We start from the raw sequence: 57,671 nt of genomic DNA on the forward strand, positions 1-57,671 counted from the left end.
GCTTTATGAAACCTATTATGGTTTTTGCCTTTTATGCGGTTCTTCTGCTTGGTCAGCCTGACTTAGGTACGGTGGTCGTTATGTTGGTGACCCTGTTTGGTATGCTGTTTATTGCGGGCGCCAAGCTCACCCAGTTTTTAGCGCTTATGGTCGCTGGCATTGGCGCAGTTGTCGGTTTGATTTTGGTCGAGCCTTACCGTATGCGACGCGTTACGTCATTTCTTGACCCGTGGGAAGACCCGTTCGGTAGTGGCTATCAGTTAACGCAATCTTTAATGGCCTTTGGCCGCGGCGAGTGGTTTGGGCAAGGTTTAGGCAACTCGGTGCAAAAACTCGAATACCTTCCAGAGGCGCATACTGACTTTGTGTTTGCTGTATTGGCTGAAGAACTGGGCTTTGTGGGTGTAGTTCTGGTGTTGATACTGATTTTCAGTTTAGTACTAAAAGCGGTGTATATCGGTAAACGCGCTTTCGAAGACGGAGAGGTGTTTGGCGGCTACTTAGCTATAGGAATCGGTATTTGGTTTGCCTTTCAGACGTTAGTCAACGTTGGTGCCGCCGCGGGTATTGTTCCAACTAAAGGTCTTACTCTCCCTCTGATCAGTTATGGTGGTTCCAGTCTGATTATTATGTCTGTCGCAGTATCCATGTTGCTGCGGATTGACCATGAATGTCGCTTAAAACGCGAGCAACAACATGCGAAACAACAATCAGAACTACAAAATCATGAAGAAGCAAAATAAACGTTTGATGGTGATGGCTGGTGGTACCGGTGGTCACGTGTTCCCAGGCCTTGCGGTTGCTAAACAATTACAGCAACAAGGTTGGGAAATTCGTTGGTTAGGAACCGCGGATCGCATGGAAGCCGATTTAGTGCCAAAGCATGGTATTGAAATCGACTTCATTAAAGTTAAAGGTCTAAGAGGGCAAGGAATCAAACGCCTTCTTGCTGCGCCTTTCCAAATTATTAACGCGATCATGCAGGCTCGTACTCATATGAAGCGTTGGCAACCCGATGCTGTGTTAGGCATGGGAGGGTATGTGAGTGGTCCTGGCGGCATTGCGGCTTGGATAAGCGGCATCCCTGTTGTATTGCATGAGCAAAATGCAGTGGCAGGCCTAACCAACCAATGGTTGTCTAAAATCGCCAAGAAAGTGTTTCAAGCGTTCCCTGGCGCCTTCCCAACCGCTGAAGTCGTTGGTAACCCTGTCCGTGAGGACGTGACACAACTTGAGGCACCTGAATTGCGAATGAATAACCGCCAAGGGCCGATTCGGATTTTGGTGATGGGCGGTAGCAAGGAGCGCGAGTTCTTAACCAAACTCTCCCAGAGGTGATGGCAAATTTGGGTAATGAATATTGTATTCGTCATCAAGCTGGCAAAGGGGCTGCAGATGAAGTCAATGCCGCTTACCAAGCTAACCATGTGTCGAATGCGCAAGTGTCTGAGTTTATTGATGATGTTGCCGAAGCTTATGCATGGGCTGATCTATTGGTATGTCGCTCTGGCGCGTTGACGGTATCCGAGGTCTCAGCGGCTGGTGTCGGCGCAATTTTTGTTCCGTTTATGCATAAAGATCGTCAACAGGCGCTCAATGCGGATCACTTAGTTGAGTGTGGTGCTGCCAAAATGATAGAGCAGCCCGATTTGACCGTGGCGTCTTTGACCGCCCAGATCCAGCAGTTAGATCGCCAAACGTTGCTTTCAATGGCTCAGCACGCACGCCAAGCTGCGAAATTAGATGCAGATAAAACGGTGGCGCAAGCTATTGTAACTCTGACCAAATAATTCTGACGAAACAGCTCTAACTCATATAGCAAAACTACACAGCTTAACTCAATAGCGTTAACGAATTACCGAGAATAGAAATCGATGACTATTAAACACACACAAGACTTAGCTCAGATTCGCGCGATGGTGCCAGAGATGCGTCGCGTGAAATCAATTCATTTTATCGGAATTGGTGGCGCTGGGATGAGCGGTATTGCCGAAGTCCTACTAAACGAAGGCTACCAAATTACCGGATCTGATCTGGCAAACAACCTCGTTACTGAGCGCTTAGCATCTAAAGGGGCCACGATTTTCATTGGTCACCAGGCGAGTAATGTTGAAAAGGCGAGTGTGGTTGTTGTTTCTACTGCGATTAACGAAGAAAACCCTGAAGTCATTGCCGCTCGTGATAAGCGTATACCGATCGTACGAAGAGCGGAAATGTTAGCCGAGCTGATGCGCTTTCGCCATGGTATTGCTGTTGCGGGTACACATGGAAAAACCACAACAACTGCGCTTGTTACCCAAATATATTCGGAGGCTGGTTTAGATCCAACATTCGTGAATGGTGGCTTAGTCAAAAGTGCGGGCACCAATGCTCGCTTGGGTTCCAGTCGTATTTTGATCGCTGAAGCGGACGAAAGTGACGCGTCATTTCTGCACCTCCAACCAATGGTAAGTATTGTCACCAACATCGAAGCTGACCACATGGATACCTATGGCGGTGATTTCGAGACATTAAAGCAAACCTTCATCGACTTTTTACATAATTTACCTTTTTACGGACAAGCCATTGTTTGTATTGATGATCCTGTGATTCGTGAGTTGATTCCACGCATTAGTCGTCAAGTGATCACTTACGGGTTTTCAGACGATGCTGATGTACGTATCGAGAACTACCGTCAGCACGGTCAACAAGGCAAGTTTACCGTTGTGCGTCAGGGCAGAGATGACTTAGAGATCACCCTTAATATACCTGGTCGTCATAATGCGTTAAATGCCTCTGCCGCTATCGCGGTAGCCACTGAAGATGACGTTGATGATGACGCAATTTTAAAAGCGATGGCAGGTACGCAAGGTACCGGGCGTCGTTTTGATCATCTTGGTGAATTTGAGACAGGAAATGGTCATGCGATGCTCGTGGACGATTATGGCCATCATCCAACAGAAGTTGGCGTGACGATTAATGCCGCCCGCAGTGGATGGCAAGATAAGCGCTTAGTGATGATCTTCCAGCCGCATCGTTATAGTCGAACGCGCGATTTGTATGATGATTTTGCCAACGTACTTGAGCAAGTCGATGTGTTAATTATGTTAGATGTTTATGCGGCAGGTGAGAAACCTATTGCTGGAGCTGATGGACGAGCATTGTGTCGTACTATTCGCAGTCGAGGTAAGGTCGATCCGATTTTTGTGCCAGAAATAGAACAATTGCCTTCTGTTTTGGCAAACGTAATACAAGACGGAGACCTAATTTTGACTCAGGGTGCAGGGGATGTTGGTAAAGTGGCAAAACAACTTGCTTCTCTTGAGTTGAATATCAATAAGATGCTTGGGTAAAAGAGAGCATTATTGCAAACGACAGATAAAGACATAGATCTCGATTTTGCGTCATTAACGTTGTTATTTATTGCTTTCAGTGTTTGATAGTTTATCAGAGCTCAGTATAATCCCAAGGTTAAAGTCAATACTTTTGCTGAGGCATTTGTCAGCAAAAGTTCAGGACAAAAATCAGGAAACGAAGACATTGTTTAATCTTGCACTGAATGAAGAGCGACCAAGCGCCGAGAGGAATGCCCGTGGTCGCCAAGAAACCATCTTGGGTGCGCTATTTTTCGTTGTAGTTGTGACCTTAATTAGTTCTGTTTTGTACTCGGCGATCAGTTGGATGTGGGATGACCAAAGGTTACCTCTTTCCAAAATAGTACTCCAGGGACAACTGGAGTATGTCAAAGCTGACGATGTGCAGGCCGCATTCAGCCAAATTGACCACATCGGTACATTTATGTCGCAGGACATTGATGTATTACAGCAAAGTGTTGAAGCCTTACCTTGGGTCGCTCATGCTGCGATCCGAAAACAATGGCCAGACACAATAAAAGTTTTTTTGACAGAGCATTACCCTGAAGCCATCTGGAATGGTAACGAACTCATCGATAATAATGGTTTCGTTTTTGATGGGGACGTTGCACTGTTAGAGGAAGACAAAGTTAAGCTTTATGGTCCCAAGGATAGCGGTCAGGAAGTCTTAAAGACCTACCGCGATTTGAGTCCAAGGTTTCAGCAATTGGGATTAGCGATATCTTCTCTAGTGCTAAATGAGCGAAGAGCTTGGCAAATTATCCTTGATAACGGTATTCGATTAGAGCTAGGTAAAGAGTCTCTTCTTGAGCGTATAGAGCGTTTTTTCTCGCTATATAACAAGCTTGGCAGTGACACGCAAAGAATCAGTTATATCGATCTCAGGTACGATACAGGGGCCGCGGTCGGTTGGTTTCCTGAACAAGAGGTAAAAGAGAGCACAAATGACTAAGGCCGCAGATGACAACATTATTGTTGGTCTCGATATAGGCACTGCAACCGTTTCAGCTCTAGTGGGTGAGATTCTACCGGATGGCCAAATTAATATTATTGGCGCAGGTAGTAGCCCCTCGCGCGGCATGGATAAGGGTGGCGTGAATGATTTGGAATCGGTGGTAAAATCAGTACAACGCGCAGTTGATCAAGCTGAATTAATGGCCGAGTGCCAAATCAGCAGGGTATTTATCTCGTTGTCTGGTAAACATATCGCAAGCCGAATTGAAAAAGGTATGGGTACTATATCGGATGAAGAAGTGTCTCAAGAAGACATGGACAGAGCGATCCATACCGCCAAATCAATCAAAATCGGTGATGAGCAACGAATTCTTCATGTGATTCCACAAGAGTTCACTATCGACTACCAAGAAGGGATTAAAAACCCGCTTGGTCTTTCTGGAGTAAGAATGGAAGTCAGTGTCCATCTTATTTCCTGCCATAATGATATGGCGCGCAACATTATTAAGGCCGTAGAACGTTGTGGTCTTAAAGTAGAGCAACTTGTTTTTTCCGGTCTTGCGGCAAGTAATGCCGTGATCACCGAGGATGAAAGAGAGCTCGGAGTTTGTGTGGTGGATATTGGCGCCGGCACGATGGATGTTTCTATCTGGACGGGTGGTGCGCTACGTCACACAGAAGTATTTTCGTACGCAGGAAATGCAGTAACCAGTGATATTGCCTTTGCTTTTGGCACGCCAGTAAGCGATGCTGAAGAAATAAAAGTGAAATATGGCTGCGCTTTGAGTGAACTAGTCAGCAAGGATGATACGGTTAACGTACCAAGTGTCGGCGGACGTCCTTCGCGGAGTCTACAGCGACAAACATTGTCAGAAGTCATTGAACCACGTTATTCTGAACTAATGGGGTTGGTTAACCAAACTATCGATACCGTTCAAGCTAAATTGCGCGAAGAGGGCATTAAGCATCAACTCGCTGCAGGTGTTGTACTCACAGGCGGTGCAGCGCAAATGGATGGTGTGATAGAATGTGCGGAACGCGTATTCCGCAATCAAGTAAGGGTCGGCAAACCGCTTGAAGTCAGCGGCTTAACTGACTATGTAAAAGAGCCGTACCATTCTACGGCAGTTGGATTACTTCATTACGCAAGAGACATACAATCTAGTGACGATAGCGATTATAACGAACCGAAGCGTTCTTCTTCTCGTTCATCCGTAACTGGCTTCTTTGATAAATTGCGTAACTGGATACAAAAAGAGTTTTAACCTGAGTTGCAGGATAAACGGAGACAACACATGTTTGAACCGATGATGGAAATGTCTGACGATGCAGTAATCAAGGTCGTTGGAGTTGGTGGCGGCGGTGGTAACGCTGTTGAACACATGGTGCGTGAATCCATCGAAGGTGTGGAATTCATCAGCGTAAATACTGATGCGCAAGCACTTCGTAAGACAAGCGTTGGCAATGTCATTCAGATTGGTGGGGATATCACTAAAGGTCTGGGGGCAGGTGCGAATCCACAGGTTGGCCGTGAGGCAGCTCTCGAAGACAGAGATAGAATTAAAGATTCCCTAACCGGTGCCGATATGGTGTTTATCGCAGCGGGTATGGGCGGTGGTACAGGGACTGGTGCAGCTCCTGTTATTGCTGAAGTAGCAAAAGAACTCAATATTCTTACTGTTGCTGTCGTCACGAAACCATTCAGTTTCGAGGGTAAGAAGCGTTTAGCGTTTGCAGAGCAAGGTATTGATGAGTTGTCAAAACACGTTGACTCATTGATTACGATTCCAAACGAAAAGCTACTGAAAGTATTAGGTCGTGGTGTCACGCTATTGGAAGCGTTTGCTAGTGCAAACGATGTTCTGAAAAATGCGGTACAAGGTATTGCGGAGCTGATTACTCGTCCAGGCATGATCAACGTCGACTTTGCGACGTAAGAACAGTGATGTCTGAAATGGGTCACGCGATGATGGGTAGCGGCATTGCTAAAGGCGAAGATCGTGCTGAAGAAGCGGCTGAAATGGCGATTTCGAGCCACTTCTTGAAGATATCGACTTGGCTGGTGCACGTGGTGTACTTGTTAACATTACTGCTGGTCTGGATATGCGTCTTGATGAGTTTGAGACAGTTGGTAACACCGTTAAAGCATTTGCTTCTGACAATGCGACCGTTGTTATTGGTACGTCTTTAGACCCTGATATGACTGACGAAATCCGAGTCACTGTGGTAGCAACAGGTATTGGCAACGAGAAAAAACCTGATATTACGCTCGTTGCAGGTGGAAAAGCGAATGTCGCACCAGCGACACAAGCTCAACCACAACAACAAGCAGCGGCAACGCAAGCTGAAGAGAAACAGGCACAAACCTTGCAGACTCAAATGCAAGAGAAGCCACAGGTAACTCATCAGCAAGCAAATAATGCTTCTTCTTCTGCAGCAGCGTCACCGAGCCAAAGCTCAGCAGCGCCAAAGCAAGAAAAAGAAAACGGCTATCTTGATATTCCGGCATTTTTGCGTCGTCAAGCTGATTAATCTTTAATCCATAAATTTGACACGGTTCAAAATTATGATAGGATTCATTGTCAATGTTACAAACGACTGTGTTTTGTAGCGCATTGTAAAGAGGCAAGCAGATGATCAGACAACGTACTCTGAAAGAAATAGTGAAAACAACTGGTGTGGGTCTCCACTCTGGTCGTAAAGTCACGCTTACTCTGCGCCCAGCTGCTGCAAATACGGGGATTATTTATCGTCGTACGGACGTGAATCCTCCTGTAGATTTTCCAGCTGATCCAGCATCGGTTCGTGACACTATGTTATGTACAGCATTGGTTAACGACGAAGGCGTGCGTATTTCAACAGTTGAACACTTGAATGCCGCACTTGCTGGTATGGGCATCGACAACATTGTTGTCGAGGTTGACGCACCTGAAATTCCAATTATGGATGGTAGTGCTAGCCCATTCGTATACTTGCTTCAGCAAGCGGGTATCGAAATGCAAAATGTGCCAAAACGCTTTATCCGTATTAAGAAACCAGTTCGCTTCGAAGATGGCGATAAGTGGGCAGAGTTTGTCCCATTTAATGGTTTCCGCATGGACTTCGAGATTGACTTCGAGCATCCTGCGATTGAATCAGACGAACAACGCCTTCTATTTGATTTTTCATCGAAAGGTTTTGTACGTGAGATATCTCGAGCGCGTACGTTTGGTTTCATGCGTGATATCGAGTACTTACAATCGCAAAACCTTGTTTTAGGTGGTAGCTTTGATAACGCTATCGTTTTGGATGATTACCGTATTCTAAACGAAGAAGGCTTACGATTCGAAAATGAGTTTGTGACTCATAAAGTGTTGGATGCTATTGGCGACCTTTACATGTGTGGTCACCCGATTATTGGTGAGTTCCGTGCATTTAAATCAGGTCACGGTCTTAATAACCAACTTCTTCGTGCTGTTTTGGCCGACCAAGAAGCATGGGAATGGACGACGTTCGAAGAAGAAGTAGGCTCACCAGTGGCGTTTGCAGAGCCAAATATGGTACTCGCTTAACCCCAAGTTAGAAATTCAAAAACCAGGTCTCGGCCTGGTTTTTTTCTGTCTAAAATTTGTCCTGTTTATCCGTTAGTGGCAAAGCGAATCATAAATAAGGGTGCTATGGTTTCGATTTTTCTGCCATATCCGCTAACCTTTTGAGGCGCATCTGAATTTTAGGTGGTGCCATGTCTGCAATGGTCATCAATGATTTGGCAGCTGATTCTGTTAACGGTGGCCGTTTGGGACGGTCATCTTGCACAAATCGGTTTCGATATAGTGATGGGTTGATCCGAACTTCAACACTAACGAGCTTAGCGTAACCTTGGGTGCGTAGTTTATTGAGGATCATTAGGCGATCATAATCGATCTTCATTTTGATCGAGGCGCTGGATACGTCGATCAAAAGATGTCCGTGGCGAACATTCGCGACACGGCAATGATCTGCCGTACCTTGTGGTAGAATAGCTTGTAAAGCTTGATTGAGTTGCAAGATTTCTCCAGCATGCTCTTGAATCTGCTTAAACTGAGAGTCGGCAATAACATCTTCGGTAGAAGTAGGGCGATGATCACGCATAGGTAAAATCTTATTTTGTTTAGATATACTCAATTCTAGAGCAGCTTTATCTCTAGGTATAGTTTACATTAACGCGTTTAAACGTAATCGTATAACGCAAGCACAACTTACTCTGAAAAATGACAGGAATAAATAGTAAATCCAGTACAATTTCATTAAAAATTTCAGAGTGCTTCAAACAAATACGCCTACTTATGGTTGTATTGGTGAAAAATCCTTACACTAAGCCACATTGTTTCAAAATTTAGCCTTGAAATATGGATGTTTGAGCTCAATATCTTTGATAAATGATTTATCTCAGTATTCTTAGTTCAAAACTGGTAGAGACTGAAGGCATTATGAGAAGATCGGGAACGGTCTGATTACAGAGAGAACCACGAAAAATGATAACTAAGCTACTGACAAAAGTTATTGGCAGTCGCAACGACCGAACACTGCGCCGCCTTAGAAAAATTGTAAAAGAGATTAATAATTACGAGCCAACTTTTGAGGCTCTCTCCGATGAAGAACTGAAAGCGAAAACCGTTGAATTTCGTGAGCGCCTAGAGAAAGGCGAAACACTTGATAAACTTCTTCCAGAAGCTTTTGCAACCGTTCGCGAAGCGTCAAAACGCATTTACGGTATGCGTCATTTCGACGTTCAGCTCATTGGTGGTATGGTACTGAACTCTGGTCAAATTGCAGAAATGCGCACAGGTGAAGGTAAAACACTGACTGCTACTTTGCCCGCTTATCTTAATGCATTGGCTGGGAAAGGGGTTCACATTGTTACGGTGAACGATTACTTGGCTAAGCGTGACGCAGAAACAAACCGTCCACTGTTTGAATTCCTTGGTATGACCGTTGGCGTTAACGTGCCTAATATGCATCCGCAAGAGAAAAAAGAAGCATACCAAGCCGATATTTTATACGGAACCAATAACGAGTTTGGTTTTGACTACCTTCGTGACAACATGGCTTTTCGTACCGAAGATCGTGTGCAGCGCGAGCGTTTCTTTGCCGTTGTCGATGAGGTCGACTCCATTCTTATCGATGAAGCACGTACTCCGCTTATTATTTCCGGCCCTGCCGAAGACAGCTCAGAACTGTACACTCGCATTAATTTATTGATTCCACATTTAAAAAGACAAGATAAAGAAGACTCAGAAGAGTATCGTGGTGATGGTCACTACACACTTGATGAGAAAGCAAAACAAGTTTACCTGACCGAAACCGGCCAAGAATTTGTCGAAGAACTGATGGTTAAAAATGGTTTGATGGAAGAGGGTGATACACTTTACTCACCAACCAACATCAGCTTGCTTCACCATGTGAATGCAGCACTTCGTGCGCACGTTCTGTTCGAACGTAACGTTGACTACATTGTGACGGATGAAGGTGAAGTGGTTATCGTTGACGAACATACCGGCCGTACCATGCCAGGACGTCGTTGGTCTGAAGGTCTGCATCAAGCGGTAGAGGCGAAAGAAGGCGTTAAGATTCAGAATGAGAACCAAACTCTGGCTTCTATCACTTTCCAGAATTACTTCCGCCTTTACGAAAAACTGTCAGGTATGACGGGTACTGCGGATACAGAAGCGTTCGAATTTCAGTCTATTTATGGCTTGGAAACTGTGGTTGTACCAACCAATAAACCAATGATTCGTAACGACATGCCTGATGTCGTTTACCGTACTGAGGCAGAAAAATTCGCCGCTATCATCGAAGATATTAAAGAGCGTGTAGCAAAAGGTCAGCCCACTTTGGTCGGTACGGTATCGATCGAAAAATCTGAGTTGTTGTCTAACGCACTTAAAAAAGCCAAGATTAAGCACAATGTATTGAACGCTAAATTCCACGAGAAAGAAGCTGAAATTGTTGCTGAAGCAGGTATGCCAGGTGCGGTTACTATCGCAACCAACATGGCTGGTCGTGGTACCGATATCGTGCTTGGTGGTAGCTGGCAATCAAAAGTTGAAATGCTGGAAAATCCAACCCAAGAGCAAATCGATGCGATCAAAGCGGATTGGAAAGTCGTGCATGATAAAGTGCTGGAAGCAGGCGGCTTACACATTATTGGTACAGAACGCCATGAATCTCGTCGTATCGATAACCAGCTACGTGGCCGTTCTGGTCGTCAGGGTGATGCGGGCTCGTCGCGTTTCTACCTGTCGATGGAAGATTCACTGCTACGTATCTTTACTTCGGATCGCATGGCTAACCTGATCCAAAGTGGTATGGATGAAGGCGAAGCGATTGAATCGAAAATGCTGTCTCGTTCAATTGAAAAAGCACAGCGTAAAGTTGAAGGACGTAACTTCGATATTCGTAAGCAGCTTCTGGAATACGATGATGTGGCGAACGATCAACGTAAAGTCGTGTATGAATTACGCGATGAATTGATGAGTGCTGACGATATCAGTGAAATGATCGAACAGAATCGTGAAGATGTCATCACGGCGATCATTGATGAGTACATTCCACCACAATCACTTGAAGATATGTGGGATGTTGAGGGGCTTCAAGAACGTCTTAAAGCCGACTTTGATCTGGATGCACCAGTTAAACAGTGGCTTGAAGAAGATGACAAGCTTTACGAAGAAGCACTTCGTGAAAAGATCATTGCTCTAGCGGTTGAAGTCTACAAAGCGAAAGAAGAAGTGGTTGGTGCCCAGGTACTACGTAACTTCGAGAAATCCGTGATGTTACAAACGCTGGATACGCTTTGGAAAGAGCACTTAGCGGCAATGGATCACTTACGTCAAGGTATTCATTTGCGTGGTTATGCACAGAAGAACCCGAAACAAGAGTACAAACGTGAATCGTTTGAGCTGTTTGAAGGTTTATTAGATGCACTAAAATCGGATGTGATTACTGTACTGTCTCGGGTTCGCGTTCAGCAACAGGAAGAAGTTGAGCGTATGGAAGAGCAGCGTCGTGCACAAGCCGAAGAAGCGGCTCGCCGGGCACAAGCTCAACACGCAACGGCAGAAAACCAGTTGTCAGATGGTGAAGAGTCCGGAGATTCACATCAACCTGTAGTTCGCGATGAGCGAAAGGTTGGCCGTAATGAACCTTGCCCATGTGGCAGTGGCAAGAAGTACAAACAGTGCCACGGCAAAATTGACTAATTGGTTTATTACCAAATGAAAAAGAGTCGCCTAGGCGGCTCTTTTTGTATCAAGAGAACAGGCATTAGCTATGAAAAGAATTCACATTGTTGCTGCGATCATCTTTAACCAAGATAAATCGCAAGCCTTTATTACTAAACGTCCAACCGACAAACATAAAGGTGGTTTTTGGGAGTTTCCTGGTGGCAAAGTTGAGGCTGGTGAAACCATCGCTCAGGCCATGGCTCGTGAACTGGAAGAGGAAATTGGTATTCAGGTGACGGAGCAAGTTCCGTTTGAACACCTTGAATATGATTATCCAGATAAATCGTTGAAGTTTGATTTTATCTTAGTGACGGCGTTTAAAAACGAGCCTTATGGGCGAGAAGGTCAAGAAGGTCGATGGGTCAACATTAGCGAGCTAGGTCAATATACTTTCCCAGAGGCTAATCAGCCGATTGTTGAACGAGTCGTCGAGACGTTTTCTTTATAGTTTCGTACTAATCACCTTGTGGTTAGCAAGCTATGTTGTTAGTTTAAAAAGAGACCGCGAAACCAGAGATAACGAGATGATACGTCGTTATCCAGAGAAGGAGAGACAACGCAATGGTTCGTATTGCAATCGCAGGCGCAGCTGGCCGAATGGGCCGCAACTTAGTGAAAGCTTCACATCTTAACCAAACCGCTTCAGTTACAGCAGGATCCGAAAGACCGGAGTCTTCATTAGTGGGCGTTGATATTGGTGAGCTTTGTGGGGAAGGTAAGTTTGATGTTGTTTTGACAGATGACCTCGCTAAAGAAGTGGATAACTTCGATGTCATCATCGATTTTACCGCGCCAGTAAGTACATTGGCCAACCTCGAGTTATGCAGACAGCATGGTAAAAGCATTGTGATCGGTACAACTGGCTTCAGTGATGAAGAACGCGCGCTTATTGATGAGGCAGCTAAACAAGTGCCGGTGGTTATGGCTCCAAATTACTCTGTGGGTGTGAACTTGGTTTTTAAGTTGCTAGAAAAAGCCGCCAAAGTCATGGGTGACTACTGCGATATTGAAATCGTCGAAGCGCACCACCGTCATAAAGTTGATGCGCCTTCAGGTACTGCTATTGGTATGGGAGAGGCGATTGCTGGCGCCATGGGTAACCAGCTCAATGACGTCGCTGTCTACGCTCGTGAAGGCATTACTGGTGAGCGTACTAAAGATGAAATTGGCTTTGCGACCATTCGTGCAGGCGATATCATCGGTGAGCATACCGCGATGTTCGCTGATATTGGTGAGCGTGTCGAGATCACGCATAAAGCCACAGACCGCATGACCTTTGCCAATGGTGCAGTCAAAGCGGCAGCATGGTTACATACTAAGCCAGCCGGCTTTTATACCATGACGGATGTCTTAGGTTTGAACGAACTGTAAATACATAATTATTCGCCGGCGTATGCCGGCTTTTTTATACATGTTAAAAATGATGTAAATGAAACGCTACGATACAATCGCCATTTTCACTCTAGTTTGGTGATGATTTTGCTGGTTATGTAGTAGATTTTGTCTTTATTGCTTAAATTATATAGTTTTCTTTGTTTGGGTATCGTTTGCGTGAAGATGTCCTGATTTTTTGTGATGTCGAAAAAGTTCAAACTTGTGAAATTTATAAAAAATCCCTATGTCACGATGGAAATGGCGTTTAAACTTGTTTTTTTAGCGCTTATTGTGGCTGTTTAGCTTTACTGGCTAGAAAAAGATAATTTATTTTTGATTGTATGTTGACAGTATTTAAGTCCGTCTTTAGAATACCGCCAATTTGTCTGAAATACCTATTTATATAAACTTTTTAGGTAAAGGAAGGCATTATTGCAGTTTGATTTATTTTTTTTGCATTTTTATTCTGGAGGTTGTCTTGGGTAAATTAGCACTGTTAGTCCTAGAAGATGGGACAGTGTTCCGCGGAGTGTCCATAGGGGCAGACGGCGTTTCCGTCGGTGAAGTCGTTTTTAATACCTCGATGACGGGGTATCAAGAAATCCTCACTGATCCTTCCTATTCTCAGCAAATCGTTACTCTTACTTATCCCCACATTGGCAATACCGGAACCACTTCCGAAGATGAAGAATCCTCTTCTATCCACGCACAAGGCCTTGTGATTCGCGATCTTCCTCTTATCGCTTCTAACTTCCGTAATGAGCAATCCCTTTCTGATTATCTTAAGTCGCAACACATTGTTGGTATCGCTGACATCGATACGCGCAAGCTAACACGTATTTTACGTGAGAAAGGCGCGCAGAACGGTTGTATCGTTGCGGGCGATAACTTAGATGAAGCTTTAGCGTTGGCTAAAGCAAAAGAATTCCCTGGCTTAAAAGGAATGGATCTTGCGAAAGAAGTTACAACAAAAGAAGCGTATCAATGGAAGCAAGGTTCGTGGACGCTCGAAAGTGGACTTCCAGAAGCGAAAGATGACAGCGAGCTGCCGTACCACGTCGTGGCATACGACTTCGGAGCAAAGCGAAACATCCTACGCATGTTGGTTGACCGCGGTTGCCGCTTAACGGTTGTACCTGCTGAAACGTCAGCAGAAGAAGTACTGGCTCTTAATCCAGATGGCGTTTTCCTATCAAACGGCCCTGGTGACCCTGAACCATGTACTTACGCTATTGAAGCAACAAAAGTGTTCCTAGAAAAAGGCTTACCTATCTTTGGTATCTGTCTGGGTCACCAAATCCTGGCGCTAGCGTCTGGTGCACAAACTGTGAAAATGAAGTTTGGTCACCACGGTGCGAACCACCCAGTTAAAGATTTAGATCGTAACGTTGTAATGATTACCTCTCAAAACCACGGTTTTGCAGCGGACGAAGCAACGCTACCGGAAAACCTACGTGCAACTCACGTATCTCTATTTGATGGCTCTCTGCAAGGTATCCACCGTACAGATAAGCCAGCATTTAGCTTCCAAGGTCACCCAGAAGCGAGCCCAGGTCCACATGACGCAGCACCGCTTTTTGACCACTTTATCGAACTAATCAAACAACACAGCGCTTAATTCGGAGTAGTAGATAATGCCAAAACGTACTGACATTCAAAGTATTCTAATTCTTGGTGCTGGTCCGATTGTTATCGGTCAGGCATGTGAGTTTGACTACTCTGGCGCACAAGCGTGTAAAGCACTTCGTGAAGAAGGCTACCGAGTTATTCTGGTTAACTCGAACCCTGCGACGATCATGACTGACCCAGAGATGGCTGATGCAACTTACATCGAGCCAATCCAATGGGAAGTGGTACGCAAGATCATCGAAAAAGAGCGTCCAGATGCGGTTCTACCGACAATGGGTGGTCAGACTGCGCTTAACTGTGCTCTAGATCTAGAGAAGCATGGCGTTCTTGAAGAGTTCGGCGTAGAAATGATTGGTGCAACCGCTGACGCGATTGATAAAGCGGAAGACCGTTCTCGCTTCGATAAAGCAATGAAGTCTATCGGCCTTGAGTGTCCTCGCGCAGATACTGCGAAGAGCATGGAAGAAGCTTACAAAGTTTTAGACATGGTTGGCTTCCCTTGTATCATCCGTCCATCATTTACGATGGGTGGTACTGGTGGCGGTATCGCTTACAACAAAGAAGAGTTCGAAGAAATCTGTCGTCGTGGTCTGGATCTTTCTCCGACTAACGAACTGCTTATCGATGAATCTCTAATCGGTTGGAAAGAGTATGAAATGGAAGTAGTTCGCGACAAAGCGGACAACTGTATCATCGTATGTTCAATCGAAAACTTCGACCCAATGGGCATCCACACAGGTGACTCAATCACGGTTGCACCGGCGCAAACCCTGACGGACAAAGAATACCAGCTAATGCGTAATGCATCGCTAGCAGTTCTGCGTGAAATCGGCGTGGAAACAGGTGGTTCAAACGTACAGTTTGGTATCAACCCGAAAGATGGCCGTATGGTTATCATCGAGATGAACCCACGTGTATCTCGTTCTTCTGCTCTAGCGTCGAAAGCAACGGGTTTCCCTATCGCTAAGATTGCAGCGAAACTGGCTGTTGGTTTTACTCTGGACGAGCTACAAAACGACATCACGGGCGGTGCAACTCCAGCATCATTCGAACCAACTATCGACTACGTAGTAACTAAGATTCCTCGCTTTAACTTCGAGAAATTTGCAGGTGCTAACGACCGTCTGACAACACAGATGAAGTCAGTTGGTGAGGTGATGGCGATTGGTCGTAACCAACAAGAGTCTCTTCACAAAGCACTACGTGGCCTAGAAGTTGGCGCGACTGGTTTTGACGAGATGGTTGATCTGGAAGCGCCAGATGCACTGACTAAGATTCGTCACGAACTGAAAGAAGCTGGTGCTGAGCGTATCTGGTACATCGCTGACGCATTCCGTGCAGGCATGTCGGTTGATGGTGTATTCAACCTGACTAACATTGACCGCTGGTTCCTGGTTCAAATTGAAGAACTAGTGAAACTAGAAGAAGAAGTGAAAGCAGGTGGTTACGCTGGCTTGACCAAAGACGTGCTTCGTACCTTGAAGCGTAAAGCTTCTCTGATGCTCGCCTATCTAAACTACTTGGTGTTGCTGAAAGCGAAATTCGTCGCGCTCGTGAACAGTTCGACATTCACCCGGTTTACAAACGAGTGGATACGTGTGCAGCAGAATTCTCTTCTGACACGGCTTACATGTACTCATCTTACGATGAAGAGTGTGAAGCAAACCCAACAGACAAAGACAAGATCATGGTTCTTGGCGGCGGTCCAAACCGTATTGGTCAAGGTATTGAATTTGACTATTGTTGTGTACACGCATCACTAGCACTGCGCGAAGACGGTTACGAAACCATCATGGTGAACTGTAACCCAGAAACGGTATCGACTGACTACGATACGTCTGACCGTTTGTACTTTGAACCAGTCACTCTGGAAGATGTTTTGTCTATCGCTCGCGTTGAAAAACCAAAAGGTGTGATTGTTCAGTACGGTGGCCAAACACCACTGAAACTGGCGCGTGCCCTAGAAGCAGCAGGTGTGCCAATTATTGGTACTAGCCAGATGCTATCGACCGTGCAGAAGACCGTGAGCGTTTCCAGGCGGCCGTTGAACGTTTAGGCCTTCTTCAGCCAAAAAACGCAACGGTAACGGCGATGGAGCAAGCCATCGAGAAATCAAAAGAAATTGGTTTCCCATTGGTTGTTCGTCCATCGTATGTACTTGGTGGCCGTGCGATGGAAATCGTTTACGATGAGCAAGATCTACGTCGTTACTTTAACGAAGCGGTCAGTGTATCGAATGAGTCCCCAGTACTACTAGACCGTTTCCTAGATGACGCAACAGAAGTGGATATCGATGCTATCTGCGACGGTGAGCGAGTGGTTATCGGCGGTATCATGGAGCACATTGAACAAGCGGGTGTTCACTCAGGTGACTCAGCATGTTCACTACCGGCTTATACGTTAAGCCAGGAAATCCAGGATAAGATGCGTGAGCAGGTTGAGAAGCTTGCGTTTGAACTGGGTGTACGTGGTTTGATGAATACTCAGTTTGCCGTAAAAGACAACGAAGTGTACCTCATCGAAGTTAACCCTCGTGCTGCGCGTACGGTTCCATTCGTTTCGAAAGCAACTGGTGCGCCATTAGCGAAAATTGCTGCACGTGTTATGGCAGGTCAATCTCTAGAGTCGCAAGGATTTACGAAAGAGATCATTCCTCCTTACTACTCAGTGAAAGAAGTGGTTCTACCGTTTAACAAGTTCCCTGGCGTTGACCCGTTATTGGGCCCAGAAATGCGCTCAACTGGTGAGGTAATGGGCGTCGGTGCAACGTTCGCAGAAGCTTATGCGAAAGCGGAACTTGGCTGTGGCGCTGTATATCCAGAAGGCGGCCGTGCGTTACTATCAGTACGTGAAGGCGATAAAGAGCGTGTGGTTGATCTCGCTTCTAAGTTAGTAAAACTTGGCTATCAGCTAGATGCGACTCACGGTACGGCAGTGATTCTAGGCGAAGCGGGTATCAATCCTCGTCTGGTTAACAAAGTACACGAAGGTCGTCCGCATATCCTTGACCGTATCAAGAACAACGAATATACCTACATTGTGAACACGGCAGCAGGCCGTCAAGCGATCGAAGATTCGAAAGTTCTACGTCGTGGAGCGCTGGCAGAGAAAGTGAACTACACCACTACGCTGAACGCAGCGTTTGCAACCTGTATGTCTCACACAGCCGATGCGAAAAGCTCTGTGATGTCAGTACAAGAGTTGCATGCGAAAATAAAGTAAGCGTACTTAATAAAAATCAATAAGCTCGCAAGTCAGAGCTTATATGACAACCTCATTGCCCGCTCATTTGAGCGGGCTTTTTTGTTTTTATTTGTTTGTATTCATGAATTTTGGGAATAGGTTGATATCTAGACTTTCCTTTTTCGTTTTAGGGAGTCAGTGCTACCGTTTAGCTCTCTTCAGTATATTTGAACAAGGAAGTGTCAGTGGAGCTCACGTTAGAGGTATTAACCGCGTTGTTTTTTGTTGCATCTGTGGCAGGGTTTATCGACGCGATGGCAGGGGGCGGTGGATTGATAACGCTTCCAGCTTTATTGGCAGCAGGGCTTAGTCCAACTCAGGCATTGGCAACCAACAAATTACAAAGTTCATTTGGCAGTTTTTCTGCTAGTTTGTACTTTATCCGGAATGGCATTGTCAGTTTAAAAGAGATGCGCGTTGCGATTTGTTGTACTTTTATCGGGGCGGCGATTGGTGCCGAAGCGGTACAATTTATTGATGCTGGCATCCTCACTAGTCTTATTCCACTTCTTCTTATTGCCATCTCTCTGTACTTCCTTTTGGCTCCAACGACAAAGAAAACCGAAGGCGAGCCCAGATTATCCGAGGCGATGTTTGCGCTTTGTATTGGTGGTGGGGTTGGTTTTTATGACGGTTTCTTTGGGCCCGGTACGGATCTATCTTTACGGTTTGCTTTGTTGCGCTTGGTCATTTCTCTTTAGTTGATGCCACGGCACGCACCAAGATTCTCAATTTCACTTCAAACATCGCTGCGCTGTTGTTTTTTATCCTTGCTGGGCTGCCGGTGTGGGAAATTGGTTTAACCATGGCAGTGGGCGGTTTCATTGGCGCACGGTTAGGTGCAAAAGTCGTGGTGACGAAGGGGCAGAAATGGATTCGACCTCTCGTGATTACCATGTCGATGTTGATGGCAACAAAACTTCTTTGGCAACAACATCAGCAATGGCTTCTATCATTGTTTTAATTCGCTGATTGCGATAAGTGTTGTGCCGTAAGCAGACATGGATCGGGCGGATCAGGGGCTCTAACTCTTTAAATTCGTAGCAGAAATTGGGGGGGATATTGAGCGTTTTGATGATTGATTTAGGTATCAACGCTGGCGCCATACCGCCTAATGCCAACTGTGCTGCAGCCGTGTAGGAGTCCATCTCCATCAAAGGTTGGATATTGTGCTTCGACAAAATAGCTTGTTGATAGGTGTTGGCTGGATTATTCAAGTCGTTGGTTAAAATCGCTTGTGGTAGTTGTGTTAGCGGGTACTTACTGATTACCGAGAACGGCTCATCACCAAGGTGGAAGCTCATCAGGCCATGGTGAGGAGGTAAGTAACCCGCGCAGAAACCAAGGGTTGCTCGGCCAGATTTGACGTTCTCTACGATTCTTGGCGTATGATTAGTTGAGATTCTGAGGTAAGGATCCCATGCTAGTCGTTGTTCCATAATGATACTCAGATAGCCTGCCACTAAAGTTTCAGAACAATCTATTTTGATTAATGAGGTATCTTCGAGCTCTTGTTGATCGTAAATCTGTCCTCTTAGCTCGTTAAATGTGGGTTCTATTGTATTGATGAGCGCCAGAGCATCGGAGGTTAATTTGATGTGCCTGCCGTCGGGCTCAATCAGCTTTTTGCCAAGCTTTTTTTCTAAATTTGCAATCCGCTTGCTGACGGCTGACTGGCTAATATACAGTTGACTGCCTGTGCGGCTCATGGTTTTTTCTCTACTCAGTACGAGCAGTGTTTCGATGCCTTCTAATAACATAACAATTGATGAAAAAGAGGAATGGTAGGATGAATTTATCCTATTAGAGGGCCGTTAGCGAGGACCATAAAGTAAAAAGAGTCGACGGAATGTCGACTCGAAAAAGTATTGCTATAAAAGCATTACCAGGCAAATTTAGCGGTTAATCGCAAAGGTTGGTAACGAGAGATGCCATCGAATGGCCCCAAGGCGAATGATCAGTGTTGAGGTTACGCCTGCGAGCATGGCGCTTGAGTGGTCATAGCCCATGCTCAATGCCGTCGTATGAAAAATACCACCGATGATACATGCTGTGGCATACACTTCGCTTCTGAGCACCATTGGAACTTCGCGAGCAAGTACGTCTCGTATAATTCCGCCGCCACAGCCAGTGATGACCGCCATGATCACAGCAACCAACCCGGACTCATTGTATGTCATGGCTTTTTCTACCCCGATACCAACGAATACAGAGAGCCCGATAGCATCACATACCGGTAAAACCCACCAAGGAAGGCGTTTTGGACGGCGTACTAAAAGCATGGTCAGTAAACAGGTGACGAAAATGACCCACAGATAAGTAGTGTCGGTGATCCAAAATACGGGGGTTGCGCCCAGCGCCATATCTCGTATCGTGCCGCCACCAATGGCTGTGACACTGGCAAGAACAACCACACCAAAAGGGTCCATCTTCAGCCGACCCGCAAGTATGACTCCTGACACAGCGAAAACCGCTGTGCCGAATAAATCGATCATATAAAGCAGCATGGAATCCATGTTACTTGGCACCTTAACTATATCTGAGAAAAAATGGGCGGAAATTGTACGGTATTTATACCAAGAGCGTTAGCGGTTTTGACGAACGATTTTAAAGTATTCGCAAACTTGAGTAATTGCATTTAACGTTCTAGGCGTTGGGCGATTAATCCAGTCTGCATTCAATGACCACGTATGGCCGTTTTTCATCGCAGGCAGTTCATTTTTCCATTCCGCCCACATGCCGTCATGACTCATTGCGTGTCGTGATGTAAAAATGACTTCTGGTTGGCGCGTTATGACTTGCTCGATACTGACTTGCGGATAGGGGGAACTGGCTTGGGAAAAAATATTTTCGCCGCCACAAAAGGTAAACACTTCGCTGGGCCAGTTTGTTCCAGCGACGGTGATAATCGGCTTTTCACTCAATTGATAGAAGTAACGGACTTTATCTTCGGTGTTGTACTTTGTTTTTAACGAGTTGAGTTGAGCTCTAAAATTCGCTGCGGCTTGTTGGCCTACCTCAGGATGTTCGCTGTAGTGGCTTAACTGCTCAATATTGAATGCAATATCCGCTAATTTTCCTGTTTTGGAGTAGTAAATAGGGACATCGAATTGTTTGAGTTTTTCAATTTCTTTAGCTGGATTTCCCGCAGGCCACGCAATCACCAGATCCGGTTTTAGTGCAATGATACGCTCGAGTTTTATACCTTGATAGTTCGAGACTTTCTCTAGCATCTTGGCTTGCTCGGGATAATCACTCAATTCGCTGACTGCAACTAACTTGTCTCCAAGACCTGCTGCATAGGCAATTTCTGTTGCGTGAGGCGCTAAGCTGATGACTCGTTGCGCGGGTTGATTGGCCAGTGCGGCAGTCGTAAAGAGTAGTGCAAACGCGACGTAGATTATGTTCATCATAGTCCTTGATAAATCAGTCCGAGCAGGAGGCTTTGGAGAGCAATCCAGGTAAAAATACGCCAAACCAACAAGGTTTGAACTTGGTTAAGATGGATAGCTGAAGGGGCGATACGTCCACCAATTTTCGCACGTTCTGCACGTATACCTTGATACACTGCTGGCCCACCCAAGGCGAGTTGTAACTTGTTACCTACTGCACACAATAGCCAAGCTGGTCCCGGTAGTGGCCAAGCAGGCGCTTGTTGTTGAATATGGCCTACGATTTGAGACGGACTCTTCCCTACCACGACAAGTAGGGCAAAAAGTCGTAATGGAATCAGTTCGAGTGCCGCCAATAGCTGCACAGCTGGCTTTCCAAACGGAACGTATTGATGGCGACTTGGTGACCAAGTGCGAGCTAATTCAGATGTCAGGCGATACATGAGAGCGCCAATGCCTCCCGTAAGCGCGTACCAAAACAACACACAAACGACATTACGCCCGTAGCCCATTATAATAGTTTCTGCACCAGCTTTTCCTATGCCTAATAAGGATAAGCTTTGGGTATCACGGTTGAGGGTGGGAGCCAATAGTTGTCGACATTGGGCTTTATCCTCGTTCGCCATAGCTTCAACGAGTTGCTTGGTGAAAACTTCATTACTTCGCCAATCTAAGGCAAGCAAGAGCAGAGCAAGTTCAAACAATGGCGCTTGCCAGACTAACGGTTTCATCGCGATAAGTAAGACGAAGCAGGGAAAGAGCATTAATATCAGCGCTAAACTTCCTGAAATCATACTTTGCGAATAACTGTTATTGCGATTGACTTTGATTGCCAGTTGTATGGATAGCTTGCGCCATATCAGCGTTGGATGTGCAGTTGGTGGTATTGGAAGAATCAGATGGAACAACAATGCACCCCACATCACGAGGAGTGCACCATTGGCATAAAATTGCTGAAAAATATCTTCCATGAAGTTTTTGGTTTACTTAATAAGATCCAGCATTTTGCAGACCATCTCAGAAGAGCTTTTCGCTGCAAGAGGCAGGAACTCTTCAAAACTCATTGGTGATTCTTTGTCTGCAACGTCAGAGATTGCACGTACAACAACAAATGGAGTGTTGAATTGGTGGCAGGTTTGCGCAATAGCGGACGCTTCCATTTCAACCGCAATCACCGACGGGAAGTGTTGACGAATAAACGCTTGACGTTCTGCGGTGCAAACGAACGCATCACCAGTGCAGATCAAACCACGAACAGCATGAGTATTTTCCATCTGCGCCAGTGCTTTCTCAGCAAGATCCATCAGCGTTTCATCGGCTTTGAACGCGGCTGGCTGACCTGCCATTTGTCCGATTTCGTAACCAAACGCGGTAACGTCAGCGTCGTGGTGGCGGACTTCTGTGGAAATGACAACATCACCTAAATTGAGGCTCGAGTCAAAACCACCGGCAGAGCCAGTGTTGATTACAACATCGGGTTGGTATTCATCAAGAAGTATCGTTGTGCCTACTGCTGCTGCTACTTTGCCAATACCTGACTGAAGTAATACCACCTCGACATCATTAATTTGGCCAGAAAAGAAAGTACAACCTGCTTTATTGACGCTTTGGCAGTTTGTCATTGCTTCTTTTAGGATAACCACTTCTTGTTCCATCGCTCCGATGATACCAACTTTCATAACACTCTCTTTAAAGTAAAATATTTAATCGCCGAGAGTATAGCACTCCCCGGTAGCAGTTTTCTATTTGATGAGCGCGGCTTTAGATAGTTCGGCTCGCAATTGGTTTGCGCGCTTTCGGTTGACGCCAAAATCAGAATAACCGACGCGGGATTCTGACCGTACGATCAGTGTCTCTCCATCCATTTTGAGTTCAAGATCATCCACAAAGCGCATAATTTTCGATGTGCACTCTATGCGGAGATAGTTATCTTCTTTTTCGGCTGTTTTTGCGCCGGGAAGCTTTAAAGCGGCCTCTTCAATTGCATTGAGTGTGGCAGAGTCAGTCAGAATAAACGGTTCAAGATAATGTTCTTCGCGTTTATCTAGCGTCGAGACACAGTTTGGTTTGTCACCGCAGGGGGATTGAGTGCGATCTGGCATAGTCGTAACTCCTTGACTGCAGGCGGTTAGACCGAGCAAAGTAATGGAAAGGAGAGTGATGGCTTTCATTGTACCGATTCCTTATCGCTTTAAGCCTAAGTTAATCATTATACCCACACAAGTTCTAAATGCAGAATTCAGAGTGTTTTCACTTATCTCTGAACCACGCGCGAGGAGGTGCTATAAAGATATATGGAATAAAAGCAAAAAGGATCCATTTTGAGGATCCTTTGTCCGCGTTTATGGTTTTTTTGGGCGCTAGACCTCAAGGTAATCGAGAATACCTTCTGCTGCTTTACGTCCTTCATCAATGGCTGTGACCACTAAGTCAGACCCCCTCACGGCGTCGCCCCCAGCAAAGATCTTTGCATTGCTGGTTTGATACTGAAACTCTTGCTCAAGTGGCGCTTTAATACGTCCCCATTGATCGAGATCGACGTTGAAGGGTGAGAGCCAATCCATTTGGTGAGGTTGGAAACCAAAGGCCATGATCACCGCATCAGCCGCTAAGACGTGTTCACTGCCTTCGACAGGTTCCGGGCGACGTCGGCCAGCTTCATCGGGTTCACCAAGCGCCGTTTTGACCACTTTAACCCCTGATACATTGCCGGATGCATTCACTTCAACACCAAGAGGTTGAAGGTTGAACATAAAGTTGACGCCTTCTTCTTTGGCATTTTTGACTTCTCGACGTGAGCCGGGCATGTTTGCTTCGTCACGACGATAGGCACAAATGACATTTGCGGCTCCTTGACGAATAGAGGTTCGTACGCAGTCCATGGCGGTATCTCCACCACCGAGAACCACGACCTTTTTCCCTGCCATGTCGATAAAGGCTGGTCGTCTTTCAGATCCATCACTTTATAGGTGTTAGAAATCAAAAACGGCAGAGCGTCATAAACACCAGGCGCATCTTCGTTTGCTAATCCCGCTCGCATGTTTTTGTAGGTACCAACGCCTAAAAACACCGCGTCGTACTCATCAATCAGCTCTTGCATTTGAACGTCTTTACCGACTTCGACATTCATGCGGAACTCGACGCCCATATCGGTAAAAATTCTGCGGCGGTTTTCCATCACGCCTTTCTCGAGCTTGAAAGATGGAATACCAAAGGTCAACAAGCCACCTATTTCAGGGTAGCGATCAAACACAACAGGCTTCACGCCATTGCGTACCAAAATATCTGCGGCGGCCAACCCTGCTGGTCCAGCACCAATGATGGCGACCTTTTTATCTGTCCATTCTACTTTGGACATATCAGGCTTCCAGCCCATTTCAAATGCTTTGTCGTTAATGTACTTTTCGATGTTACCTATGGTGACAGCACCAAAGTCGTCATTGAGCGTGCATGAACCTTCACAGAGGCGGTCTTGTGGACAAACCCTTCCACATACTTCCGGTAAACTATTGGTTTGATGGGATAGCTCTGCCGCTTCAATAATCCGCCCTTCATTGGCCAGTTTGAGCCATTGCGGGATATAGTTGTGTACTGGGCATTTCCATTCACAGTATGGGTTTCCGCAGTCTAAGCATCGGTCAGCTTGCGCCGTGGCTTGCTGTTTAGTAAAAGGCTCATAGATTTCAACAAATTCAATCTTACGAATTTTTATTGGTTTTTTCGCTGGATCTACGCGTTGCACATCGATGAATTGATAAACATTTTGACTCATGATTCAAACATCCTCCATGAATTATTGCGCTTGAACACGCAGTTCTGCGGAACTACGACTTTGGTGGCCCAGCAGCGTATTAAGATCGGCTGCTTGAGGTTTCACCAAGTAGAACTTTGGAATCCATTCATCAAAGTTCGCCAAAATAGACTCAGCGTGGCTAGAACCAGTTTCTTCTAAATGCTCTGCAATCAAGCCGCGCAAGTGTTCTTGGTGAATGTATAAATCCGACAGAGAAATGGCTTCAACCGATTCATTATTGACTCGGGCCTCGAAGTTTTTGTGTTCATCAAGTACGTAAGCAAAACCACCCGTCATGCCGGCACCAAAGTTAACGCCAGTTGCACCAAGAATCGCGACGATACCGCCAGTCATGTACTCACAGGCATTATCGCCTGCGCCTTCTATCACGGCTATGGTCCCTGAGTTACGAACGCCAAATCGTTCGCCTGCCGTCCCAGCAGCAAACAATTTCCCGCCTGTAGCACCATACAAACAGGTGTTACCGATGATGGTCGCTTCGTTACATTTGAACGCGGTTCCTAGGTGTGGTTTGATGACAATTTTTCCGCCTGCCATACCTTTACCGACATAGTCGTTAGCATCGCCTGTTAGGTATAGCTCGACACCGCCCGCATTCCATACACCGAACGACTGACCTGCGGTACCATCAAGATAGATTTTGATTGGAGAGGCGGCTAAACCTTGGTTGCCATGGCGTTTAGCTATTTCACCTGATAAACGTGCTCCCACAGAGCGATCAGTATTGATCACATTATAGAAGAAGCTTGCTGATTGGCGTTTTTCAATGGCATCCATCGCATCATCGACTATTTTCTGATTTAGCTCGGCTTTATCAAATGGCGCATTGGGTTCTGTCCAAAATAGTGGATGTGCTTGCGGAGAGACTGGTGCCTCTAAAATATTGGACAGATCAAGCTTGGTTTGCTTAGCAGTAAAGCCTTCTAAGGTTTCTAAGAGGTCAGTGCGGCCAATTAAATCAGTAAGTTTCTCGACCCCCAGCTCAGCGAGTAATCCACGTACTTCTTCTGCAAGGCCAGTAAAGTAGTTGATGACCATCTCTGGTAAGCCTTTGAAGTACTCTTTACGTAGCGTTTCATCTTGAGTTGCAACGCCTGTCGCACAGTTGTTAAGGTGGCAAATCCGTAAGAACTTACATCCCATCGCGACCATCGGTGCAGTACCAAAACCAAAGCTCTCTGCGCCTAAAATCGCGGCTTTCACTACATCTAAGCCTGTTTTTAAGCCACCATCGACTTGCAGACGAATCTTATGACGCAAACCATTGGCGACCAATGCTTGCTGAGTTTCTGCGAGGCCAAGTTCCCATGGACACCCCGCATATTTAACCGAGGTTAACGGACTGGCTGCGGTACCTCCATCATACCCTGAGATTGTAATAAGGTCGGCATACGCTTTCGCAACGCCCGTGGCGATGGTGCCGACACCTGGTTCGGAAACCAGCTTGACGGAAACAAGCGCGTTTGGGTTCACCTGTTTCAAGTCGAAAATCAGTTGGGCCAAATCTTCAATCGAATAAATATCGTGATGTGGAGGAGGGGAGATGAGTGTTACCCCTTGAACCGAATAACGCAGCTTGGCAATTTCTGCGGTGACTTTATGTCCTGGTAGCTGGCCACCTTCACCGGGTTTTGCGCCTTGTGCGACTTTGATTTGCAGTACATCGGCATTGGTTAAGTAGTGTGGTGTCACACCGAATCGACCTGACGCTATTTGCTTGATGCGTGAGTTACGTTCAGTACCAAAACGACGCGGATCTTCACCCCCTTCGCCTGAGTTAGAGTAACCACCAAGACGGTTCATCGCCATCGCAAGAGCTTCATGTGCTTCTGGACTTAAGGCTCCAATGGACATGGCTGCAGAGTCGAAGCGTTTAAATAGCTCTTCGCGAGGTTCGATTTTGGTGAGTGGTAACGGTGTGTCAGACTTTTTCAGCGTCATTAAGTCACGCAACATGGCGACCGGGCGTTGGTTTACGTGCTTGGCATAGGTTTGGTAGTCATGGATTTCACCGGATTTTACGGCGGTTTGTAATGTACTGACGACGTCTGGGTTGTAAGCATGATACTCGCCCCCGTGAACGTACTTGAGTAAACCGCCTTGATCCACAGACTTACGTTTTGTCCATGCTTTACGCGATAAGTTAATCAGGTCTTGTTGGAAGTCTTCAAAGTTTGCCCCTTCAATACGAGTAGCAACACCTCTAAAGCACAAATCAACGACTTCCTGACTTAAGCCGACAGCTTCAAACAATTGAGAGCAGCGATAGGATGCGATAGTTGAGATACCCATCTTCGACATGATTTTGTACAGCCCTTTATTGATGCCGTACTGATAATTTTGCATCACGTCACGATAGTCTTTATCCAGCGCACCACTGTCTATCATCTTACCAAGCACTTCATAAGCCAGGTATGGATACACTGCGGTGGCACCAAAACCAAGCAATACTGCGAATTGGTGTGGATCGCGAGCGGTGGCGGTTTCAACAACGATGTTAGCATCGCAACGTAAGTTCGCTTCTGCCAATCGAGTTTGTACTGCACCAACTGCCATGGCCGCAGGAATTGGCAGTCTTCCTTTTACGAGGGCACGGTCAGAAAGTACAACGAGAACCGTTCCTTCACGCACCACTTGTTCTGCTTGATGACATAAATCATTCAGCGCTTGCTTGAGATCCTTCTCGTTAGGATCATAGTTAATATCAAGGATGGTATTGCGGTAGTGATCATCGCTCAGCCCAAGCAATTGTTGCATGTCCGAATAGAGCAACACGGGTGAATCGAATGTGACGCGATGAGCATGTCCGTCTGTTTCACAAAAAACATTCATCTCTTGACCGATACTGGTCGCCAGGGACATGACGTGTTTTTCACGTAATGGATCGATCGGTGGGTTGGTTACCTGTGCAAATTTCTGGCGGAAGTAATCACTGACTAAACGCTCTTTGGAGGAAAGCACCGCCATTGGTGTATCGTCTCCCATTGAACCAACGGCTTCTTGGCCCATTTCACCCAGTACACGTAGAACTTGATCAACTTCTTCGTTGGTCATTGCAAACTGTTTTTGATACGTATTGAGCTCGTCTTCATTGAAGTTACGCTCGCCAACTTGCGCATCAGACAGTTCAGAAAATGGCGTTAATTTCCGAACGTTGTTTTCCATCCACTCGCGGTATGGGTGTCGAGATTTTAAATCGTTATCGATTTCACTCGACTGCCATAGTTTGCCTTTGCGGGTGTCAATGACTAACAGTTCACCGGGACCAACGCGGCCTTTTTTCGCCACTTCATCCGGTGCGTAGTTCCAAATGCCGACCTCTGATGCGAGCGTGATCAGTTTGTCTTTTGTTATCACATAGCGTGCAGGACGCAGACCATTACGGTCAAGGTTACAGGCCGCATAGCGACCGTCTGATAATACGATCCCCGCCGGGCCATCCCACGGTTCCATATGTTTTGAGTTGAAATCGTAGAACGCTCTTAAATCTTGATCCATATCTGGATGGTTTTGCCATGCTGGCGGCACAAGCATGCGCATAGCTCGGAAGATATCCATGCCTCCGGCCAAGAAGAGATCAAGCATATTATCTAAACTGGAAGAGTCTGAGCCTGTTTCATTGACAAATGGTGCGGCGGTTTGCAGATCAGGCAGCAGTGGAGACGCGAATTTATACGCTCGCGCTCGTGCCCACTGACGGTTACCTTCGATAGTGTTGATCTCACCATTATGAGCAAGATAACGAAATGGTTGAGCAAGAGGCCAGCGAGGCTGAGTGTTGGTTGAAAAACGCTGGTGGAATAAGCAAATTGCTGACTCCATGCGAAGATCCGCAAGATCCAAATAAAAGCGAGGTAAATCTGCGGGCATACACAAGCCTTTGTAAACTAATACTTGTGTTGACAGGCTACAGATATAGAAGTCGCGATCGTTGGAGATCTGTTTTTCGATTCGGCGTCGGGCAATGTACAGGCGTCGTTCAATATCGCGCTCACGCCATCCCGCTGGTGCCGAGATAAAGACTTGCTGAATATTCGGCACAGAAGCAATCGCGATCGGACCAAGTACGGCAGAATTTGTCGGTACTTCTCGCCAACCAGCAACAGTTAGTGTCTCTTGAGAAAGTTCTTTATTAATGATGTCACGAGCTTGTTGGGCTTTAACCGGATCTTGGCTAAAGAAAATCATTCCAACCGCATATTGCTTGCCGAGCTTAAAGCCGCTTTCTTCAGCGACCAAGCGTAAATAGGAATCGGGCTTTTGTAATAGAAGACCACAACCATCACCGGTTTTTCCATCGGCGGCGATGCCACCACGGTGAGTCATGCGGTCAAGTGCAGAAATTGCTGTACGAACCAGCTTGTGGCTTTGTTCGCCTTCCATATGCGCGATCAAGCCAAATCCACAGTTGTCTTTTTCAAGACTAGGATCATAAAGAGCCATTGCAATTCTCCCTTTGCTTACCTGCCTGCTGGCAGGCACATCAACACTGCTTACGTTGATAATGATGACTAACTGTCATTTTTATTTTTTATATTCATTAAGTGGTATGAAAACTCTTAACAAAATCCATGTGTTTTATTTTCATTAACGTCACAAGCTATAGCTTATTATAGGAAAGGTCAAGTTATTAGTAGATAATCACGTGAATGTGGAATTTACCGTGAAATTCGCTGTAATAAATGAATAATTTCAAATAGATATGAAACTAAGCCATACAAACAACTGACATTTGATTCTGATAGACATAAAAAAGACCAGCATAAGATGCTGGTCAAAATCGAAATATTGGAAGGATTTGTTTATCTTTCTTAGCCTCAACTATCAATCATTAATATCTCGATAGCGGATTGAGAGGCTAAGAAAGAAGGGGAATGAATGTAACCATTCCCTCTATGCTGAAAGCATCATTGAATCAGATTTTGCTTCCAGTTGTGTGCCACCCATTAGGTAAGCATCGACTGCGCGAGCACATTCTCGACCTTCGTTGATACAGCGAACAACAAGAGATTGACCTGTACGCATGTCTCCAGCTGCAAAGACGCCTTCTTGGTTGGTAGCAAAGTCTTGCGTTGCAACGTTTCCACGCTCATCAAGAGCGATGTCCAATTGAGCTAATACGCCAGTTGGCTCTGGGTGTAAAAAGCCCATGGCCAAGAATGCCATATCACATGGGATCACTCGCTCACTGCCTTCCACTTCTTTGAAGCTTGGGCGCTCACCAGGTTTTGCATCTTCCCACACGATGTCTGCAATACGTAAACCCGTCACTTCACCTTTATCATTACCGATGAATTCTTTGGTTAGAATGTTCCAATGACGATCCACACCTTCTTCATGTGATGTTGAAGTACGAAGAATCATTGGGTATTGCGGCCATGGCATATTTGCCGGACGTTTTTCTGGTGGAATCGGCATGATCTCAACTTGAGTCACGCTCGCTGCACCATGACGGTTAGAGGTACCCACACAGTCAGAGCCTGTATCACCGCCACCGATCACAACGACATGTTTACCTGCAGCATGAATTTCTTCCGTTTTCAGGTCCATACCATTTGCACGACGGTTGTTTTGCGCTAAGAATTGCATTGCAAAGTAGACGCCATTGAGTTCACGACCTGGAACGGGAAGATCACGAGGAACGGTAGAACCACCAGTAAGTAGCACCACGTCGTACTCTTGACGCAACTGCTGAGCATTGACGTCAACACCGATATGTTGATTGACTTTGAACTCAACGCCCGCTTCTGCCATTAGATTGATCTTACGATCAATGACTTCCATGCTGAGCTTGAAGTCTGGGATGCCAAAGCGCAATAGACCGCCGACTTTTTCATCACGCTCAAAGACGGTCACAGAGTGACCAGCACTGTTGAGCTGTTCTGCTGCAGAAAGTCCTGCTGGGCCAGAACCAATAATAGCAACGGTTTTGCCCGTGCGGGAACGTGGTGTTTTTGGTTTGGCGTATCCTTCTCGGTACGCCGTTTCCACGATGGTTTTTTCAATATTACAGATAGTAATTGGGTCTTGGTTGATACCAAGTACACAAGAACTCTCACATGGCGCAGGGCAGACACGACCAGTAAACTCTGGGAAGTTATTGGTTGAGCTTAGAATGTTCCACGCTTCTTCCCAGCTATCACGATAAACGGCGTCGTTGAACTCTGGGATGATGTTGCCGATAGGGCAGCCGTTATGACAAAACGGTACGCCACAATCCATACAGCGAGAAGCCTGAGTATTGATTTTGCTACCAAACTCCTCGTTCAGAACGAACTCTTTGTTGTTCTTGATACGTTCAGCTGGGTCGATCTTTTGTGGAAGTTCACGACCATGCTCTAAAAATCCAGTAGGCTTACCCATTATACTGCCTCCGCTTCAGTTTGTTGTGCTTCCGCCTGACGCTTTTGAAGTACCGCTTTGTAGTCGCGCGGCATCACCTTGATTATAGAGGCTAAGCTCGCTTCAAAATTGTCTAGGAAAGACTTCGCCACTTCACTTCCTGTGAATTGGACATGTTTGGTTAACATGTCGAGTAAGAAATCTTTGTCTTCTTGTTCGATAGGATCGAGGTCAACGAGTTCAGGGTTCAGTTTTGATTCAAAGTCACCTGATTTATCCCATACGTACGCCACACCGCCGCTCATACCTGCCGCAAAGTTGCGACCTGTTGAACCAAGGATAATCGCTGCGCCACCCGTCATGTATTCACAACCGTGGTCACCAATACCTTCGACGACAACTTTCGCGCCAGAGTTACGAACACAGAAGCGCTCGCCAGCCATACCGCGAATGAACGACTCACCAGATGTCGCACCGTAGAAACATACGTTACCAACAATAATATTGTCTTCTGCGATGATGCTTGATTTAGCGTCTGGGTACAGTACCAAAGTACCGCCAGACAAACCTTTACCCCAGTAGTCGTTAGCATCGCCTTCGACTTCAAACTTCACGCCTTTGGCTAGGAACGCGCCGAACGACTGACCAGCAGAACCTTTGAACTTCACATTCATTGGTTGCGGCAGACCTTGGTCTTTGTACACTTTCGAGATCTCGTTCGACAGCATGGTACCTGCAGAGCGGTCCGTGTTGACGATAGGGAACTCGGCGTTAACTGCTTCGCCTTTTTCAAGTGCAGGGATTGCCGCTTGAATCAGTTTACGGTCAAGTACAGATTCCAGGTTATGGTTCTGTTGCGTTTGATTGTGGATACCGTCTGACTCACGTGGTTGTTCTACGTGTAGTACTGGAGACAGATCGAGGTTTTTGTATTTCCAATGAGAAATATCTTGGCGTAGGCGCAGTTTCTTGCCTTGACCGACCATTTCATCGATCGTACGGAAACCGAGTTCAGCCATGATTTCACGCATACCTTGCGCCATGTATTGGAAGAAGGTAACCACGTCTTCTACGCGACCATCAAAGCGCTCACGTAGCGTTTTGTTTTGTGTAGCGATACCAACAGGACAAGTGTTTTTATGACACTTACGCATCATAATACAGCCTTCAACCACCAATGCGGCCGTTGCTACACCCCACTCTTCTGCACCGAGCAAGGTTGCAATAGCAAGGTCGCGAGGTGTTTTCATCTGACCATCTGCTTGCACAACGATACGGTTACGTAGGCCGTTTTTCAGTAGTGTTTGATGCGTTTCTGCCAGACCTAGCTCCCAAGGAAGACCAGTATGGCGAATTGACGACATTGGTGATGCACCCGTACCACCATCGAAACCGGCAATCAGAACCACGTCTGCTTTTGCTTTGGCAACGCCAGATGCGATCGTGCCGACACCTGCTTCAGAAACGAGTTTTACGTTAACACGGCCCGCGCGGTTGGCGTTTTTCAAATCGTAGATCAGCTGAGCTAAATCTTCGATTGAATAAATGTCGTGGTGCGGCGGTGGAGAAATCAAACCGACGCCCGGAGTTGAGTGACGTGTTGCACCGATCCAATCATCAACTTTATCACCCGGTAGCTGACCACCTTCGCCTGGTTTTGCACCTTGAGCCATCTTAATTTGAAGCTCTTCAGCGTTGGTCAGGTAGTAAGAGGTTACACCGAAACGGCCAGAAGCAACCTGTTTGATTGCCGAGCGTTCCCAGTCACCATTCTCTTTGCGCTCAAAGCGCATTGGATCTTCACCACCTTCACCTGAGTTAGATTTCGCGCCTAAGCGGTTCATTGCAACGGCAAGCGTTGAGTGTGCTTCGTAGGAAATCGAGCCAAATGACATCGCACCTGTTGCAAAGCGTTTTACGATGCTTTCAATTGGTTCAACTTCGTCGATAGAAATTGAGCCTGCTGGATTTTTGATAAACTCAAGTTGGCTGCGCAGAGTTACCGCGTCATCGCCTTGTTTATCAACCGCACTCGCGTACTGCTTAAACTGATCATAGTCTTTGTTACGAGTTGATTGTTGCAGCAGAGAAATCGTTTCTGGATTGAACAGGTGTTTTTCACCACGCTGTTTCCATTGGTACACGCCACCCACATCCAGCATTTGAATTGGAATTTCACGTTGAGGGTAACCAATGCGGTGACGAACGACGACTTCTTTGGCGATATCGTCCAGAGTCAGGCCCTGAATGCGAGAAACCGTACCAGTAAAGTATTTATCAACCACCGACTTGTGAATACCAAGTGCCTCGAAGATCTGCGCGCCATGGTATGATTGCAAGGTTGAGATACCCATCTTTGAGAAGATCTTTAATAGTCCGCCGTTAATTGCTTTACGGTAGTTATCGAATAGATCTCTAGGGTTTGCTTCAGGATCAAGCTTTTTAGTGCGTTGCAGATCAATGATGGTTTCGATAACCAAGTACGGGTTAACCGCGTTGGCACCATAGCCTAGCAATGTTGCAAAATGGTGCGTTTCACGCGCGTCACCGGTTTCTACAACAATGTCACACTTGGCACGTAACCCTTTGCGGATCAGGTGGTGGTGAACAGCACCCACTGCAAGCATCGCTGGGATCGCTGCGTGGTTAGAGTTTACCGCACGGTCTGTCAGTAAGATGATGGAGTAACCATCGATAACCGCGTCTTCCGCATATTGACAGATACGCTTCAGAGCACGCTCGAGTTTGCCCTTATCTTCACTCGCTTGGAAAACGATGTCCAAAGTCTTCGCTTGTAAGTGCTCGTTATCAATCGCGCGCAGTTTCTCGAGTTCAGAGTTTGCGAGTACTGGAGACTCAAGCTCTACTTTTTGACAGTGAAGTGGCGTCTCCGTCAATAAGTTCTGATCTTTACCTAAGTAAGTGTTCAGCGACATCACCATACGTTCACGGATCGGATCGATCGGTGGGTTGGTAACTTGTGCAAACAACTGCTTGAAGTAGTGAGATAAATGTTGAGACTGGTGAGACAGTACCGCTAACGGCCAGTCGGCGCCCATTGCTGAAAGTGGCTCTTTACCATCGTTCGCCATTGGGACGATAATTTCGTTCACTTCTTCGCTGCTGACACCAAATGCTTGTTGACGATGCAAAAGATGTTCTGGTTTAGGCTGACTAAACTGGTTGCTGGCTTCAGGCAGTTTTTTCAGGCTCAGAAGGTTGTCTTCAACCCATTTTTCGTATGGCTGTGCCGTCGCAATGGTGTCTTTCACTTCTTCATCAGAAATGATTCGGCCTTGCTCTAGGTCAGCAACAAAGATACGTCCTGGTTGTAAGCGACCACGGAACTCAACGTTCTCTGGTTTGATGTCAACAACACCAGACTCTGACGCCATTACGAGGAAGTCGTCTTTAGTCACGGTGTAGCGTGACGGGCGAAGACCATTACGGTCAAGCGTTGCACCCACTTGAACACCATCGGTGAAACAGACAGATGCTGGGCCATCCCATGGTTCCATGATGTTTGCGTGGTACTGATAGAACGCGCGACGTTTTGGATCCAGATTTTTATTTTCTTGCCATGCTTCAGGGATCATCATCATTAATGCATGTGGCAGGCTACGACCAGAAAGAACCAGGAGCTCTAACGCCATATCAAAGTTTGATGAATCTGAGCTGCCTTCCTGACAAATAGGAAGGAGCATGTCGATCTCTGCCTGAGTAAACAGGTCTGATTCTAGAATCGCTTCACGGGCTTTCATCCAGTTCAAGTTGCCGCGAACTGTGTTGATTTCACCGTTGTGTGCAATGTAGCGGAAAGGCTGTGCCAGACGCCATCTTGGGAACGTATTGGTAGAGAAGCGAGAGTGCACCAGCGCAAGAGCTGTCACCATCGTTGGGTTCTGCAGATCGAGGAAGTACTGTGGTACTTGCTCAGTGGTTAGCTGACCTTTGTACACAATGGTCTTATAAGACATTGAGTTAATGTAGAAGTCGTCACCGATATTTGAAACGCTTTCTAAGCACACGCGTACTGTGTAGTTACGCAGCACGTAAAGTTTGCGCTCAAGCTCTTCTGGTGTAATCCCAGGACCGCCAGAAATAAACACATGTTCAAATTGAGGCTCTGTGCTTAATGGATCCGCGCCGATCATTGAGTTATCGGTTGGTAGTACGCGGTAGCCGATCACTTCAAGGTCGAGACGCTTAGCGTTACGCTCCAGAATATCTCGACATTGTTCGCGTTTGTATTCGTCTTTAGGGAAAAGAACGACACCCACACCATACTTTTCGAAAGAAGGCAGTTTAATGCCTAACTTAACGGCTTCTTCCAATAGGAATTCATGAGGTTTTTGCAGCAGAATACCTGCGCCGTCACCGCTACATGGGTCACAACCTTGACCACCGCGGTGCTCCATACGCGCAAGCATATCGAGTGCTTGAGTTACAACATCATGAGATTTACGGTTTTTAAGGTGAGCAACAAAACCGATTCCACAAGCGTCATGCTCCAGCTCAGGAGTATATAGACCTTGTGAACTTTGCTCTCTATTTACCATAGATACGTCCTTCCAGTTCAATGTTGGCGCAAAAATCCCTGCGGACAGAGTCCACCGTGACACATTTTGCGCCTTGTCCTTTATATTTATGATTCGCCACTAGCCGAGGTTGACCAGCGTTGATTCCTTTCCGTATCTCGCAGAAAAGTATTGCGAGAAAAACATTCCTTAGTGATATCCCTTGATTTATTTTCACTTCATAGTGATTTATATAGGTAGGAGTGGGATATCACCGACAAATCCCAAGGTCCAAAGTGTAGTAAAAACCACAAAACGGAGGGGTTTGTGTAAGTATCCTACAATTTTGTTACTTCAAAATGCAATGAAAAGTCGCCTTTGTGACGCAATTTTTTCGTCTAAATATGCATTTTGTCATTAACATTTGCGCAACATTGACGCTTTTTGTATGTATTTATGCAGGTTTATTGATTTTGACCTAAATCAGCTCCGTTTTAATTGATTAGTATTATTTGCTTTTTCTTGCAGTGATGTAATTAATTTACACAAAACGTAGTGAGAGTGATTGCGTTTCGTGTTTGTGGTGAGGGTATATGCAGTTACATGAATTGGTGAATACACTAGGTCAAGATCTTCAGCGTCGTTATGGAGAAAAAGTCCATAAGTTGACCCTGCACGGCGGATTCAGCTGCCCTAATCGAGACGGCACGATTGGACGTGGGGGATGTACGTTTTGTAACGTGGCGTCATTTGCGGATGAAACTGTACAGATCAAAAGTATTCATGATCAACTGCAAGATCGCGCAGGTGAAATTAATCGTGCGAAAAAATACTTAGCTTATTTTCAAGCTTATACCAGTACTTATGCAGAAGTTCAGGCATTGAAAGCAATGTATGAAGAAGCGCTAAAAGCGGCAGATATTGTGGGGTTATGCGTTGGTACTCGTCCTGATTGTGTCCCTGATACCGTACTGGATCTATTGTCTGAATACGTGAATCAAGGTTATGAAATTTGGCTTGAGCTCGGATTGCAAACTGCTCACAACGCCACATTAAAACACATTAACCGTGGTCATGACTTTGAATGTTATGCCGCTATTACTCAACGCGCACGCGCCTTAGGGATTAAAGTGTGTACCCACTTAATTGTCGGTCTTCCTAAAGAAACGCGAGAGCATAATATAGACACCATGAATCAGGTCCTTGGAGTCGGTACGGATGGGATAAAATTACACGGCTTACACATTGTAGAAGGTAGCACCATGGCTAAAGCTTGGCGTGCAGGAAAACTCGACGCGCCAGAGCTGGAAGAGTATGTCTCCATCGCAAGTGAGCTGATTCGAATGACGCCTCCGGAGGTCATTTACCACCGAGTTTCTTCGGCGGCTCGGCGCCCGACCTTACTTTCACCATTGTGGTGCGAGAACCGTTGGTTAGCGATGACGGAAATCGGTCGCGCATTGGATAAAAATGGCGCTCAGGGTTGTTTGACCGGGAAAGCATTTGTGTACACGAAACCAGAACTCCTAAAAACCTCAGGCTAATACCTTCAATAGCCGTTTTAACCATGTTCTACTTCCTCGCTTTGTGACCGCTTACTCTAAGTTGAGAGCAAGCGGTTTAACTCCCACTCGCAAACAAGTTAAACTGCTGATGCGTGGTATTTGTCGCTCACTCCCCTGAAGTGCAGTTCGATCGCCTACGTGATGTTTCCGTTATTTGCAGGCATCTACTTTCAAGCTCTATGTCTGTTTGCTCCCCACCATCAGGGATGGATGTTTAGTTGCCCCTTGGAGTCGTGAATGAAGCCCATGAAGAATCTCGCCCAGTATTATGTCGACCTGCTGGTTAAACTGGGGATAGTCCGCTTTTCAATATTGCTTGCCTTAGCATTGGTCGCTTTAGCCGTTGTCGTTCAAGTTGGTATTACCCTCGCTCTAAAGGGGCGAGTGGATAATATTGATATCGTCCGTTCCGTTTTTTTTGGTCTACTGATCACGCCTTGGGCGGTTTACTTTTTATCGGTGGTCGTGGACCAATTAGAAGAATCACGACAAAGGCTTACTAAGCTGGTGTCGAAACTGAAAGATATGCGCTCACGTGACCAAGAACTCAATGCCCAACTACAGCAGAACATAGAAAAGCTAAATCAAGAAATCGAAGAACGAATTAAAGCGGAAGAAGCACGTGAAGAAGCGATGCAAGATCTTGAAAATGAGGTGTTTCAGCGTGAGCGTACCCAGTTGGAGCTGGCAGAGCGTACCGCATTATTGCGTTCGTTTATTGATGCTTCTCCTGATTTGATTTATTACCGCAATGCGGACGGCATCTTTTCGGGTTGTAACCGAGCGATGGAAGAGCTGACAGGTAAGAAAGAGCATCAATTGGTAGGCTTAAGCCCTTGGGATGTTTACAGCAAGGAAGTGGCTCAGCCGATTGTGGACACCGATCAAAAAGTCTTTACCGACAACCAAGCAATCACTTATGAGCAGTGGTTGGAATACCCTGATGGTCGTAAGCATTACTTTGAGTTACGTAAAGTGCCTTTCTACAGCAAAGATGGTCGCCACCTTGGTTTGGTTGGGTTTGGTCGAGATATCACCGAGCGTAAACGCCATGAAGAGTCGTTAGAAAAAGCCAGCCGTGATAAAACCACGTTTATTTCTACGATCAGCCATGAACTGCGTACACCATTGAATGGCATTGTAGGGTTAAGCCGTATGTTGCTCGATAGTCAACTGACAGACGAGCAGCGTAAGCACATGCAAACGATAAATGTCAGTGCTATCACACTCGGCAATATTTTTAATGACATCATTGACATGGATAAATTTGACCGTCGCAAATTGGAGTTATTACCAGAGCCCCTTAATTTCGATGATTTTGTCGCTGAAATTGAAAGTATCTCCGCCTTAATGGCTGAGCAAAAAGGGTTGCGGTTTGATTTAGAGCGGCTTAGTGAACTGCCAAAAGCGATTGAAGTTGATGCCACTCGACTGCGTCAGGTGATCTGGAACTTAGTTAGTAACGCAATGAAGTTCACCAAAGAAGGTGGCGTTGTCATGACCGTAAGTGCCGATATTGAAGACGACTACGCGACCATCATCATCGAAGTTGAAGACACAGGAATTGGCATTCCAGAACAAGAGATCGATAAGATTTTCGCCATGTATTACCAAGTGAAATCAGGGAAAGATAATCTTCATGCTGTAGGAACAGGCATTGGGCTTGCCGTGTCCAAGCAACTGATTAACTTGATGGATGGTGATATTACCGTAAGCAGTGAAGAGGGATTTGGTACCACTTTTACTATCTCGATTCATGTTCCCGTCGTGGAGTTGAAAACACCCGCGAATAAGGCGCAGCTAGGCAATCTACATTTGAATATTTTCATGGTTGAAGACATTGAGCTTAATGTTACGGTCGCGAAGTCTCTATTAGAAAGTTTTGGGCATACTGTCACGGTTGCGATGACAGGCAAGAAGCGTTGGTTAATTTTGTGCCTGACCAATACGATCTTGTTTTACTTGATATCCAGTTGCCTGATATGACCGGCTTTGAGGTAGCGAAATATTATCGAGATCATTACGACAACCTGCCCCCACTCGTTGCGTTAACCGCTAATGTCATCAAAGATCGTCGTGAGTATCTAAACAATGGGATGGATGATGCCATCAGCAAGCCACTAGCGGTGAACGCCATTCAATCGGTTATTGACAAGTTCTTTATCTCTAGCGAAGAAAGTGTCCCTTCGTTGGAGAAAATCGAAGTGGAAGTGGAGTCAACTTCCTCTCCGTTGATTGAGACACACTTGCTTGATCTTGATATGTTAGAGTCTTACGTGGATATTGTTGGTGTTAAGCCTGTCTATGATAGCCTAACGATGTTTGAAGAAATGATGCCGGATTACCTCCAGGTACTCGACTCTAACATGACCGCTAAAGACAAAGATGGCATTGTTTCTGAGGCTCACAAGATTAAAGGTGCCGCAGGTTCGATTGGTTTAAAACGGATTCAAAGTGTTGCACAAAAAGCGCAGTCTCCAAATATGCCAGCTTGGTGGGAGAATATTTCCGATTGGGTTGATGAGATAAAGAATGAATACAAGAATGATATTCAAGTGCTAAAAAATTGGTTGGAGCAGAAGGATTAATATGAAAAGACTCGCCCCAGTGGTTTTTTCAGTTGCAGTTTTGGCGGGTTGTGGTTCTACACCTGAGGTAAATTGGTTGCAAAATAGTCAGGTTATCATTAATCGGGTTAATGTTGAGCTGAATAGCTATCTTTGGGTTAATCTGATGCCGACAGTGGGTGAAGAGCAACAGCAGAGTATTCACGGTTCGCTTGCGCTTCAGTCTGATCAGCAGTTGCCAGCCAACCTCACGGTAGAGTCCCTTATTCTCAAGCAAGGCCATTCAGAATGGACGTTAAATGCAACGGATCTCGATACTAGAACACACAGTGAAAACGAATGGGAAGTGGTATTCACATCAGATATCGAAATTAATACGGAGCGTTATGTCGATTTGGCTGTATTGTTGGATGATGCGGGTAAAAAGCGTTGGCTAGTTGAGAAATCTGTAAAGGTGAACAAAGTTTATTAACGGCGCAGTCCTAGTCCTCATAACAAAAAAAAGGGCCGACTCATTTAGAGTCAGCCTTTGGAATATCTGGACGTTTTCTATCTAGATGATGTTTTATCTAGACGATAGTACTAGCCATTACTCTTCTAGATCACCACAGAAGCGATAGCCTTCTCCATGGATCGTCGCGATAATTTCTGGCGTGCCAGATACCGACTCGAAGTGTTTACGAATACGACGAATGGTTACGTCAACCGTACGATCATGTGGCTTTAACTCACGACCTGTCATCTTCTTCAGAAGGTCGGCACGTGTTTGGATCTTGCCAGGGTTCTCACAGAAGTGCAGCAGAGCACGGAACTCTGAGCGAGGTAATTTATAGCTGTCGCCATCAGGACTTACGAGTGAACGACTGTTGATATCGAGAACCCAGCCGTTAAATTCGTACTTTTCTACTAAGCGTTTCTCTTCTTGAACCGCGTTGCTGCTCATTGAGCGACTCAATAAGTTACGTGCACGAATAGTCAATTCACGTGGGTTAAATGGTTTAGTGATGTAATCATCAGCACCAATCTCTAGGCCAAGGATTTTATCTACTTCGTTGTCACGACCAGTCAAGAACATCAGAGCGACGTTGGCTTGCTCACGAAGTTCACGTGCAAGCAAAAGACCATTCTTGCCTGGTAGATTAATATCCATAATCACCAAGTTTACTGAGTTGTTAGATAAAACTTGGTGCATTTCTTCACCGTCACTGGCTTCAAAAACAGCGTATCCCTCTGCTTCAAAAATACTCTTAAGAGTGTTACGAGTTACTTGCTCATCTTCAACGATAAGGATCTGCGGGGTTTGCATTGGCGGTACCTAAATTTGTGACAAAATTGTGCTAATAGAATAAATTCTAGGCAAAAATATAACATACAGGTAATGTAAATTTGATAATAAATCAACTTAATCAAAAATACACTTCTTTCTGTTAACCGCCCTCCATGGGTTTTTACCAACTCACCAAACTATGATGACGAAATTTATTCTTGTTGGGTTGTTTACACTCCATACCTTAAAATCTACGTGACGTGGACTGTAAACACCCTGAGACTTGGAGCGGATTTTATATTGTTAACAGCATGCTAACAATGCTCAAATGTTAATTCCATGCAGTTTGTTGATTTACATCAATTGATGAAATGCAACTGTTACTAATTGTTTAAGAGTTATGATAGAAAAAAACAATACGAATATTGAACCAGAGTTGTGGAATGCTTATTCACAATCATTTTTTCGTTTTGGTAGTAAATGGGACGCGCCACGTTATGTTGTGATAACGGCTTGGAACCCATACAGTAAACTGCGGTCAAAAGAAGAGAATATCATCAGTAATCAAGCGCTAGAGAAACGATTAACACACAAGAAATATGTCCCAGTTACTGTTGGTGATAGCGACTTCGAATGGAAAGAAGAAAGTTTTGCCGTTGAAACCTCTTTAGCGTCCGCGACTTCTTTAGCCAAAGCATTTCATCAGTACGCCATTTATTACGTAGAGAATGGAACTCTCTATCTCGTTGCCTGTTCTGACCCCGACCGAAAACATAGAATCGGAGAGATAACAGAGCGACTCGTTTAAAAGGATATCACTCGCTGGAGTCTCACTCGGGGGGGTAAAATCACGGAGGAAATATGATCGATATAACACCAGACATTTGTGATCAATTTGAAGATCAAGTTATCTTACTTAGCTTACCATTGCAGAACTTTGGTCAACGCAGTGCTTTTCACGGTGAAATAGTGACAGTGCGCTGCTATCAAGATAACTCAAAAGTACGTGAAGTTTTGGAGCAGGATGGGACAGGTAAAGTCTTGATTGTCGATGGTCACGGTTCTTGTCAAAAAGCACTATTAGGCGATCAACTCGCTATACTCGGTATAGAGAATGGTTGGGAAGGTATTATTGTATACGGTGCGGTTCGCGATGTAGCGCAAATGTCGCAAATGGACATTGGTATACAGGCTCTAGGTACATGTCCGTTTAAAACAGAGAAGCGTGGCATGGGAGAAGTCAACGTAACGTTAACGATGAATAATCAAATTGTTCAACCGAAACACTACGTTTATGCGGATTGGAACGGCGTGTTGATATCTAGACAAAGGCTCGAAATTTAGAAGCGAAACCCTAATCCTACCTCAATGCCTTGTTGCCAGTCTTGGTAATCAACAGTAGCGTGAAGATCCAGTTTATCGGTGATCTTCATTCGACTTGATACTTCGGCAGCAAGGCCATTTTCTTCTTCATTCACTCTCTCATCCGATTCATTTCTAAATGATCGTACTGTGCTTTTAACCGTGATTCGATCGTTAAAATGATAACTTACACCGCTTAAAAATCCACTTTGATTGTTGGTAGGTGAGTTATTGACACGCGCACCCACGTAAAGATCAACAGAATCGAGAAGTTCGTAGGAATAGCCGCCATCGATATTCCATACGTCAAAACTATCGTTCTGATAACTCTCACTAGAAATAAATAATTTGTGTGGAGAAGGGGATACCTGTCCAGGAAGAGGAGGAAGATCGGTCGCTAGACAAACGCCAGGCACAAAGAAAAGAGACAGAAAAAGCCATTTTTTCATGTTCACCACTCCTTGTGTGCATTGTTTTTATCATTGCTTTTTTATCTAAAAGCTTTCCACTATTAAAGCATATAGTAAGCAAGTTAGCTTATTTATTTTATCAATAATTCATACCTATGAATACCGATCACAGTTACAAAGTTGCAACCTGTTGATCGTAATGTCTCGTAGTGTGATCTTGCCCGTAAGCATACGTTCAGAGTGCTCAATACGACCTCAATTTGACAGGGTAACTAGGTTGATCGTATTGATTGCGAGAGTTGCTCTCGTTTGTCACCGTCGATAATAGCGCTTTTTATACCATCACTCGAATTTCAAATTGTAGCCGCTCGTCATCTATGTCGCTTTGTCAGCACTAAGTATTTGAGTCTGGTTATGTACGTGCATTTTTGTTTAATTATCAGTGAGATTGAATAGCATGAATCTCTGGAAGACCGGAAAACAAACATTTTTTTGTTGACTATGAATCAGAAACTCGGTAAACGTAGAGGTAAGCAAACACAATCAGCAGTAAAGATATATTTATGTCATTAAACAGCCTCGTTATCACCACCATTATTATTACCGACATTACACATGTTGGGGCAGGCTGCTGAGCGAAAAGAAATTCACGAAAAAGGCCTGTATCCAACAAGATACAGGCCTTTTTTTATGCTTTTAAATACAGAATTTAGACAGGTTTAAGAAATACCGGAGGAAGGGATGCGAGTATTGAAGTTTGGCGGCTCATCATTGGCTGATGCAGATCGCTTTTTAAGAGCGGCAGATATCATTGCCAATAACGCTCAACAAGAAGAAGTGGCCGTGGTGCTCTCTGCACCAGGTAAAACAACCAATAAGCTAGTTGCCGTAATTGAAGGCGCTTTGCGTAATGGTGAAGCAGAGTTGCAAATCAATGAGCTGGAAGAGTCGTTTAAAACGCTGTTAGCCGAGATTCAATCTGTTTTGCCAGGTGTGGATGGTACCGCCTACGATAACCAAGTTAAAACCTCGCTTTCTCAATTACGTCAGTATGTACATGGTATCGGACTGCTTGGTATGTGCCCAAACAACGTTAACGCACGTATTATCAGCAAAGGTGAACGTGTATCGATTCAACTGATGAAAGCCGTCCTTGAAGCAAAAGGTCAGCAAGCGAGCCTCATCGATCCCGTTGAATACCTCTATGCACAAGGCGATCACCTTGAAGCTATGGTCGATGTGGATATTTCAACACAAAACTTCCGTCAGAGACCGCTTCCTCAAGGTCATGTCAACATTATGCCTGGCTTTACTGCTGGCAACGAAAAAGGCGAGCTGGTTACTTTAGGTCGCAACGGTTCTGATTACTCGGCAGCGGTATTAGCCGCATGTCTGCGCGCAGATTGCTGCGAGATTTGGACTGACGTGGATGGCGTATACAACTGTGACCCTCGTTTGGTTGAAGATGCCCGTTTGCTGAAGTCACTCAGTTATCAAGAAGCTATGGAATTGTCTTACTTCGGTGCTTCTGTTCTTCATCCCAAAACCATTGCACCTATTGCGCAATTCCATATCCCATGCTTAATCAAAAACAGCTTCAACCCTCAAGGTGCTGGTACGCTTATTGGACAAGATACGGGTGAAGACAATCTGGCGATCAAAGGTATTACGACACTGAATGATCTCACTATGGTCAATGTCTCTGGTCCGGGTATGAAAGGCATGGTCGGGATGGCAAGCCGAGTGTTCGGTGCCATGTCTTCGGCTGGCGTGTCTATCGTGTTGATTACTCAATCTTCTTCTGAATACAGCATCAGTTTCTGTATTGAAGCTCAAGATAAAGCGAAAGCGCAGCAGACATTGGCTGAGTCGTTTGAACTGGAATTGAAAGATGGTTTGTTAGAGCCGGTTGAGTTCATGGATAACGTTGCTATCGTGACGTTAGTCGGTGATGGCATGCGTACTTCACGTGGTGTGGCTTCACGCTTCTTCTCATCTTTGGCGGAAGTGAACGTGAATATTGTGGCGATTGCGCAAGGTTCCTCTGAACGAGCCATTTCCGCTGTTATCCCAGAAGATAAGATCTCTGAGGCGATCAAAGCGTGTCATATGAACCTGTTCAACTCGAAACACTTCCTCGACGTATTCGTTGTCGGTGTCGGTGGCGTTGGTGGTGAGCTGGTGGATCAGATTGAGCGTCAACAAGCGAAACTGGCTGAGAAAGGCATTATTATTCGCGTTTGTGGCTTGGCGAACAGCAAAGGCTTACTGCTCGATAGTGAAGGGTTACCGCTGGAACATTGGCGTGATCGCATGTCTGCAACAACAGAAGAATTTAGCCTAGCTCGCTTGATTGCTTTGGTGCAACGCAACCACATCATCAACCCTGTTTTGGTCGATTGTACGTCTAGTGAAGATATCGCGAATCAATATGCAGATTTCCTCGCGGCTGGTTTCCACGTTGTTACACCGAACAAGAAAGCCAATACTGCCAGTATGGCGTACTACCATCAGCTTCGTGATGTGGCGCGTAACTCACGCCGTAAATTAATGTACGAGACAACAGTAGGTGCGGGTCTTCCAGTTATCGAGAACCTGCAAAACCTGATTTCAGCAGGTGACGAGCTGGAACGATTTACCGGTATTTTGTCAGGATCATTGTCGTATATCTTCGGTAAATTAGATGAAGGCATGAGCCTAAGTGACGCAACCAATATTGCGAAACAAAATGGCTTTACTGAGCCAGATCCACGTGATGACCTATCAGGAATGGACGTTGCCCGTAAGCTACTCATTTTAGCTCGTGAAGCGGGAATGTCACTGGAGCTTGAAGACGTTGTTGTCGATCAAGCACTGCCACCTGGTTTTGATGATTCAGGCAGTGTTGATGAGTTTATGGCACGTCTACCAGAAGCCGATGCGTACTTTAAAGATCTTGTTGCAAAAGCCGCGGAAGAAGGCAAAGTTTTGCGTTACGTCGGTGAGATCATCGAGGGTAAATGTAAGGTGAGCATGGTCGCCGTGGATGAAAATGATCCAATGTTCAAAATCAAAGATGGTGAGAATGCACTGGCGTTTTACAGCCGTTACTATCAGCCAATTCCATTGGTTCTGCGTGGTTACGGTGCAGGTACTGAAGTGACCGCCGCGGGCGTATTTTCAGATGTGATGCGAACTTTAGGTTGGAAACTAGGGGTATAACGGAATGAGTTCAAGTGATATGAGTGTGGTAGTGTATGCCCCAGCATCAATTGGTAATGTTAGCGTCGGATTTGATGTTCTGGGGGCTGCTGTCTCTCCTATTGATGGCACGTTGTTGGGTGATCGAGTACAAGTAAAATCTGGCTCTGAACCATTCAGTTTAAATACAGCAGGTAACTTTGTCTCGAAGTTACCTACAGAGCCAAAAGAGAATATCGTTTACGATTGTTGGGTGGTGTTTGCTCGTGAGCTAGATAAAAAAGGTGTTGAGCTTAAACCTCTGGAAATGACGCTAGAAAAGAATATGCCAATTGGATCGGGTCTTGGGTCTAGTGCTTGTTCAATTGTCGCTGCGTTAGACGCGTTGAACCGCTTTCATGGTCAACCGCTAAATGAAACCGAGTTATTAGCCTCATGGGCGAAATGGAAGGCAAGATTTCTGGCGGTATCCATTATGACAACGTGGCGCCTTGTTATTTAGGTGGCGTTCAGCTGATGCTTGAAGAGCTTGGTATTATTAGTCAGGAAGTACCATGCTTTGATGACTGGTACTGGGTGATGGCTTACCCTGGTATTAAAGTCTCCACTGCCGAGGCACGAGAGATCCTACCATCTCAATACCGTCGACAAGATATTATTGCTCATGGTCGCCACCTTGCAGGCTTTATTCACGCGTGTCACTCTGGTCAGCCAGAACTTGCTGCGAAAATGATCAAAGACGTGATCGCAGAACCGTATCGTGAGAAACTGCTACCAGGCTTTGCCAATGCGCGTCAATACGCTGCATCTGCAGGTGCATTAGCAACTGGCATTTCTGGCAGTGGTCCGACACTGTTCAGTGTATGCAAAGAAAAAGATGTCGCTGAAAGAGTCGCTCGTTGGCTTGAACAAAATTACGTACAAAATGAAGAAGGATTCGTCCACGTTTGTCGACTGGACAAGCAAGGTTCGATTGTTACAGGAAGTGAGCTATGAAGCTTTACAATATAAAAGAAAATGATGAACAAGTATCTTTTGGCCAAGCCGTTCGCCAGGGATTAGGTCGTAATCAAGGCCTGTTTTTTCCATCGGAATTACCAAAATTTGATGATATTGATGCGCTGCTTGAAGAAGACTTTGTCTCTCGTAGCACCAAAATTCTGTCTGCATTGATTGGCGATGAGCTAGCAGAGGATCAAGTGAACGCTATGGTTGATGCGGCTTTTCAATTCCCAGCCCCTATCAAACAAGTCAAAGATGGTGTGTATGCGCTAGAGCTTTTCCATGGCCCAACCTTAGCATTTAAAGACTTTGGTGGCCGCTTTATGGCTCAGTCACTGGCAGCGGTATCAGACGGCGGTAAGATCACCATTCTTACTGCGACGTCTGGTGATACTGGCGCGGCCGTTGCCCATGCCTTCTACGGCATGGAAAACATCAATGTCGTGATTCTTTACCCGAAAGGCAAGATCAGCCCGCTGCAAGAAAAGCTTTTCTGTACCCTCGGTAAGAACATTCACACTGTCGCGATCGATGGCGACTTCGATGCTTGTCAGGCACTCGTAAAGCAAGCGTTTGATGATGCGGAATTGCGTGAAGAAATCGGTCTTAACTCCGCTAACTCGATCAACATCAGTCGCTTAATGGCGCAGATCTGCTACTACTTTGAAGCGGCTGCACAGATGAGCAAAGCTGAGCGAGAAAATCTCGTTATCTCTGTACCAAGTGGTAACTTTGGTAATTTAACGGCAGGTCTGCTGGCAAAAGCGCTTGGTTTGCCTATTAAGCGTTTTATCGCTGCAACTAATGCGAACGATACTGTACCGCGTTACTTGGAAACAGGGCAGTGGGATCCAAAACCAACTGTTGCAACCACGTCTAACGCAATGGATGTGAGCCAACCAAATAACTGGCCACGTATTGAAGAGCTATGTCGCGTCAAAGAGTGGGGCTTGGAAACGCTCGGCAAGGGGGCGGTATCTGATCAGCAAAGTGCAGAGTCCGTAAAAGAGCTTAATTCACTGGGGTACTTATGTGAGCCACACGGTGCGATTGCTTACCGTGTTTTGAATGAGCAACTTCAGGCTGGAGAAACTGGTCTGTTCTTATGTACTGCCCACCCTGCGAAGTTTAAAGAAGTTGTGGATGAGATCCTGGACTCAGATATTGAATTGCCTGCACCATTGGCGAAGCATGCTGTGATGGAATTGCTGTCTGAAGACTTAGATGCGAACTTTGATGCTCTGAAAGCCGTGTTACGTCGAGTTCAATAAGCCGAAACATAACAAAGTAATAAAGAAAAGGTGGAGTTAATCTCCACCTTTTTAATTTTGCTATAGCATACAAAAACGGCGCTCCATGAGCGCCGTTTCTTAATCTACCGTCGCTTCTCTATTATAGAGATTCAGTAAATGTACGAGCGATTACATCACGTTGTTGCTCTGGAGTTAGCGAGTTGAAGCGAACAGCATAACCAGAAACACGAATGGTTAGCTGAGGGTATTTCTCAGGGTTTGCCACTGCGTCTTCAAGAGTTTCACGTTTAAGAACGTTCACGTTTAGGTGTTGACCACCTTCAATCTTAGGTGCTGTTTCGATAGCAACTTCACGCGACTCGTAGTCACCTAGATCGCTGATTGCGATAACTTGATCTGCTTCAAAGCCAGCTGTTGCAGCAACACAACGCGCTTCGTTTTTTTCGTTGTCGAGTAGCCAGATTGAGTTTAGTAGTTCGTCATTGGCTGCTTTTGTAATTTGGATACCTTGGATCATCACTATCTCCTAGTCCACATTTGTGGAGTTTTATGGTGTTAATTTTCAAATTTCTTATTGAGCTGAGTATTATATAGCTAATAACCACTATTTTGATATTGATTTAGGTCAAAAAACAACGAAAAACATTATTTTTTCTGAGGTTGTTTTGTTGAGTTAAATCAATAAAGTGTTTAAAAACATAGTTTTTAAATTTATTTTAATTAATTTAAAAAATAGTTAAATCTGTAATTTGTAGTAATTTTACTACAAATTACAGTTCGAGAACTAACCAGTAATGGGTAACTACTTGTATTTAGGCCCTTATACTGAAAGTCAAAAGTGATTAAATAACAAACATGAAAAACACGTTTGGAAATAAGTTTATCGGTGCCCACGTTTCTGCTGCTGGAGGCGTGGATCAAGCGCCTTTGCGAGCGCGTGAAATTGGTGCCAATGCATTCGCGCTGTTTACCAAAAACCAGCGACAGTGGGCAGCCAAGCCGTTAGAACAGCAAACCATCAATGCATTCAAAGCAAATTGCAAGATGTTGGGTTTTGGTCCTGATCGTATCCTTCCTCATGACTCGTATCTGATTAACTTAGGTGCGCCAGAAGAAGAGAAACTCAACAAATCACGTGCAGCCTTCATTGATGAGATGGTGCGTTGCAACCAACTTGGCCTGACTCTACTCAACTTTCATCCCGGTAGCCATCTTAAGAAGATCTCTGAACAACAGTGTCTTGCCACGATTGCCGAATCTATTAACTTAGCCCATAAAGCGGTGCCTAATGTGATCGCCGTGATAGAGAACACTGCTGGGCAAGGCTCGAATCTAGGATGGCGGTTTGAACATCTCGCAGCGATCATTGAACAGGTTGAAGACAAGCAACGTGTTGGCGTCTGCCTTGATACGTGTCATACGTTTGCTGCTGGTTATGACCTCAGAACAAAAGAGGAATGTGAACGCACATTTGCGGAGTTTGATCGTATTGTCGGTATGCACTATTTGAGGGCAATGCATCTAAATGATTCAAAAGTCGAACTTTCAAGCCGAGTCGATCGCCATCATTCATTAGGTAAAGGTGAGATCGGTTGGGATTGTTTTGAGTATATTGCGAAAGATCCCCGTTTTGATTCTATTCCATTGATTTTAGAAACAATAAATCCAGACATATGGCCTGACGAAATCAATGCATTGTGCTCTTTTCATCGTGAAGCCATAAACAGGACGGACTAAGTGCAAAGTTGGCATCTTTCTTTCTAGGGAGAATCAGTTCCCTAGAAACAAGGATGTCATTATGTCTCGAGCACTATCAGTTGTTGCCTTTTCTTCCGCTAGACGCGCTGTACGCCTACCAGCTCCTAACCGTCATATTCATGGCCATGGGCATTTTCGAACGCCGCAGAAACACTGATTGAACTGTCTTATGAAAATGTTTGTTGTTTAACAAGATGTTCACTTCGTGACAAGATGCTCTTTAGCCTTGGCGTTCGCTGGGAATAAAGGGATCAGTATCTGAATGTTAGGGAAGGTTTTGTCTGTTTGAGTTTGGATGGTTAGAATAGATTCAAATTTTACTACAGGTACTTTTCATGAATTTGTTACCAACCTGGCATGATGTGATTGGCGAAGAGAAAAAGCAAAGTTACTTTGTTGATACATTGAATTTCGTTGAAGCAGAGCGTGCAGCAGGGAAAGCGATTTACCCTGCAGCAAAAGACGTATTCAATGCGTTCCGTTTCACTGAGTTCAAGGACGTGAAAGTCGTGATATTGGGACAAGATCCCTACCATGGCCCAAATCAGGCTCACGGGTTATGTTTCTCTGTATTACCGGGAGTTAAAACACCGCCGTCTTTAGCGAATATGTATAAAGAACTTGCTCAGGATATTGACGGGTTTCAAATACCTCAACATGGATTCTTGCAGAGTTGGGCAGAGCAGGGCGTACTCTTGTTGAACACCGTTTTGACGGTTGAACAAGGCAAAGCTCACTCCCATGCTAAAACTGGCTGGGAAACATTCACTGATAAGGTTATTGAAGCAATAAATTTGCATCAGCAAGGCGTAGTGTTCTTACTTTGGGGCGCTCATGCACAGAAGAAGGGGAGGTTTATTGATCGCTCTAAGCATCATGTGCTGTCTGCGCCACATCCATCCCCTTTGTCGGCTCACCGCGGCTTTTTCGGCTGCAAGCATTTCTCTCAAGCAAATCAATTGCTCACTTCGCAAGGGAAGTCACCCATTAATTGGCATTTGCCGTCTATAGTATAAAGCAGACAGTAACGTTTCTTTTTCTCGATCGCTGTTTTTTTGAGCGTGCTCAATCTGAAAATGCGTTTCTCATGTACACTTATTAAAAGAAGGTGTTAAGGAGAGACGCTATGATGATCGAAAGAATCCGACGTGAACACGGCTATATGGTTCGTTTGTTGGCGATATTGCGCCACAAGCTTAATGAAATAAAACGCGAACAACCGATTAACTACGCACTCGTTGGTGAGATTGTCGACTACCTTGCGAATCATTCGGAAAAAGTGCATCACCCGAAAGAAGACATTCTCTATCACCATTTCCTAAAGCAGTACGGAAAGCAACAACATATAGAGAACCTTGAGAAAGAGCACCAAGAGCTTGCGGTGAAAACCAAAGACTTTGCCTCGGTGATCGAAATGATTCTTCAAGATGCTGTTGTACCACAGGACATGTTTCTAGCTCATCTTGAAGATTTTATTGAGTCACAAAAAAATCACCTAGAGCTCGAGGAGCGTAAGATTTTGCCACTGATTGAAGAGTTATTTACTACCGAAGACTGGCAGTATGTTGAAAATCTATGGAGCGAAAATGAAGACGATCCAGTCTTTGGTGATACGATCGCTGATCGTTACAAACAACTGGCTGAGCGTGTTCGTCAAAACAAAACCGAGTTTGTTGACTGAGGTTTAAACAAACAAAAGGCACCTGAGAGGTGCCTTTTGTATGAATCAGAGTTTAATATCTTCTAAGTTGTAGTCATTGCAGACGTCGAGCTCTCTTAGTTCTTTAAGTAGATTGCGTCTGTCGTTCATTTCTTCAATTTCACGCCACTTTCGTTTTATAGGTTTGGCACGAGATTTGGTTGTAGAGGTCGTGTCTAGATTAAAAATGTCATCCAGTTGAAAGCCTTCCATAAGCCACCTTACCTTTCTTAGCTAAAATGCTGTCACCACTCCTTGCGGAGCCTTTTAAGTACCACAACATTCGTGAGGATAACCATGATACGTTTCGCATTTGTGTCGCTTATATGACAGTTTTGTGCAAAAACATTCCGATAATCACATTTTTTGTTCAAGGTGTTGCGCAAAAAATAAACAAACGAGCAAGTTGAGAGAATTAAATCAACAGATTTTTGATGTTAATTTGAATGATTAATTTTACAGACATAGCAAGGAGTTCGGTTGCATAAAACTGGTTTGATGAAATAGTGCTCAATAATACAGAAACAAACGCAGTAGCCACATCTAATGCCTTGTGAATACTAGCTTATGAGAGAACTTTTGCGTTGTTGAATGGTTTACGATCATAACTAGGTTTTTGTTGCTAAGTTGTAATTATAATGTTTTGATTTGTGAGGGTATGTTTTCTTGTTTATGTTACCTTTTGGTGATTTTATAGTGAAAAACAACAATGATACTCATGCTGTTGCGTATTGATTTTTGCGTCTCCTGATTGCATTATCCGCCCGTCAAAAAACACACTGGTACGTAAAATGGATGCATGAAGCGACGTTTACGATTCTAGATTGCTCATAAAAAAACGAATTCGCCTAGGACTCTTTGACACTAGGCAGGCAATTTAGTGGATGGCTTGGACGCAGAGACCGGTGCAACTCACTCTGAGGTACGCATGACAGACTTAATCAATTTAATGAATGATCTCCTGTGGGGATCTATTCTAGTTTATCTTCTGGTTGGGGTTGGGATTTACTTCACCATTAGATTGGGATTCATACAATTCCGCCATTTTGGCCATATGTTTACGGTTCTAAAGAACAGTCGCAAAGCAGACAAAGCTGGTATTTCTTCTTTCCAAGCACTTTGTACCAGTCTGGCGGCGCGTGTTGGTACAGGTAACATGGCGGGGGTGGCAGTTGCTCTTACTGCTGGTGGTCCCGGTGCGATTTTTTGGATGTGGCTGATTGCGATGCTTGGCATGGCAACGTCATTTGCAGAAAGTACATTGGCACAGTTATACAAAACCAAAGATGATGATGGTAACTACCGTGGTGGTCCTGCCTATTATATGGAAAAAGGGCTGGGCATGCGTTGGATGGGCGTTCTGTTCTCCGTATTCCTTATCATCGCTTTTGGTTTGGTATTTAACGCCGTACAAGCAAACTCAATAGCGAATGCAATGAGTGCAGCTTTTGGGTGGAATAATCATTACGTTGGCATTGCAGTTGTTGTTTTGTCCGCTGTTGTTATTTTTGGTGGTATTAAACGTATCGCAAAAGTGGCTGAGATGATTGTTCCTGTCATGGCGCTGTTATACTTGGCGTTGGCGCTAGTTGTTATGTTTGCCAACATTGAAAAGTTACCTGCGGTATTGGCACTTATCTTTAAGAGTGCATTTGGTCTGCAAGAAGCGGCTGCTGGTGGCTTAGGCTACGCGATTGCTCAAGCCATGATCAATGGTGTCAAACGTGGTTTGTTCTCAAACGAAGCTGGTATGGGTTCTGCGCCTAACGCGGCAGCGTCTGCAACCCCATACCCACCGCACCCAGCCTCTCAGGGTTATGTACAGATGCTTGGTGTGTTTATGGATACCATCGTTATCTGTTCTTCTACCGTGGCGATTATCCTCATGTCTGGAGAGTATGTCGGCCAAGCAACTGAAATTACCGGGATTGAGTTGACTCAACGAGCGTTAAGCTCACAAGTCGGTGAGTGGGGCAGCATTTTTGTTGCAGTTGCGATATTCTTCTTCGCATTTACGTCGATCATCGCAAACTACTCATACGCGGAAACGAACTTGATTTTCTTGGAGCATAACCATAAAGCAGGGGTGAAACTTTTCCGTTTAGTGTTCCTGGGTATGGTCATGTTCGGTGCACTGGCATCGCTACCAGTCGTGTGGTCATTGGCGGATGTTTCAATGGGACTTATGGCCATTGTAAACTTAGTGGCGATCATTCTACTGTCTGGTATCGTTATCAAGCTTGCAAAAGATTACAACCGTCAATTGGATGAAGGCAAAGTCCCGACCTTTGATGTGAACGACTTTCCTGAACTTAAGTCACAGCTAGAAGAAGGCATTTGGGACACCCCTAAAAAAGGCTAAGTGCGTTTATTACTGACTGATTGTTGAAAGCTATTAGCCCGATTTGTAAAGCCATGCAGACATTGCATGGCTTTTTTTTGTACTCTAGTAAAAAACAGAATTAGGGAAGTAAAAGTCATGCTTATCGTAGTTTCTCCTGCTAAGACACTTGATTATGAGTCTCCTCTAGCGACAGAAAAATTTACTCAGCCTGAGCTCGTTGGTTATTCAAAAGAGCTGATAGATGTTTGTCGTAAATTGACACCCGCTGATGTGGCGTCGTTGATGAAGGTGAGTGACAAAATTGCAGATTTAAACGTCGGTCGATTCCAAGAATGGAGCGAGACATTTACCACTGCTAACTCTCGTCAGGCATTGTTAGCATTTAAAGGCGATGTTTATACCGGACTAGAAGCTGAAACGTTTTCGGAAGCGGATTTTGACTATGCTCAGGACCATTTGCGAATGCTATCAGGGCTGTACGGTTTGCTAAAACCCTTAGATCTAATGCAACCGTATCGCCTAGAAATGGGAACGAAGCTTGCTACGGATAAAGGCAACAATCTTTATCAGTTTTGGGGGAATGTGATTACCGATAAGCTTAATGAGGCGATTGCGGCACAGGGCGACAATGTTCTCATTAATTTGGCTTCCAATGAGTACTTTAAAGCGGTAAAACCAAAGAACTTAGATGCTCAGGTGATCACACCAATTTTTAAAGACTGTAAAAACGGGCAGTACAAAGTGATCAGCTTTTATGCGAAGAAAGCACGCGGCATGATGGCGCGCTACATCATTGAAAACCGTATCGAAAGCGTGGCTGATTTGACCAAGTTTGATACGGCGGGTTACTACTTTGTCGAAGATGAATCAACGCCAACGGAGTTAGTGTTTAAGCGTGAAGAGCAAAATTGATCACACGGTTTCAGGTAGTAAAAAAGGGTTGGCATTGCCAACCCTTTTTTGCGTCAGTAAGTCAGTGACTTACGTTTGTACGTTAGTCACTCTGAAGATTACTTTTTAGTTACTTTCTTTTTCGCTGTTTTCTTCTTGTCTTCTTTTTTCTTTTTCTTCTTAAATACAGGCTTTTTGTGCTTTGGTCGCATTTCTTTGATAAAACGTTCTTTGATATCTTCTTTGACGTAACGTGCAACGCGGTCCATCATCGGTTGATCGTGCGCTTCGACGATTGAAATAGCGTTACCTTTTTTACCTGCACGAGCGGTACGGCCGATTCGGTGTAAGTAAACATCTGCTGTGCGCGGTAAATCGTAGTTAATTACGTGAGAGACATCAGGAAGGTCGATACCACGCGCGGCTACGTCGGTTGCAAGTAGTACATTTACACTGCCATCACGGAAGCGTGAAATCGCGTTATTACGACGATCTTGTGGCATTTCACCTTGAATCCACGAGCAAGGGATTTGCGCACTTTCAAGTTGACTGCGCAGTTCCGCCAGACGCTCACGTGTTTTCAAAAAAACGATCGTGCGCTCAGCTTGTTGGGTAATGATGTGTTTTAGGAGTGCTAACTTGTGCTCGGCGTCATCAGCACGGTGGTACCACTGGGCTATTTTCTTACGCTCACGCAGTGGGGACTTAGCATCAATTTCTGCGGGATTGTTTAACAGATCCGCAGTGAAACCTTCGACACCCCTACCTTCTAGCGTCGCTGAAAATAGCAGGGTCTGTTTACGCCAGCGGCACTCGTTAGACAGACGGTCAACCGTCGGCGCAAAGCCCATATCCAGCATGCGATCCGCTTCATCTAAAATTAACCATTCAATGGCACGACAGTCAAAGCGCTCCGCATCAATGTACTCTTTCAAACGTCCCGGTGTTGCAACAACGATGTCTTGCGTTGTGGAAAGAATGTCGGCGTGCTCTTGGTATTGAACGCCACCCGTGATGGTGAAGATGTTCAACTTCGTGTTTTTGGCGAGCGCCCGTGCTTGGTCTGCAACCTGCATCGCGAGTTCGCGTGTTGGCGTTAAGATCAAAACACGTGCTGGCCCTGGCTTACGGCGCGGAAAATCTTGTAAGTATTGCAAAGCAGGCAGTACGAATGCTGCTGTCTTACCCGTTCCTGTTGGTGCAGAGGCAAGAACGTCTCGACCATCCAATGCTTGTGGGATCGCTTCCGCCTGAACGTTTGTTGGGCGAGAAAAGCCCATATCTTCAATGGCATCGAGTAAGTTTGGGTCTAGATCAAGTTCAGCAAAGGTTCTGATCACAATGAGTTCTCCACAAGCAAGGCTTGATTAATGGTTCGCCGCAACAGCATAAAATACGAAAAGGTTGAACATTATAAAGTATTGGTGACAAGGATCACATGTTATTTCACATCTTAAGATAAAACGCCCGAGTTAACCGGATAAAGTCGTCACTATAACCGGAAGAAGAGTGAATGAGCATGTGTGTTTCCTGCGTATCGTTGGGCTGCTTGGTTAATTCAATCAACAAACGGTGGACGGGTTTTCGCTCAGAGGGTTGCACGCGGCAAAGTCGCCCTAAATACCAGCCTTGGTTTAACGCAATATCAATAAACTGCGTACCTTCTGTCACGGGTAGAACAAAACTCGCGGTGCCATCTTTTTCCAGCAAATGAAAGCAGCATTGCAACAATTGATCGTGACGTAGAGAGTCTGTGTGCCTTGCCGTTGCTCTTTGGCTCTGTTTTGATTGCTCACCACTATTAAAATAGGGCGGATTACAAATGATTCGTTGGAATAGACGAGATGGCGTAAAGTGCAAAACATCGGAGTGTAAAACCGTCAGCCTGTCCGACCATGGGGATTGAGCAACGTTTTTAGTCGCAGCCTGGATTGCCGAACATTCGATGTCTAACGCGGTAATTTGGGCATGTTTGAAACGTTGAGCACACATCAATGCTAATAAACCAGTCCCCGTTCCAATGTCTAGTATGTCAGCCTCCTGAGAGCATTGAATCCAAGCACCCAGCATCACACCATCTGTGCTGACTGGCATACCACTCTCACCGCCTTCGATAAAAAACTGCTTAAACTTGAAACTTTTCGTTTTGAATGTGTCGCTTTTCATGATGTTTTGTATGTGCTCTAAATTTCAGTTACTTTATCTAATGTTTATTTTTTGTGTAGATTGTTATTTTGTTGGTTATGAATTCGTATACTAAATTGATCAGAGTTTAAAACTAGTTTTTTATTGATTTTTTGGTTTTATTCACTGTCTTATCGTTTTTAATTTGAATTAATATGGTGTTTTTTTCTTTTGGGTTGATAAATGATGGTGGTTTCGTCATTATGCGGCGGATTTTTATATTGAACCACGTATATTTCGTATACAAAAAGTGGTCGATGCATACACAACATTTATTAACTAAAACAAGGGTTATCTGTGAAACAAGCACTAAAACTAACAGATATT

37 protein-coding genes, 7 pseudogenes and 1 other annotated feature (2 of these 45 cut by a window edge) are annotated in these 57,671 nt (G+C 45.2%); of the genes and pseudogenes, 27 read left to right on the plus strand and 17 right to left on the minus strand.

The features are described 5' to 3' along the window. The 7 genes and pseudogenes from ftsW to lpxC all read left to right on the plus strand — a co-directional run. Nucleotides 1-743, plus strand: partial view of a cell division protein FtsW gene (gene ftsW, locus SU60_RS19205; RefSeq protein ID WP_041156926.1) — the 3' portion only. 469 nt of this gene lie to the left of the window's left edge; 743 of the gene's 1,212 nt are visible here — the last part of the coding sequence; the start codon falls outside the window, past its left edge; its stop codon occupies nt 741-743. A gap of 7 nt (nt 744-750) precedes the next feature. Next, nucleotides 751-1,790: pseudogene (gene murG / locus SU60_RS19210) on the plus strand (undecaprenyldiphospho-muramoylpentapeptide beta-N-acetylglucosaminyltransferase). A gap of 84 nt (nt 1,791-1,874) precedes the next feature. Next, nucleotides 1,875-3,332: a UDP-N-acetylmuramate--L-alanine ligase gene (murC, locus tag SU60_RS19215; protein ID WP_041156927.1), complete on the plus strand. Its 1,458-nt coding sequence runs from the start codon at nt 1,875-1,877 to the stop codon at nt 3,330-3,332. 187 nt (nt 3,333-3,519) lie between these two features. Further along, nucleotides 3,520-4,305 (plus strand): cell division protein FtsQ/DivIB, encoded by a 786-nt coding sequence (locus tag SU60_RS19220; protein ID WP_041157009.1) that lies wholly within the window; start codon nt 3,520-3,522, stop codon nt 4,303-4,305. Continuing rightward, the gene (gene ftsA / locus SU60_RS19225) at nt 4,298-5,572 is read left to right on the plus strand and encodes a cell division protein FtsA (RefSeq protein WP_041156928.1); all 1,275 of its coding nucleotides are present in this window, start codon (nt 4,298-4,300) and stop codon (nt 5,570-5,572) included. The genes SU60_RS19220 and ftsA overlap by 8 nt, the downstream gene beginning before the upstream one ends. 30 nt (nt 5,573-5,602) lie before the next feature. Then, nucleotides 5,603-6,839 (plus strand): annotated as a pseudogene (gene ftsZ / locus SU60_RS19230) (cell division protein FtsZ). Nucleotides 6,840-6,940: 101 nt separating this feature from the next. Next, nucleotides 6,941-7,858 carry a UDP-3-O-acyl-N-acetylglucosamine deacetylase gene (gene lpxC / locus SU60_RS19235; protein WP_041156929.1) on the plus strand — a complete coding sequence of 306 codons (918 nt, stop codon included), beginning with the start codon at nt 6,941-6,943 and terminating at the stop codon, nt 7,856-7,858. Between the two features lie 103 nt (nt 7,859-7,961). On the opposite strand, the gene SU60_RS19240 is transcribed toward lpxC, so the two are convergent. Next, complete coding sequence (locus SU60_RS19240) at nt 7,962-8,417, minus strand: DUF721 domain-containing protein (RefSeq protein ID WP_041156930.1); 456 nt, start codon at nt 8,415-8,417, stop codon at nt 7,962-7,964. A gap of 383 nt (nt 8,418-8,800) precedes the next feature. On the opposite strand from SU60_RS19240, the gene secA reads away from it, so the two are divergent. From secA to SU60_RS19270, 6 genes and pseudogenes are all read left to right on the plus strand, one after another. Continuing rightward, nucleotides 8,801-11,527 (plus strand): preprotein translocase subunit SecA, encoded by a 2,727-nt coding sequence (gene secA / locus SU60_RS19245; RefSeq protein ID WP_041156931.1) that lies wholly within the window; start codon nt 8,801-8,803, stop codon nt 11,525-11,527. 70 nt (nt 11,528-11,597) lie between these two features. Next, nucleotides 11,598-11,999 carry an 8-oxo-dGTP diphosphatase MutT gene (mutT, locus tag SU60_RS19250; RefSeq protein ID WP_041156932.1) on the plus strand — a complete coding sequence of 134 codons (402 nt, stop codon included), beginning with the start codon at nt 11,598-11,600 and terminating at the stop codon, nt 11,997-11,999. 113 nt (nt 12,000-12,112) lie between these two features. After that, complete coding sequence (gene dapB, locus SU60_RS19255) at nt 12,113-12,922, plus strand: 4-hydroxy-tetrahydrodipicolinate reductase (protein ID WP_041156933.1); 810 nt, start codon at nt 12,113-12,115, stop codon at nt 12,920-12,922. 481 nt (nt 12,923-13,403) lie between these two features. Next, complete coding sequence (gene carA, locus SU60_RS19260; protein ID WP_041156934.1) at nt 13,404-14,543, plus strand: glutamine-hydrolyzing carbamoyl-phosphate synthase small subunit; 1,140 nt, start codon at nt 13,404-13,406, stop codon at nt 14,541-14,543. A 16-nt stretch (nt 14,544-14,559) separates the two neighbouring features. Next, nucleotides 14,560-17,776, plus strand: a pseudogene (gene carB, locus SU60_RS19265) (carbamoyl-phosphate synthase large subunit). A 206-nt stretch (nt 17,777-17,982) separates the two neighbouring features. Continuing rightward, nucleotides 17,983-18,761: pseudogene (locus SU60_RS19270) on the plus strand (TSUP family transporter). On the opposite strand, the gene SU60_RS19275 reads toward SU60_RS19270, so the two are convergent. From SU60_RS19275 to gltB (SU60_RS19320), 10 genes and pseudogenes are all read right to left on the minus strand, one after another. Beyond that, on the minus strand, nt 18,688-19,557 hold the full coding sequence (locus SU60_RS19275) for a LysR family transcriptional regulator (RefSeq protein WP_041156935.1): 870 nt from the start codon (nt 19,555-19,557) through the stop codon (nt 18,688-18,690). The pseudogene SU60_RS19270 and the gene SU60_RS19275 overlap by 74 nt on opposite strands. A gap of 135 nt (nt 19,558-19,692) precedes the next feature. Beyond that, nucleotides 19,693-20,313, minus strand: coding sequence for a TRIC cation channel family protein (locus SU60_RS19280; protein ID WP_041156936.1), 621 nt, complete (start codon nt 20,311-20,313; stop codon nt 19,693-19,695). Nucleotides 20,314-20,382: 69 nt separating this feature from the next. Continuing rightward, nucleotides 20,383-21,210, minus strand: a complete 828-nt coding sequence (gene btuF, locus SU60_RS19285; RefSeq protein WP_041156937.1) for a vitamin B12 ABC transporter substrate-binding protein BtuF — start codon at nt 21,208-21,210, stop codon at nt 20,383-20,385. Next, nucleotides 21,207-22,160 carry a cobalamin biosynthesis family protein gene (locus SU60_RS19290; RefSeq protein ID WP_041156938.1) on the minus strand — a complete coding sequence of 318 codons (954 nt, stop codon included), beginning with the start codon at nt 22,158-22,160 and terminating at the stop codon, nt 21,207-21,209. Before SU60_RS19290 ends, btuF begins: the two co-directional genes overlap by 4 nt. Nucleotides 22,161-22,172: 12 nt before the next feature. Further along, nucleotides 22,173-22,868 (minus strand): 5'-methylthioadenosine/S-adenosylhomocysteine nucleosidase, encoded by a 696-nt coding sequence (gene mtnN / locus SU60_RS19295; protein WP_041156939.1) that lies wholly within the window; start codon nt 22,866-22,868, stop codon nt 22,173-22,175. 63 nt (nt 22,869-22,931) lie between these two features. Continuing rightward, nucleotides 22,932-23,360, minus strand: coding sequence for a DUF1499 domain-containing protein (locus tag SU60_RS19300; protein WP_041156940.1), 429 nt, complete (start codon nt 23,358-23,360; stop codon nt 22,932-22,934). 189 nt (nt 23,361-23,549) lie between these two features. Further along, a pseudogene (locus SU60_RS19305) lies at nt 23,550-24,961 on the minus strand (FAD-dependent oxidoreductase). A 21-nt stretch (nt 24,962-24,982) separates the two neighbouring features. Further along, on the minus strand, nt 24,983-29,446 hold the full coding sequence (gene gltB / locus SU60_RS19310) for a glutamate synthase large subunit (protein ID WP_041156941.1): 4,464 nt from the start codon (nt 29,444-29,446) through the stop codon (nt 24,983-24,985). A 450-nt stretch (nt 29,447-29,896) separates the two neighbouring features. Next, the gene (locus SU60_RS19315) at nt 29,897-31,366 is read right to left on the minus strand and encodes a glutamate synthase subunit beta (RefSeq protein ID WP_041156942.1); all 1,470 of its coding nucleotides are present in this window, start codon (nt 31,364-31,366) and stop codon (nt 29,897-29,899) included. Further along, a complete protein-coding gene (gene gltB, locus SU60_RS19320; RefSeq protein ID WP_041156943.1) occupies nt 31,366-35,904 on the minus strand; it encodes a glutamate synthase large subunit in 4,539 nt (1,512 codons plus the stop codon). The genes SU60_RS19315 and gltB (SU60_RS19320) overlap by 1 nt, the downstream gene beginning before the upstream one ends. A 551-nt stretch (nt 35,905-36,455) precedes the next feature. Between gltB (SU60_RS19320) and mnmL the strand changes: the two genes are divergently transcribed. From mnmL to SU60_RS19335, 3 genes and pseudogenes are all read left to right on the plus strand, one after another. Next, the gene (gene mnmL / locus SU60_RS19325; RefSeq protein WP_041156944.1) at nt 36,456-37,406 is read left to right on the plus strand and encodes a tRNA modification radical SAM protein MnmL/YtqA; all 951 of its coding nucleotides are present in this window, start codon (nt 36,456-36,458) and stop codon (nt 37,404-37,406) included. A gap of 258 nt (nt 37,407-37,664) precedes the next feature. Then, nucleotides 37,665-40,015 (plus strand): annotated as a pseudogene (gene arcB / locus SU60_RS19330) (aerobic respiration two-component sensor histidine kinase ArcB). 1 nt (nt 40,016) lies between these two features. Next, nucleotides 40,017-40,466, plus strand: coding sequence for a hypothetical protein (locus tag SU60_RS19335; RefSeq protein WP_041156945.1), 450 nt, complete (start codon nt 40,017-40,019; stop codon nt 40,464-40,466). Nucleotides 40,467-40,583: 117 nt separating this feature from the next. Here SU60_RS19335 and arcA read toward each other — a convergent pair whose 3' ends face one another. Further along, a complete protein-coding gene (gene arcA, locus SU60_RS19340; protein WP_041156946.1) occupies nt 40,584-41,300 on the minus strand; it encodes a two-component system response regulator ArcA in 717 nt (238 codons plus the stop codon). Between the two features lie 361 nt (nt 41,301-41,661). On the opposite strand from arcA, the gene SU60_RS19345 reads away from it, so the two are divergent. After that, nucleotides 41,662-42,069: a DUF3293 domain-containing protein gene (locus tag SU60_RS19345; RefSeq protein WP_041156947.1), complete on the plus strand. Its 408-nt coding sequence runs from the start codon at nt 41,662-41,664 to the stop codon at nt 42,067-42,069. A 53-nt stretch (nt 42,070-42,122) separates the two neighbouring features. Next, nucleotides 42,123-42,605: a putative 4-hydroxy-4-methyl-2-oxoglutarate aldolase gene (locus tag SU60_RS19350; protein WP_041156948.1), complete on the plus strand. Its 483-nt coding sequence runs from the start codon at nt 42,123-42,125 to the stop codon at nt 42,603-42,605. On the opposite strand, the gene SU60_RS19355 is transcribed toward SU60_RS19350, so the two are convergent. After that, nucleotides 42,602-43,072 (minus strand): hypothetical protein, encoded by a 471-nt coding sequence (locus SU60_RS19355; RefSeq protein ID WP_041156949.1) that lies wholly within the window; start codon nt 43,070-43,072, stop codon nt 42,602-42,604. The genes SU60_RS19350 and SU60_RS19355 overlap by 4 nt on opposite strands. 534 nt (nt 43,073-43,606) lie before the next feature. Next, nucleotides 43,607-43,724 (plus strand) — a sequence feature (Thr leader region). Between the two features lie 50 nt (nt 43,725-43,774). On the opposite strand from SU60_RS19355, the gene thrA reads away from it, so the two are divergent. The 3 genes and pseudogenes from thrA (at nt 43,775) to thrC (ending at nt 48,486) form a co-directional block, all read left to right on the plus strand. Further along, entirely contained in the window at nt 43,775-46,234 is a 2,460-nt protein-coding gene (gene thrA, locus SU60_RS19360; protein WP_041156950.1) for a bifunctional aspartate kinase/homoserine dehydrogenase I, read from the plus strand. A 19-nt stretch (nt 46,235-46,253) separates the two neighbouring features. Continuing rightward, nucleotides 46,254-47,209 (plus strand): annotated as a pseudogene (thrB, locus tag SU60_RS19365) (homoserine kinase). Continuing rightward, entirely contained in the window at nt 47,206-48,486 is a 1,281-nt protein-coding gene (gene thrC, locus SU60_RS19370; protein ID WP_041156951.1) for a threonine synthase, read from the plus strand. The pseudogene thrB and the gene thrC overlap by 4 nt, the downstream one beginning before the upstream one ends. Nucleotides 48,487-48,607: 121 nt before the next feature. Here the strand turns inward: thrC and grcA are convergent, their stop codons facing one another. Next, nucleotides 48,608-48,985 carry an autonomous glycyl radical cofactor GrcA gene (gene grcA, locus SU60_RS19375; protein ID WP_041156952.1) on the minus strand — a complete coding sequence of 126 codons (378 nt, stop codon included), beginning with the start codon at nt 48,983-48,985 and terminating at the stop codon, nt 48,608-48,610. A 329-nt stretch (nt 48,986-49,314) separates the two neighbouring features. On the opposite strand from grcA, the gene nfo reads away from it, so the two are divergent. From nfo to SU60_RS19390, 3 genes are all read left to right on the plus strand, one after another. Beyond that, nucleotides 49,315-50,205 carry a deoxyribonuclease IV gene (gene nfo / locus SU60_RS19380; protein WP_041156953.1) on the plus strand — a complete coding sequence of 297 codons (891 nt, stop codon included), beginning with the start codon at nt 49,315-49,317 and terminating at the stop codon, nt 50,203-50,205. 356 nt (nt 50,206-50,561) lie between these two features. Next, nucleotides 50,562-51,242, plus strand: a complete 681-nt coding sequence (ung, locus tag SU60_RS19385; RefSeq protein ID WP_041156954.1) for a uracil-DNA glycosylase — start codon at nt 50,562-50,564, stop codon at nt 51,240-51,242. Between the two features lie 110 nt (nt 51,243-51,352). Beyond that, a complete protein-coding gene (locus SU60_RS19390; protein WP_041156955.1) occupies nt 51,353-51,907 on the plus strand; it encodes a hemerythrin domain-containing protein in 555 nt (184 codons plus the stop codon). A gap of 45 nt (nt 51,908-51,952) precedes the next feature. Here SU60_RS19390 and SU60_RS19395 read toward each other — a convergent pair whose 3' ends face one another. Then, nucleotides 51,953-52,138: a DUF3545 family protein gene (locus SU60_RS19395; protein ID WP_041156956.1), complete on the minus strand. Its 186-nt coding sequence runs from the start codon at nt 52,136-52,138 to the stop codon at nt 51,953-51,955. A gap of 715 nt (nt 52,139-52,853) precedes the next feature. On the opposite strand from SU60_RS19395, the gene SU60_RS19400 reads away from it, so the two are divergent. Beyond that, a complete protein-coding gene (locus SU60_RS19400) occupies nt 52,854-54,287 on the plus strand; it encodes an alanine/glycine:cation symporter family protein (RefSeq protein ID WP_041157010.1) in 1,434 nt (477 codons plus the stop codon). A 117-nt stretch (nt 54,288-54,404) separates the two neighbouring features. Then, nucleotides 54,405-55,181: a peroxide stress protein YaaA gene (gene yaaA / locus SU60_RS19405; RefSeq protein ID WP_041156957.1), complete on the plus strand. Its 777-nt coding sequence runs from the start codon at nt 54,405-54,407 to the stop codon at nt 55,179-55,181. A 98-nt stretch (nt 55,182-55,279) separates the two neighbouring features. On the opposite strand, the gene srmB is transcribed toward yaaA, so the two are convergent. Further along, on the minus strand, nt 55,280-56,500 hold the full coding sequence (gene srmB / locus SU60_RS19410) for an ATP-dependent RNA helicase SrmB (protein ID WP_041156958.1): 1,221 nt from the start codon (nt 56,498-56,500) through the stop codon (nt 55,280-55,282). Nucleotides 56,501-56,606: 106 nt separating this feature from the next. Continuing rightward, nucleotides 56,607-57,326, minus strand: a complete 720-nt coding sequence (locus SU60_RS19415; RefSeq protein ID WP_041156959.1) for a tRNA1(Val) (adenine(37)-N6)-methyltransferase — start codon at nt 57,324-57,326, stop codon at nt 56,607-56,609. Between the two features lie 315 nt (nt 57,327-57,641). On the opposite strand from SU60_RS19415, the gene brnQ reads away from it, so the two are divergent. Further along, nucleotides 57,642-57,671, plus strand: partial view of a branched-chain amino acid transport system II carrier protein gene (brnQ, locus tag SU60_RS19420; protein ID WP_041156960.1) — the beginning only. It continues 1,281 nt past the right edge of the window; 30 of the gene's 1,311 nt are visible here — the first part of the coding sequence; it begins with the start codon at nt 57,642-57,644; its stop codon lies beyond the right edge, outside the window.

Origin of the sequence: Vibrio mytili (assembly GCF_000830505.1) — a bacterium.
Classification (GTDB): Bacteria; Pseudomonadota; Gammaproteobacteria; order Enterobacterales; family Vibrionaceae; genus Vibrio; species Vibrio mytili.

What these genes read in the sequence shown, in the direction of transcription:
- murC (WP_041156927.1), top strand. Translation starts at nt 1,875, where the DNA reads ATGACTATTAAACACACACAAGACTTAGCTCAGATTCGCGCGATGGTG.
- ftsA (WP_041156928.1), top strand. Translation starts at nt 4,298, where the DNA reads ATGACTAAGGCCGCAGATGACAACATTATTGTTGGTCTCGATATAGGC.
- lpxC (WP_041156929.1), top strand. Translation starts at nt 6,941, where the DNA reads ATGATCAGACAACGTACTCTGAAAGAAATAGTGAAAACAACTGGTGTG.
- SU60_RS19240 (WP_041156930.1), bottom strand. Translation starts at nt 8,417, where the DNA reads ATGCGTGATCATCGCCCTACTTCTACCGAAGATGTTATTGCCGACTCT.
- secA (WP_041156931.1), top strand. Translation starts at nt 8,801, where the DNA reads ATGATAACTAAGCTACTGACAAAAGTTATTGGCAGTCGCAACGACCGA.
- mutT (WP_041156932.1), top strand. Translation starts at nt 11,598, where the DNA reads ATGAAAAGAATTCACATTGTTGCTGCGATCATCTTTAACCAAGATAAA.
- dapB (WP_041156933.1), top strand. Translation starts at nt 12,113, where the DNA reads ATGGTTCGTATTGCAATCGCAGGCGCAGCTGGCCGAATGGGCCGCAAC.
- SU60_RS19275 (WP_041156935.1), bottom strand. Translation starts at nt 19,557, where the DNA reads ATGTTATTAGAAGGCATCGAAACACTGCTCGTACTGAGTAGAGAAAAA.
- SU60_RS19280 (WP_041156936.1), bottom strand. Translation starts at nt 20,313, where the DNA reads ATGGATTCCATGCTGCTTTATATGATCGATTTATTCGGCACAGCGGTT.
- btuF (WP_041156937.1), bottom strand. Translation starts at nt 21,210, where the DNA reads ATGATGAACATAATCTACGTCGCGTTTGCACTACTCTTTACGACTGCC.
- SU60_RS19290 (WP_041156938.1), bottom strand. Translation starts at nt 22,160, where the DNA reads ATGGAAGATATTTTTCAGCAATTTTATGCCAATGGTGCACTCCTCGTG.
- mtnN (WP_041156939.1), bottom strand. Translation starts at nt 22,868, where the DNA reads ATGAAAGTTGGTATCATCGGAGCGATGGAACAAGAAGTGGTTATCCTA.
- SU60_RS19300 (WP_041156940.1), bottom strand. Translation starts at nt 23,360, where the DNA reads ATGAAAGCCATCACTCTCCTTTCCATTACTTTGCTCGGTCTAACCGCC.
- gltB (WP_041156941.1), bottom strand. Translation starts at nt 29,446, where the DNA reads ATGGCTCTTTATGATCCTAGTCTTGAAAAAGACAACTGTGGATTTGGC.
- SU60_RS19315 (WP_041156942.1), bottom strand. Translation starts at nt 31,366, where the DNA reads ATGGGTAAGCCTACTGGATTTTTAGAGCATGGTCGTGAACTTCCACAA.
- gltB (WP_041156943.1), bottom strand. Translation starts at nt 35,904, where the DNA reads ATGGTAAATAGAGAGCAAAGTTCACAAGGTCTATATACTCCTGAGCTG.
- mnmL (WP_041156944.1), top strand. Translation starts at nt 36,456, where the DNA reads ATGCAGTTACATGAATTGGTGAATACACTAGGTCAAGATCTTCAGCGT.
- SU60_RS19335 (WP_041156945.1), top strand. Translation starts at nt 40,017, where the DNA reads ATGAAAAGACTCGCCCCAGTGGTTTTTTCAGTTGCAGTTTTGGCGGGT.
- arcA (WP_041156946.1), bottom strand. Translation starts at nt 41,300, where the DNA reads ATGCAAACCCCGCAGATCCTTATCGTTGAAGATGAGCAAGTAACTCGT.
- SU60_RS19345 (WP_041156947.1), top strand. Translation starts at nt 41,662, where the DNA reads ATGATAGAAAAAAACAATACGAATATTGAACCAGAGTTGTGGAATGCT.
- SU60_RS19350 (WP_041156948.1), top strand. Translation starts at nt 42,123, where the DNA reads ATGATCGATATAACACCAGACATTTGTGATCAATTTGAAGATCAAGTT.
- SU60_RS19355 (WP_041156949.1), bottom strand. Translation starts at nt 43,072, where the DNA reads ATGAAAAAATGGCTTTTTCTGTCTCTTTTCTTTGTGCCTGGCGTTTGT.
- thrA (WP_041156950.1), top strand. Translation starts at nt 43,775, where the DNA reads ATGCGAGTATTGAAGTTTGGCGGCTCATCATTGGCTGATGCAGATCGC.
- thrC (WP_041156951.1), top strand. Translation starts at nt 47,206, where the DNA reads ATGAAGCTTTACAATATAAAAGAAAATGATGAACAAGTATCTTTTGGC.
- grcA (WP_041156952.1), bottom strand. Translation starts at nt 48,985, where the DNA reads ATGATCCAAGGTATCCAAATTACAAAAGCAGCCAATGACGAACTACTA.
- ung (WP_041156954.1), top strand. Translation starts at nt 50,562, where the DNA reads ATGAATTTGTTACCAACCTGGCATGATGTGATTGGCGAAGAGAAAAAG.
- SU60_RS19390 (WP_041156955.1), top strand. Translation starts at nt 51,353, where the DNA reads ATGATGATCGAAAGAATCCGACGTGAACACGGCTATATGGTTCGTTTG.
- SU60_RS19395 (WP_041156956.1), bottom strand. Translation starts at nt 52,138, where the DNA reads ATGGAAGGCTTTCAACTGGATGACATTTTTAATCTAGACACGACCTCT.
- SU60_RS19400 (WP_041157010.1), top strand. Translation starts at nt 52,854, where the DNA reads ATGACAGACTTAATCAATTTAATGAATGATCTCCTGTGGGGATCTATT.
- yaaA (WP_041156957.1), top strand. Translation starts at nt 54,405, where the DNA reads ATGCTTATCGTAGTTTCTCCTGCTAAGACACTTGATTATGAGTCTCCT.
- SU60_RS19415 (WP_041156959.1), bottom strand. Translation starts at nt 57,326, where the DNA reads ATGAAAAGCGACACATTCAAAACGAAAAGTTTCAAGTTTAAGCAGTTT.